At 72.6% G+C, this 57,671-nt stretch carries 50 protein-coding genes, 1 tRNA gene and 1 pseudogene (2 of these 52 running past the window's edge); 24 read left to right on the top strand and 28 right to left on the bottom strand.

From position 1 onward, the window contains the following. The 4 genes from CLV37_RS02800 to CLV37_RS02785 form a co-directional block, all read right to left on the bottom strand. Positions 1-87, bottom strand: the 5' portion of a protein-coding gene (locus CLV37_RS02800) for a flavin reductase family protein (protein ID WP_245885206.1). 474 nt of this gene lie to the left of the window's left edge; only the first 87 of its 561 coding nucleotides appear in the window; the start codon lies at positions 85-87; the stop codon falls past the left edge of the window. After that, positions 84-380, bottom strand: a complete 297-nt coding sequence (locus tag CLV37_RS02795) for a hypothetical protein (protein WP_106206697.1) — start codon at positions 378-380, stop codon at positions 84-86. Before CLV37_RS02795 ends, CLV37_RS02800 begins: the two co-directional genes overlap by 4 nt. A gap of 65 nt (positions 381-445) precedes the next feature. Further along, positions 446-928, bottom strand: coding sequence for a riboflavin kinase (locus tag CLV37_RS02790; RefSeq protein ID WP_211298318.1), 483 nt, complete (start codon positions 926-928; stop codon positions 446-448). A 94-nt stretch (positions 929-1,022) separates the two neighbouring features. Then, entirely contained in the window at positions 1,023-1,967 is a 945-nt protein-coding gene (locus CLV37_RS02785; protein ID WP_211298317.1) for an alpha/beta hydrolase, read from the bottom strand. A 222-nt stretch (positions 1,968-2,189) separates the two neighbouring features. On the opposite strand from CLV37_RS02785, the gene CLV37_RS02780 reads away from it, so the two are divergent. From CLV37_RS02780 to CLV37_RS02755, 6 genes are all read left to right on the top strand, one after another. Beyond that, a complete protein-coding gene (locus CLV37_RS02780) occupies positions 2,190-3,773 on the top strand; it encodes an SDR family NAD(P)-dependent oxidoreductase (RefSeq protein ID WP_106206695.1) in 1,584 nt (527 codons plus the stop codon). An 81-nt stretch (positions 3,774-3,854) separates the two neighbouring features. After that, the gene (locus tag CLV37_RS02775; protein ID WP_106206693.1) at positions 3,855-4,961 is read left to right on the top strand and encodes an LLM class flavin-dependent oxidoreductase; all 1,107 of its coding nucleotides are present in this window, start codon (positions 3,855-3,857) and stop codon (positions 4,959-4,961) included. A gap of 72 nt (positions 4,962-5,033) precedes the next feature. Further along, positions 5,034-5,936 (top strand): SDR family oxidoreductase, encoded by a 903-nt coding sequence (locus tag CLV37_RS02770; RefSeq protein ID WP_106206691.1) that lies wholly within the window; start codon positions 5,034-5,036, stop codon positions 5,934-5,936. Positions 5,937-5,958: 22 nt separating this feature from the next. Next, positions 5,959-7,200, top strand: a complete 1,242-nt coding sequence (locus CLV37_RS02765; RefSeq protein ID WP_425433602.1) for an acyl-CoA dehydrogenase family protein — start codon at positions 5,959-5,961, stop codon at positions 7,198-7,200. Continuing rightward, a complete protein-coding gene (locus CLV37_RS02760; RefSeq protein ID WP_211298315.1) occupies positions 7,197-8,009 on the top strand; it encodes a DUF8021 domain-containing protein in 813 nt (270 codons plus the stop codon). The genes CLV37_RS02765 and CLV37_RS02760 overlap by 4 nt, the downstream gene beginning before the upstream one ends. Before the next feature lie 17 nt (positions 8,010-8,026). Next, positions 8,027-8,809, top strand: a complete 783-nt coding sequence (locus tag CLV37_RS02755; RefSeq protein WP_106207400.1) for an IclR family transcriptional regulator — start codon at positions 8,027-8,029, stop codon at positions 8,807-8,809. A 908-nt stretch (positions 8,810-9,717) separates the two neighbouring features. Here CLV37_RS02755 and CLV37_RS02750 read toward each other — a convergent pair. The 17 genes from CLV37_RS02750 to CLV37_RS02675 all read right to left on the bottom strand — a co-directional run bounded on the left by CLV37_RS02750 (position 9,718) and on the right by CLV37_RS02675 (position 29,127). Continuing rightward, positions 9,718-10,554 carry a carbohydrate ABC transporter permease gene (locus CLV37_RS02750; protein WP_106206689.1) on the bottom strand — a complete coding sequence of 279 codons (837 nt, stop codon included), beginning with the start codon at positions 10,552-10,554 and terminating at the stop codon, positions 9,718-9,720. Positions 10,555-10,560: 6 nt separating this feature from the next. Further along, entirely contained in the window at positions 10,561-11,511 is a 951-nt protein-coding gene (locus CLV37_RS02745; RefSeq protein WP_106206687.1) for a carbohydrate ABC transporter permease, read from the bottom strand. A gap of 71 nt (positions 11,512-11,582) precedes the next feature. Beyond that, the gene (locus tag CLV37_RS02740; protein ID WP_106206685.1) at positions 11,583-12,839 is read right to left on the bottom strand and encodes an ABC transporter substrate-binding protein; all 1,257 of its coding nucleotides are present in this window, start codon (positions 12,837-12,839) and stop codon (positions 11,583-11,585) included. 383 nt (positions 12,840-13,222) lie between these two features. Continuing rightward, positions 13,223-14,746: a carotenoid oxygenase family protein gene (locus CLV37_RS02735; RefSeq protein WP_106206683.1), complete on the bottom strand. Its 1,524-nt coding sequence runs from the start codon at positions 14,744-14,746 to the stop codon at positions 13,223-13,225. A gap of 93 nt (positions 14,747-14,839) precedes the next feature. After that, complete coding sequence (locus CLV37_RS02730; RefSeq protein WP_342762222.1) at positions 14,840-16,270, bottom strand: aldehyde dehydrogenase family protein; 1,431 nt, start codon at positions 16,268-16,270, stop codon at positions 14,840-14,842. A 302-nt stretch (positions 16,271-16,572) separates the two neighbouring features. Next, positions 16,573-17,370, bottom strand: coding sequence for an IclR family transcriptional regulator (locus CLV37_RS02725; protein WP_211298313.1), 798 nt, complete (start codon positions 17,368-17,370; stop codon positions 16,573-16,575). A 74-nt stretch (positions 17,371-17,444) separates the two neighbouring features. Next, positions 17,445-18,713 (bottom strand): MFS transporter, encoded by a 1,269-nt coding sequence (locus tag CLV37_RS02720; RefSeq protein ID WP_106206681.1) that lies wholly within the window; start codon positions 18,711-18,713, stop codon positions 17,445-17,447. A 55-nt stretch (positions 18,714-18,768) separates the two neighbouring features. After that, positions 18,769-19,269 (bottom strand): VOC family protein, encoded by a 501-nt coding sequence (locus CLV37_RS02715; RefSeq protein WP_106206679.1) that lies wholly within the window; start codon positions 19,267-19,269, stop codon positions 18,769-18,771. Positions 19,270-19,287: 18 nt separating this feature from the next. Then, on the bottom strand, positions 19,288-21,033 hold the full coding sequence (locus tag CLV37_RS02710; RefSeq protein WP_211298312.1) for a thiamine pyrophosphate-binding protein: 1,746 nt from the start codon (positions 21,031-21,033) through the stop codon (positions 19,288-19,290). A gap of 35 nt (positions 21,034-21,068) precedes the next feature. Next, positions 21,069-21,851, bottom strand: coding sequence for an SDR family NAD(P)-dependent oxidoreductase (locus tag CLV37_RS02705; protein ID WP_170127020.1), 783 nt, complete (start codon positions 21,849-21,851; stop codon positions 21,069-21,071). Continuing rightward, complete coding sequence (locus CLV37_RS02700; RefSeq protein ID WP_170127019.1) at positions 21,848-22,723, bottom strand: SDR family oxidoreductase; 876 nt, start codon at positions 22,721-22,723, stop codon at positions 21,848-21,850. The genes CLV37_RS02705 and CLV37_RS02700 overlap by 4 nt, the downstream gene beginning before the upstream one ends. Before the next feature lie 5 nt (positions 22,724-22,728). Then, positions 22,729-23,061 (bottom strand): BBE domain-containing protein, encoded by a 333-nt coding sequence (locus tag CLV37_RS27360; protein WP_170127018.1) that lies wholly within the window; start codon positions 23,059-23,061, stop codon positions 22,729-22,731. A 27-nt stretch (positions 23,062-23,088) separates the two neighbouring features. Next, the gene (locus CLV37_RS02695) at positions 23,089-24,147 is read right to left on the bottom strand and encodes an FAD-binding oxidoreductase (protein ID WP_146149273.1); all 1,059 of its coding nucleotides are present in this window, start codon (positions 24,145-24,147) and stop codon (positions 23,089-23,091) included. A 213-nt stretch (positions 24,148-24,360) separates the two neighbouring features. Further along, positions 24,361-25,656 carry a PucR family transcriptional regulator gene (locus tag CLV37_RS02690; protein WP_106206673.1) on the bottom strand — a complete coding sequence of 432 codons (1,296 nt, stop codon included), beginning with the start codon at positions 25,654-25,656 and terminating at the stop codon, positions 24,361-24,363. Between the two features lie 57 nt (positions 25,657-25,713). Then, positions 25,714-26,538: a fumarylacetoacetate hydrolase family protein gene (locus tag CLV37_RS02685; RefSeq protein WP_106206671.1), complete on the bottom strand. Its 825-nt coding sequence runs from the start codon at positions 26,536-26,538 to the stop codon at positions 25,714-25,716. Then, positions 26,538-27,470: a VOC family protein gene (locus CLV37_RS02680; RefSeq protein WP_211298311.1), complete on the bottom strand. Its 933-nt coding sequence runs from the start codon at positions 27,468-27,470 to the stop codon at positions 26,538-26,540. Before CLV37_RS02680 ends, CLV37_RS02685 begins: the two co-directional genes overlap by 1 nt. Positions 27,471-27,489: 19 nt before the next feature. Further along, positions 27,490-29,127 carry an FAD-dependent monooxygenase gene (locus tag CLV37_RS02675; RefSeq protein WP_211298310.1) on the bottom strand — a complete coding sequence of 546 codons (1,638 nt, stop codon included), beginning with the start codon at positions 29,125-29,127 and terminating at the stop codon, positions 27,490-27,492. 369 nt (positions 29,128-29,496) lie between these two features. Here CLV37_RS02675 and CLV37_RS02670 point away from each other — a divergent pair, with 369 nt between their 5' ends. The 9 genes from CLV37_RS02670 to CLV37_RS02630 all read left to right on the top strand — a co-directional run bounded on the left by CLV37_RS02670 (position 29,497) and on the right by CLV37_RS02630 (position 38,132). Beyond that, positions 29,497-29,928 (top strand): nuclear transport factor 2 family protein, encoded by a 432-nt coding sequence (locus CLV37_RS02670; protein ID WP_211298309.1) that lies wholly within the window; start codon positions 29,497-29,499, stop codon positions 29,926-29,928. A gap of 185 nt (positions 29,929-30,113) precedes the next feature. Further along, on the top strand, positions 30,114-31,064 hold the full coding sequence (locus CLV37_RS02665) for a sugar ABC transporter substrate-binding protein (protein ID WP_170127017.1): 951 nt from the start codon (positions 30,114-30,116) through the stop codon (positions 31,062-31,064). A 6-nt stretch (positions 31,065-31,070) separates the two neighbouring features. Continuing rightward, positions 31,071-32,111: an ABC transporter permease gene (locus tag CLV37_RS02660; protein ID WP_106206665.1), complete on the top strand. Its 1,041-nt coding sequence runs from the start codon at positions 31,071-31,073 to the stop codon at positions 32,109-32,111. Beyond that, positions 32,108-32,899: an ATP-binding cassette domain-containing protein gene (locus tag CLV37_RS02655; RefSeq protein ID WP_170127016.1), complete on the top strand. Its 792-nt coding sequence runs from the start codon at positions 32,108-32,110 to the stop codon at positions 32,897-32,899. Before CLV37_RS02660 ends, CLV37_RS02655 begins: the two co-directional genes overlap by 4 nt. A gap of 141 nt (positions 32,900-33,040) precedes the next feature. Beyond that, positions 33,041-33,577, top strand: a complete 537-nt coding sequence (locus CLV37_RS02650) for a nuclear transport factor 2 family protein (RefSeq protein WP_170127015.1) — start codon at positions 33,041-33,043, stop codon at positions 33,575-33,577. 119 nt (positions 33,578-33,696) lie between these two features. Beyond that, complete coding sequence (locus CLV37_RS02645; RefSeq protein ID WP_106206661.1) at positions 33,697-35,202, top strand: benzaldehyde dehydrogenase; 1,506 nt, start codon at positions 33,697-33,699, stop codon at positions 35,200-35,202. After that, positions 35,202-36,032, top strand: a complete 831-nt coding sequence (locus CLV37_RS02640; RefSeq protein ID WP_106206659.1) for a DUF8021 domain-containing protein — start codon at positions 35,202-35,204, stop codon at positions 36,030-36,032. The genes CLV37_RS02645 and CLV37_RS02640 overlap by 1 nt, the downstream gene beginning before the upstream one ends. Continuing rightward, complete coding sequence (locus CLV37_RS02635) at positions 36,029-37,336, top strand: acyl-CoA dehydrogenase family protein (protein WP_106206657.1); 1,308 nt, start codon at positions 36,029-36,031, stop codon at positions 37,334-37,336. The genes CLV37_RS02640 and CLV37_RS02635 overlap by 4 nt, the downstream gene beginning before the upstream one ends. Position 37,337: 1 nt before the next feature. Further along, on the top strand, positions 37,338-38,132 hold the full coding sequence (locus tag CLV37_RS02630) for an SDR family NAD(P)-dependent oxidoreductase (RefSeq protein WP_106206655.1): 795 nt from the start codon (positions 37,338-37,340) through the stop codon (positions 38,130-38,132). 130 nt (positions 38,133-38,262) lie between these two features. Here the strand turns inward: CLV37_RS02630 and CLV37_RS02625 are convergent, their stop codons facing one another. Then, positions 38,263-38,982, bottom strand: a complete 720-nt coding sequence (locus tag CLV37_RS02625) for a TetR/AcrR family transcriptional regulator (protein ID WP_170127014.1) — start codon at positions 38,980-38,982, stop codon at positions 38,263-38,265. A 302-nt stretch (positions 38,983-39,284) separates the two neighbouring features. On the opposite strand from CLV37_RS02625, the gene CLV37_RS02620 reads away from it, so the two are divergent. Next, positions 39,285-39,674 (top strand): hypothetical protein, encoded by a 390-nt coding sequence (locus CLV37_RS02620; protein ID WP_106206651.1) that lies wholly within the window; start codon positions 39,285-39,287, stop codon positions 39,672-39,674. A 5-nt stretch (positions 39,675-39,679) separates the two neighbouring features. On the opposite strand, the gene CLV37_RS02615 is transcribed toward CLV37_RS02620, so the two are convergent. Further along, positions 39,680-40,729, bottom strand: coding sequence for a permease (locus CLV37_RS02615; RefSeq protein ID WP_106206649.1), 1,050 nt, complete (start codon positions 40,727-40,729; stop codon positions 39,680-39,682). Continuing rightward, a complete protein-coding gene (locus CLV37_RS02610) occupies positions 40,726-41,550 on the bottom strand; it encodes an aldo/keto reductase (protein ID WP_106206647.1) in 825 nt (274 codons plus the stop codon). The genes CLV37_RS02615 and CLV37_RS02610 overlap by 4 nt, the downstream gene beginning before the upstream one ends. 84 nt (positions 41,551-41,634) lie before the next feature. Between CLV37_RS02610 and fdh the strand changes: the two are divergent. The 4 genes and pseudogenes from fdh to CLV37_RS02585 form a co-directional block, all read left to right on the top strand. Beyond that, positions 41,635-44,874 (top strand): annotated as a pseudogene (gene fdh, locus CLV37_RS02600) (formate dehydrogenase); the annotation flags it as partial. A gap of 218 nt (positions 44,875-45,092) precedes the next feature. Then, positions 45,093-46,211, top strand: coding sequence for a 4Fe-4S dicluster domain-containing protein (locus tag CLV37_RS02595; RefSeq protein ID WP_211298308.1), 1,119 nt, complete (start codon positions 45,093-45,095; stop codon positions 46,209-46,211). Further along, a complete protein-coding gene (gene nrfD / locus CLV37_RS02590) occupies positions 46,208-47,302 on the top strand; it encodes an NrfD/PsrC family molybdoenzyme membrane anchor subunit (RefSeq protein ID WP_106206642.1) in 1,095 nt (364 codons plus the stop codon). The genes CLV37_RS02595 and nrfD overlap by 4 nt, the downstream gene beginning before the upstream one ends. Positions 47,303-47,320: 18 nt before the next feature. Continuing rightward, positions 47,321-48,202 (top strand): formate/nitrite transporter family protein, encoded by an 882-nt coding sequence (locus CLV37_RS02585; protein ID WP_106206640.1) that lies wholly within the window; start codon positions 47,321-47,323, stop codon positions 48,200-48,202. Positions 48,203-48,205: 3 nt separating this feature from the next. On the opposite strand, the gene selD is transcribed toward CLV37_RS02585, so the two are convergent. Beyond that, on the bottom strand, positions 48,206-49,177 hold the full coding sequence (gene selD, locus CLV37_RS02580) for a selenide, water dikinase SelD (RefSeq protein WP_106207378.1): 972 nt from the start codon (positions 49,175-49,177) through the stop codon (positions 48,206-48,208). 62 nt (positions 49,178-49,239) lie between these two features. Here selD and CLV37_RS02575 point away from each other — a divergent pair. The 4 genes from CLV37_RS02575 to CLV37_RS02560 all read left to right on the top strand — a co-directional run bounded on the left by CLV37_RS02575 (position 49,240) and on the right by CLV37_RS02560 (position 53,520). Continuing rightward, a tRNA-Sec gene (locus tag CLV37_RS02575) sits at positions 49,240-49,335 on the top strand. Positions 49,336-49,349: 14 nt separating this feature from the next. Beyond that, on the top strand, positions 49,350-50,639 hold the full coding sequence (gene selA, locus CLV37_RS02570; RefSeq protein WP_106206638.1) for an L-seryl-tRNA(Sec) selenium transferase: 1,290 nt from the start codon (positions 49,350-49,352) through the stop codon (positions 50,637-50,639). Further along, on the top strand, positions 50,639-52,384 hold the full coding sequence (gene selB, locus CLV37_RS02565; protein ID WP_106206636.1) for a selenocysteine-specific translation elongation factor: 1,746 nt from the start codon (positions 50,639-50,641) through the stop codon (positions 52,382-52,384). Before selA ends, selB begins: the two co-directional genes overlap by 1 nt. A 5-nt stretch (positions 52,385-52,389) precedes the next feature. Beyond that, positions 52,390-53,520, top strand: a complete 1,131-nt coding sequence (locus CLV37_RS02560) for an anhydro-N-acetylmuramic acid kinase (RefSeq protein WP_106206634.1) — start codon at positions 52,390-52,392, stop codon at positions 53,518-53,520. Here the strand turns inward: CLV37_RS02560 and CLV37_RS02555 are convergent. The 3 genes in view from CLV37_RS02555 to CLV37_RS02545 are tightly spaced (at most 54 nt apart) and all read right to left on the bottom strand, a layout consistent with a single transcriptional unit that may run on beyond the window. Then, positions 53,504-54,937 carry a GGDEF domain-containing protein gene (locus CLV37_RS02555; RefSeq protein WP_106206632.1) on the bottom strand — a complete coding sequence of 478 codons (1,434 nt, stop codon included), beginning with the start codon at positions 54,935-54,937 and terminating at the stop codon, positions 53,504-53,506. The genes CLV37_RS02560 and CLV37_RS02555 overlap by 17 nt on opposite strands. Beyond that, positions 54,934-57,207: a fibronectin type III domain-containing protein gene (locus tag CLV37_RS02550; RefSeq protein WP_106206630.1), complete on the bottom strand. Its 2,274-nt coding sequence runs from the start codon at positions 57,205-57,207 to the stop codon at positions 54,934-54,936. Before CLV37_RS02550 ends, CLV37_RS02555 begins: the two co-directional genes overlap by 4 nt. 54 nt (positions 57,208-57,261) lie before the next feature. After that, positions 57,262-57,671, bottom strand: the 3' portion of a protein-coding gene (locus CLV37_RS02545) for a CitMHS family transporter (RefSeq protein ID WP_106206628.1). 1,009 nt of this gene lie beyond the right edge of the window; only the last 410 of its 1,419 coding nucleotides appear in the window; its start codon lies beyond the right edge, outside the window; the stop codon is at positions 57,262-57,264.

Raw genomic sequence — 57,671 nt, 5'->3', positions numbered from 1 at the left:
CAGCGCGAACGTCGTGCGCAGCGCCAGGGGGTCGTCCGCGAACGGGACCAGGGTGGGGGTTCCAGGATCGGTGTGCAGGTCGGTCACGGCAGGTGTCCTTTCGGGTGGTCGGACGACGTCGGGTGGTCGGGAGCTGTCGGGTGGACGGCGTGGAGCAGGTCGTCGGTGGTGGGGTAGGCCCACAGCACCTGCCCCAGGGACAGTCCGGTGCGCTCGGCGACGTCGGCGTGCGAGGGCTGCTCGTGGTGCAGCAGTCCTCGGCGGCGCAGGTCGTCGACGGCGTCGGCGACGAGACGCGCTCGTCGTTCCTCGCGCCGGGAACGGAGGTGGGCCAGTTCCGCGGCCCGTTCGATCGCGGCGGCTGCGGGGTCGGCGCGCACGGCGCGGCGGTGGGGAGAGCGGTGCACCGGTCGGCGACGGCCGGCGTGGGGGCCTGTGGGGGGCCTCACCGCGGCCGGGCCCGGTCAGAGCGGGCCCGGCCGGTCAGCAGGTGGCCCAGACCGGTCTCGTGGGCCCAGCGCCGGGTGTCCTGCACGTCGCGGTGCAGCTGCTCGACCAGTTCGGTCGACCCGCTGTAGCGGCGCTGGGGCCGCAGCCTGACGTGCAGGTCGATCTGCACGCGGCGCCCGTACAGGTCGCCGTCGAAGTCGAGGAGGTTGGCCTCCAGCAGCCGTTCGCCGTCCTTGCCGTAGTAGGTGGGGCGGTGTCCGACGGAGACGGCGGCGACGTGCAGGGTGCCGGGGGTCCCGTCCGGGGCGGGGTCCAGGAGCACCGTGCCGGCCCACACCCCGTCCTGCAGGGCGTGGTGGGGGACCGCCACGTTGGCGGTGGGGAAACCCAGCAACCGGCCGCGCTGGTCCCCGGGGACGACGACCCCGGTCACGACGTCGGTGCGGTCGATCGCCGGGGCGGTCGAGGGTGTGCTCACCGGTTCTCCTTCCTGGTCCTCGGGTGGAGAGCTCTTCTCCTGCAGCGGTGGTGCACCGCGCGCGAGGCACGGTCGGTGGGAGGACCCGCGGTTCCTACTCGCGTGTCGACGTGGCGGCGGCGACGGTCTGCGCCGCGAAGGCGCGGATCCGCGCGTTGGCCGCCTCCGCGAGCGGGTGCGGCGTTTCGATGAACGCGTGGTCCGCGCCGGGGTAGAGCTCGATCTGGGAGTTCCCGCCGGCGGCGAGCCAGCGGCAGTGCATGAACATGGAGTCGTCGAGCATCGCGTCGAGGGTTCCCACCGTGAACAACGCGGGAGGCAGGCTGGTGAGGTCGGCGTAGAGGGGCGAGAGGTCGCTGCCTCGTCGCAGGCCGGCGTCCGGCGCGTAGTTGTCGACGATGCGCGCGATGCCGGTCGCTTTCAGGACCCCCTCGCGGGCGAGCGTCTGGCTGGGCGTCATCGTCGAGTCGAAGACACCGAAGCTCAGCGCCGCGCCGCGGAAGGGGATGGTGAGCCCGCGCTCGCGCAGGCGCAGCATCGTCGCGACGGACAAGAGCGCGCCGGCCGATTCACCGGCGATGAGCAGCAACTCGGCCCCGAACCGCTCCACGGCGTGTTCCATCAACCAGATCGCCGCGGCCTCGCAGTCGTCCCAGGCCGCTGGGTAGGGATTCTCGGGTGCGAGCCGGTACTCCACGCTGACGCAGGTCACCTGTACGGCGTCCGCGATCTGCTCGAGCCAGACGTCCTGCCCTGCGGCACTGCCCAGCACGAACCCGCCGCCGTGGACGTGCAGCAGCACACCGCGCGGGTTCTCGGCGGGTACGACGTGCAGCGAGGGACCGCCGTCGACCTGCAGGTCGTACGAGCGCGGCGACGGCGGCGGCTTGGGCATGAAGCCCCCATCGCGAGCACTCTCCACACCCACCTCGAAGAGGTCGGGGGCGCCGGCCAGAACCGCGGCCGAGGCTGCGTTGAACCGGGCGACGTCCTCGGAGATCGCAGCCGGTCCGAAGGCGTCGGCGCTGATGCCGGTCATCGCCACGTGGATGTGCGGAAAGGCGCACGGTAGGTCGTCATCGCTTCGAACTCCATCGTTCTGCGCTCGACCCCGAGCGCCTCGTCGTACGGGAACCCTCGCTCCGCCCTGCTGGTCAGTGCTGTTGAGCACCTGCGGCGAGTTTGATCGTACAAGCTATCTCACGATAAGACAATCCATGTCATTATTTGCGACTCACGCAGTGGAGCGAGGAGACGGTGGATGAGTCAGGACTGGTTGACCCCGCATCGCGGAGCACCACGGCCGGTACGGCCCGTGTCGCCGGGTGACACAGCGGTGGTGACCGGAGGCGCCAGCGGCATCGGCCTCGGCATCGCCGAGGCGCTCCTCGATCGAGGACTCAACGTCGTCATCGCCGATGTGCGCGGCGACCACCTCGAGCACGCGGGTGACCGTCTGCGCCACCACGGTGCACGGTTGCAGGCCCAGCGGCTCGACGTGAGCGATCCGGAGCAGTGGAGACGGGTCGCCCAGGTCGTCGTCGAACGCTTCGGCGGGATCGACCTGCTCTGCCTCAACGCCGGCATCGGCGTGCTGGGGACCATCCTGCGCAGCAGCCGGGCCGACTGGCACTGGCTGCTGGGCGTCAACCTCGCCGGCGTGACGAACGGCGTCGAGGCGGTGCTGCCGGCGATGCGGGCCAGGGGATCGGGTGGGCGCATCCTGGCGACCTCCTCGGCCGGTGGTCTCGTGGTGGCCCCCGACGGTGGCGTCTACTCGGCATCGAAGTTCGGCGTGGTCGCGCTCATGGACTGCCTGCGCGCAGAGCTCGCGCCGGACGGCATCGGTGTCACCACGCTCTACCCCGCCGGGGTGAACACGAACATCCACGATCACGAGACGATGCGGCCGCCGGCCTTCGCCGACAGCGGCGTCCGCGGGAACGACGAGGAGCTGCACCAGCAGCAGGAGGCGGCCCGCCGCGTGCTCGCCCGGGCTGCCGATCCCGCCGACGTCGGCAGGCGCGTCCTCGCCGCACTCGACCGGTCCGCGTCCCACGTCTTCACCGACGGCGGGATCCGATCCGTCCTCGAGCTGCGGCGGGACGCGCTGAGGCGAGCCGCGGCCCCCAGCACGCACCGCATGTCGCTCCGGGAGCGGCAGCGGATCCTGGTGGCGGAGCCGGACGGGCCGACGGCAGTCCCTCGGCTGCTGCGCGACCTCGGTCATGCGGCAGAGGTGCTCGACGTGATCGCGATCGACGGGGAAGCGGACGACCCGGCGCGCCTGAGCGCCGCACGGCAGGACGCATCGAGCGTGGTGGTCGCGCTCGACTCGTTCGCCGAGGGTGGCATCGCGGCGGTCGACTGGGTCGAGCAGGTGCACGAGCGGGTGCAACGGTGCTTCACCACTCTTCGTGGACTGGTCCCGCAGCTGGTGGAGCGGCCGGAAGGAGGCCGTGTCGCGATCGTGCTTCCGGTCAGCGCGCTGTCCGCGGATCCCGGTCGGTGCGCCGACTCGGTGAGCGGCCGGACGGTGCTCGGGCTCGCAGAAGGACTCAGGGCCGAGCTGCTGGGCGGCGGGGTCCTCGTGTCCGTCGTGCTGGCGGGGGACGACGAGCCCGACGATGCTCTGGCGGACCGCATCGACCGGGCGGTCGCGGACGGTCCGATGTACTCCCTGCCTCCCTCGTTCACGTCCGCACGGATCGACGAGATCTTCGCGCCGTGGCTCGACGAGCTGTCGCGGACCATCTCCGATGTCGCGCTGCCGCCGCTCGGCCCGCAGGGCGAGGTGTACCGGGAGGCTGCGGCTGGTCAGCAACTCGCCGAAAAAAAGCATTGATTGTCACGATGTGACGGACTACTCTCAGGATGCGCGGTCGGATGGCGCGCGCGGGTCATTGACGATCTAGAGGAGTGAGTCATGCACGTTGGCATCGCGACCGGCTTCCAGCACCAGAGCGGCGACGAGATCGACGACCGGACGTTCATCAAGGACGACCTCGAGATGGCGATCGAGGCCGAGGACCTGGGCTTCGAGTCGATCTGGGTCACCGAGCACCACTTCTCGAACTACTCGATCTCGCCCTCACCGCTGCAGGAGCTCGCCTACCTGGCCGGCCGTACCAAGCACGTGAAGCTCGGCACCCAGGTCATCGTCCTGCCCTGGAACGACCCGGTCCGCGTCGCCGAGCAGGCGCTCTGGCTGGACAACGTCACCGACGGCCGCCTGCTGCTCGGCTTCGGCCGCGGCCTCGGCGGGTTCGAGTACGAGGGCCTGCGCGTCGACATCAACCAGACGCGCGAGCTGTACCGCGAGCACGCGGAGCTCATCATCGCGGCGCTGGAGACCGGCGTCATCGAGGGCGGCGAGATCACGAAGCAGCCGCGCCGCGAGCTGCGTCCGCGCCCCTTCAAGACCTTCGAGGGCCGCATCTTCGGTTCGGCGGGTTCCCCGCAGTCGGTGCAGACCGTCGCGGAGTTGGGCATCGGCATCGCCATCGTCAACCCCGAGCCGCGCGCCAACCTCGGCGTCGACACCGAGACCTACAACCGGGTCTGGGCCGAGAACCACCCGACGCGTCCGGCTCCGGCCCCGCTGCTGTCCGGCACGATCTTCGTCGACGAGAGCAGCGACCGCGCCAAGGAGAAGTCCATCGAGTACCACCGCGTGAACTTCCGGGCCGCGGTGCGCAACTACGGCATGGCCGAGGAGGGCTTCGGCACCACCAAGGGCAACGAGTTCTACAAGAACATGCGCATCTCGCCCGAGAAGATCGAGGAGATGGCCGAGACCACGGCATCGGTGATGCCCGCCGGCACTCCGGCCGAGGTGCTCGAGCAGCTCGAGCGCATCAACGACGACCTCGCGCTGCAGGGCTTCTTCCCGCACTTCCACTTCGGTGGGATGCCCCGCGACGAGGCCCGGCGCAACATGCGCCTGTTCGCCGAGAAGTGCCTGCCCGAGATCAAGAGCTGGCCGAGCGAGAGCACGCTCGACGGTGAGAGCCGTCGCCTGCAGGCCGTCTGACCGTTCGGGGAAGCTGGGCACGCCGACGACGAGTCGGGCTGGACACGACGAGGTGTGGAAGGAGTCGCGGCTGTGCGCGATCTGACGGGCAAGGTGGCGTTCGTCACCGGGGGTGCCAGCGGTATCGGTCTGGGCATCGTGGAGGCGCTGGTCGATCGCGGGGTGTCCGTGATGATCGCGGACCTGCGACAGGACCACCTCGACGAGGCGGCAGCGCGGTTCGAGGGTACGACGACGGTGGCCACCGTCGCGGTCGACGTGATCGACCGCGACGGCATGGCGGCCGCGGCTCAGCGAACGCTCGAGGTGTTCGGGCGCTGCGACATCGTCGTGAACAACGCGGGCGTCGGGGCGAACCCGTCGGTGGACGAGGTGACGTACGCGGACTGGGACTGGGTGCTGTCGGTCAACCTGGGCGGCACGGTCAACGGGATCATGTCCTTCCTGCCGACGCTGCTCGCGCAGGGCGAGGGGCACATCGTCAACACCGCGTCGATGGCCGGCATCCTGCCCACGGCGAACAACTACATCTACGCGGCGTCGAAGTACGCCGTCCGGGGCCTGAGCGAGTCCCTGCGCCTCACGCTGGCCCCCCGGGGGATCGGCGTCTCGGTCGTCTTCCCCGGACTCACGCAGAGCCGCATGCTGCAGTCCGAGCAGAACCGGCAGGCGCAGTTCCGCAGCGAGGTCCCGACCTCGAGGCCGGAGGGTGGCCCGGTGGCGCCGCCGCCGAACTCGGGGATGCACCCCCGGGAGCTGGGCGAGATCGTCGTCCGCGGGATCCTCGACAACCAGGCGAACATCCTCACCCACTCCGAGTTCCGCGGGGAGCTCGAGGAACACTTCGCGTCGGTCATCGCGTCCTTCCCGCCGCCGCAGGAGATCGACCCCGGTCGTCTCATGCTCGAAGAGGCCCGGCGAGCCGAGACCGCGGCCGCCCAGCGCGCCGTCGACGCGCTCACGACGCGGTCCTGACCAGGAGAAGAGGCACACCGTGATCAGTTCGACGCTCTCACCCGACGCCGTGGCGTCCAGTGCTCCGCTCACGCCGCCGGAACCCGCACTGACCCCCGAGGAGCTCGTCCGCCGGGCGGACGCGCTCCGTCCGGTCCTGCGCGAGCGCCAGGCCGAGACGGAGGCGTCGGGCAACGTCTCCGCGGACACCAACCAGCTGCTCGTCGACGCGGGTTTCTACCGGGCCGTGCAGCCCCGGGCGTTCGGCGGGTACGAGTTCGACCTCCCGACGTTCGCCCGGGTCATGACCTCGGTCGCCCGGGGGTGCCCCGAGACCGCGTGGGTGCTGTCCATCGTGTCCGGGCACGTGTACCAGCTGGCGACCTTCCCGCTCGAGGGGCAACGGGCGGCGTACGGGCGGTCCGGCGACTTCCGGGCGCCGGAAGTCGCGGCGCCGCAGGGGAAGGGACGACGGGTCGACGGCGGGTACCTGGTGAGCGGGGCGTGGGACTACGCCTCCGGGTCCACGTTCGCGACCCACGTCCTGCTGACGTTCGTGCTCGAGGACCCGCGGTCCGGGGAGCCGGCGACGCGCATGGGCGTCTTCGGCCGGGAGGACTTCGAGGTCGTCCAGAACTGGGACGTCATCGGCATGCAGGGCACGGGGTCCAACCGCGTCGTCCTCGCCGACGTCTTCGTGCCCGAGCACCTGACCAAGCCGTACCCGCCGATCGGGCTGGAGGTCCCGTCGGAGGTCTACGCCCGGAGCACGCTGTTCCACGGTCCCGCGCGTCCCTTCATCGTCATGGAGTCCGCGGCCGTGATCGTCGGCGCCGCCGAGGGTGCCCTCGACCTGTACGAGGAGACCTTCCACTCGCGCAAGGCCTCCGGTCCGGCCGGCGGGGCCCGGGCGGACCTGGCCGAGTACCAGCTGAACTTCGGCCGGTGCCGGGCCCTCGTCGACACCGCGAGAGCGGCCCTGCTGCAGACCGCGGTCGACTTCACGGCGGCCGCGCAGCGGACGCAGGAGACGGGCGAGCCCTGCCCGGACGACGACGTGCGCCGCATGGTCCTCGTCCTGCTGCAGAGCATCCACCTCGCCCACGAGGCGGTCGACATCGTCTTCCGGACGGCCGGTTCGTCCGCGTCCAGGAAGGACTCGATGATCGGCCGGTACTGGCGCAACGTGGGCGTCCTGCGCGGCCACCTCGCCCACCAGTCCGACAGCGCGGCCGTCAACTACGGGCGCACGCACTTCGGTCACCCCCCGGTCGGGATCGCGTGACGGGCCGGGACGAACTGCTCGCGGTCCTCGACGAGTACTTGGCGGCGGTCGCCGCGGGGACGCCGGGTGCCGTGCGGCTCGACCCGACGTTCCGGTCCACCGAGAACGGTGACGTCACCGAGATCGGCCGGGGGCTCTGGGGGCGGTCGACCCGCTTCGAGGGCATCCAGGGTTTTGCGGACCCCGAGACCGGCCAGGCGGTCTGCCTGGGCGTCGCGTACGTGGACGACGAACCCCGGCCGTTCGCGCAGCGGGTGCTCGTGCGGGACGGGGCCGTCGCCGAGGCCGAGGCCATCGTCAGCACCGACGGGAAGGGCCACTTCGCCGACGTCGAGCAGCTGCTGAAGCCCGACGTCATCTACTCGGCCGTGGTGCCCGAACACCGCCGGGTCGGTCGGGACGGACTGCAGGACGCGGCGAACCGCTACTGGGAAGGTCTGCAGCAGAGCGACGGCACCATCCCGCGGTTCAACCACCGCTGCGACAAGTACGACAACGGGGCCAAGACGACCAACACGCTGCGCACGCTGCTGTCCCCGGACGCGAAGGTGCACACGCCCGCCTCCGCGCTGAACGACACCCGGGCCGCGCGGCCGCTGGCGCGAGACCGGCGCTTCCCCGTGCTGGACACCGAACTGGGCGTCGCCGCCAGCCTGGTCGTCGTCGACTTCCACCCGATCCCGGACCATCCCCGGCCGGACGCCGGAGCGATGTATATGCTCGGCATCTTCAAGGTCGTGGACGGGGAGCTTCGGATCGTCGATGAGGTACGCGAGATCAGGCCGCTCGGCGCTGCGTCGGGCTGGTGACGCTGAGCGGTTCGCCGATGGCTGACGGGGGGGCCAAGCCGGCCCGCGGCGACACGAGCTCCGACCGCACGCTCTCGGTCATGGACCTGTTCACCCCGGAGCGGCCGGAGTGGACCGTCGAGCAGGCGTGCGCGGTCATGGGGCAGTCCGAGAGCACCGTCTACCGCTACTTCCGCAGCCTGTCCGCGGCGGGCCTGATCTTCAGCATCCGGCCGGGCCGGTACCTCCTCGGTCCCGGCATCGTGCACTACGAGCGGCAACTGCGGACCTCCGACCCGCTCATCCGCGCCGTCTCCCCCCACATGCTCCGGCTGGCCGCGGAGTTCGAGGGCCCCGGCGTCGTCTTCATCAGCCGGGTCCACCGCGACTCGGTGATGTCGATGCACGAGCACCCGCTGGGGACCGAGCCGTTCCCCGAGGGCACCTACGCCCGCGGGCGACTGGCCCCGCTGTTCGGGGGCGCACCCGCCTACGCGATCCTCTCCTTCCTGGAGGTGCGGGCGGCCCGCGCCCTGTTCCAGCGCGCCGGTGGCGGTGACGGCGAGGAGTGGCTGGAGGTCAAGCGCCGGATGCGGGCAGTCCGCTCAGCGGGGTACGCGGTCGGGCTCGACGACCCCGATCCGGGTGTCCTCCACGTCTCCGTGCCGCTGCGTCACCCCGACTTCGGCACCGCCGGCAGCCTCAGCCTGGCGCTGGCGAGCACCGGGGACGACGCGCAGGTCGTGCAGCGCGCGATCGACCTGCTCCTCGTCACCGCGGACGAGACCTCGCGCGAGGCGCTCACCTCCGCTCCGGGCTGAGCGCCCACCCGCCGAAGCCCGTGTCCGCCACCGCCGCGAGCGGGCGGACGGGCGGTTCGTCCTCCATGGCCTCGGCGGCGCAGGAGACGTTCCGCGATGTCGTGGACCGCCCCCGGCTCGAGGACGTGGTCGAGACCGCTCACGACGAGTCCCAGGACCACACGGCCGTTCGCGGCGAACCCGGGGACCTCGATCGCCGCGACGTCCGACGATCCACCGGCGCCGTCGACGGTCTCGACCGTCTGCGCTGCGAACTCGCTCCAGACGCGGGCGTTCGACGCGCGGTCGACGCCCTCGTCGTCGACCGGCCGGTGGAACCGCGCCCTGGGTTCGCCGTCGACCGACGCGGCGTGGCCGCTGCTGCGGACGGCCGTCGGGAGCGCGTCCAGGCGCGTGCGGTCCACGGAACCGACGAGGGGCCTGGAATGCTCGATCGAGTCCCGACGCTCGCAGTGCCGGCGTTCGGCCGGGTGGCTGCGCCGCCACCACCGCGAGCACGACGACCGACCCGCCCACCGCCGCGGTGATCGCGACGAACGCGCTGCGCTGGAACGTTTCCGGGTCCTGCGTGACGAGGGGCCGGGAGGGGCCCTCGTGGGCGCCACCCGACACGTCGGCGGCGGACCCGCCCGCCTGGACGATCCGCCCGTACGACTCCGACCGTCGACGCCGGAGGAGTCGACGAGCAGCGGGCCCTGGCTGATCGCGGCGACGCTGACGACGATCGTCCAGACCGGTTCTCCGGCCCCACCGGCGAAGGTCCCCAGGCACATCCCGCTCGGTGCTCACCGAGCACGCCCGCCACCACCCGGCCCGGGACGCCGGCCGCTCGTGCCCACCCCGGTCGAGTCGTGTCCGTGCTCGCGGTGGTCCCTCCCCTGAGCGTTCCGAGGTACCGGAGATCGACCTCAGCCGCGCACTCCGCCGGAGAACCCCTCCATGAGACGGCGCTGCGCGAAGACGAAGAAGACCATCACGGGGATGAAGGCGATCACCACGACTGCGAAGATCTTGTTCCACTCCGAGTTCAGGGCCCCCACGTACTGGTACATCACCACCGGCAGGGTCGGGAAGTTCGTCCCGCCGACGAAGATCAGCGGAGTGAAGAAGTCGTTCCAGATGACGACGCCGGTCAGGATCCCGGCGGTCCCCGTCACCGGCCCCACGAGCGGCAGCACGGCGTGCCGGAACGTGGCGAACGCCCCGGCCCCGTCGAGGGCGGCAGCTTCCTCCCAGTCGCGCGGGTGGTTGCGGAAGAAGGTGGCGTAGAGGAACACCGCGAGCGGGAGGAACGTGCCGGTGTCGATGAGGATCAGACCGGGCAGCGAACCGGTGACCCCGAGGGTGCGGGCACCGACGTACAGCGGGACGACACCGAGCTGCGTCGGCAGGACGATCGCGACCACGAACAGGACGAACGTCGTCCTGGCCCACCGCCGGGTCGAGCGGACGAGGACGTACGCGCAGACCGACCCCAGTCCGATCAGGAGAGCGACCGAACCAAGGGTGACGATCAGGCTGTTGACGAACCCGGTGACGACGCTGTTCCCGCCGGTGGCCGACAGCACGTCGGTGAAGTTCGACCAGTGCAGGCTCCTGGGCAGGGAGAACGCCGAACCGTTGGCGATCTCCGACGCCGACTTCAGCGACCCGACGAGCAGGACGTAGAGCGGCAGGCAGAACAGGGCGCACGCGAGGATCGCGACGACCTCACGGACGAGAGTGCCTCTGGTGTATCGGAACAACGCGGTTCACGCTCCGGTCCGGTCGCGGGTGATGAGGTGCTGGACGAGTGCGAAGGCGAGGATGATCACCGTGAGGACGAGGGAGAGCGCTGCGCCGTACCCGAAGTGCCCCAGCGTGAACGCCTGCTGGTAGACGAGAAGGGCCAGGTTGGCGGAGGAGCCGACGGGTCCGCCTCCCGTGAGGGAGAGGATCGGGTCGAAGAGCCGCAGCCCGAAGATGAGCGAGAGCATGGTGACCACCGTCACCGACGGGCGCAGCGACGGCAGGACCACGAAGCGGAACCGCTGCCACACGCCGGCCCGGTCCAGCGCCGCAGCCTCCTCCAGTTCGGGCGGGATGCGCGCGAGGCCCGCGAGGAACACCACCATGGACAGTCCGACACCCTGCCAGACGATGACGCTCACGACCGTCCAGATCGCCGTCCTCGGGTCGCCCAGCCAGACGCGTTCGAAGCGCGAGAGCCCGACGGCCCGCAGGGCCTGGTTCAGCATCCCGTCGTACTGGAACACGTACTTCCAGATGTACGAGACCGCGAGGGGGCTGAGCGCGATCGGCAGGAAGACGAGGGCGCGCAGCACGTAGCGCGTCCTCACCCCGCGGTTCAGGAGCAGCGCGAACAGCAGCCCGATCGCGGTCGTGCCGATCATCTGCGCGAACGCGTACAGCAGGGTGTTGCCGATCGCGTCCCTGACGGCCGGGTCGCGCCAGACCTGCGTGAAGTTGTCGAAGCCGACGAAGTGGAAGCTGCCGATGCCGCTGTAGTCCGTGAAGGCGAAGAGGCCCCCGGCGATCGTCGCGGCGTACTGGACGGTCAGCACCAGCACCACCGCCGGCAGGACCCACCACCACTGCCCGAACGGGAGCAGCTTCCCGTCCCGGCGCCGGGCGACGGCGCCCGTCCCACCCCGTGCCGGGTGCTCGACGCGCACCGCGCTGGTCGTGTCGTAGCCCGCCATGTCAGGCTCCTTCCCTCGGGCGATCGTGGGGTGCCCTGACGGTCGTCACGGCACCCCGTTCTGCGGACGTGCTACTTCCAGGCCGCATCCATGTCGGCGAGGATCTCGTCGACCGTCGTCTGACCCGTGAACAGGCCGGGCGTGTCCTGCTGCAGCGCCGCGAGCACGGGTGCCGGCCACGTCTCACCGGGGGTGGGGATGACCTTGTCCTCGGCGACCAGCTGCTTCAGGGGTGCGTACGAACCGGTCATCCCGTCGGCCGACAACTGCCCGACCGGGACGCCGAGCTCGTCGGCGATGGACTTCTGCTGCGCCGGCTGCGTCAGCCAGTCGATGTACTTCTGCACGGCGGTCTTGTTCTTGGTGGCCGCGCTGTAGGAGAGGGTGAACTTCACCGAGCTGATGACCCGGGCGGTGTCCGCGGTCTGACCCGGGAAGGGGCGCACGGAGATCGTCTGGTCCTTCAGAGCCATCGAGAAGTCCTTCCAGACGTCCGACTCGCCGGTGGCGAAGGAGATGACGTCCGGGTTCTTGCCCGTGAAGACGCTCTGGAAGGTCTCGCCCTTCGCGGCCACCGCCCCGGGCTGGAAGCAGTTCGCCTTGACCATGTCGGCGACCGTCTGCACGGCGTACCTCCAGCCCTCCGTCGTGCTGAACTTCACCGTGCCGGCGGCGCGCTGGGCGTCCCAGGTGGGGTCCTGCGCGTAGACCGAGCTGGCGGCGACGAGCAGCGTCTGCCCGTCGGCGGTGAACGGCGCGCCGAACTGCCCGAGCGTGAAGGCCTCACCCTCGGCCTGCGTCGCCTGGCAGTCGGCCAGCATCTCGGAGATCGTCGTCGGCCAGGTCACCCCCGTCTTCTCCAGGTTCCCGTCGATGACGACCGCTGCCCGCGGGACGTGCATGAGGGGGAACCCGTAGACGGTGCCGTCGGCTTCGTAGGCGGTCTTGTCCGACGGGACCAGGTCGGCTGCCGAACCCGTGATCTCCCCGAGCTTCTTGGACGCTCCAAGGGTCTCGATCCCGTACTCGGACGTCCCCGGCTTGGTGAGGAAGAGGTCGGGGGCGTCACCGCCCTGCAGGCGGGTGTTGAGGGTCGAGGAGTACGCGTCGATCGGGATGGCCTGGACGCTCACCTCGGCGCCCGTCTCCTGGGTGTACTTCTTGGCCATGTCCTCCCAGACGAGGACTTGGCTCGCCTTCGGGTAGGCGAAGGTGATGGCGCCGTCGCTCGGCGAGGCCACGTTCGCCGAGCACCCGGTGAGCACACCGGCGGTCATCGTGGCGGCGGCCACGAGCGCCGCGCGCCTGGTGCTGGTCTTCCTCGTCATGAGTCACATCCCGGACGTCGTCGTCGCCCCGGCCGGCGGCCGGAGCGGGTTGCGAGCGCGGGCCGCGAGGCGGCGCCTGCCTCGGATCGAGGTGGTGCCGCGGTGAGGCGGCCCGTGCAGGGGGAGGTTCGACCAGCGGCGTCGTGGGGCGGGCTGCGTCGTTGCTGCGCTTCGCGAAGTGGTCGAGGTTCCGTTCCCCGCTGTGCTCATCCAAGCAAGAGTGACGCGATAAATCAACTACTTTTGGAGAATGGTGGGAATCTACGACGATGAGGTGTCCGTGGCCGTCCCCGTCGGGCCGTTGCGCGTCGGAGCGGGTGCGGAGAACCCCCTGAGCGGCGGCCACGTCGTCGCTCAGAGGGTTCCCGGCCCTCGCTGCCCCGTCAGGTCGCGTCGTGCTGGGCGGCGATCGCCTTGTCGAGCACGTCGGCCTCGGCCCAGCTGCCGTGGAAGCCGAACGGCACCCGGCTCGGGAGCTTGACCCGGGCCAGCGGGGTGCGGCGCAGGTCGGCGGCGTCGTGCACGAGCATCTCGCTGAGGTTCGTCGCGCGGTTCCACCACAGCGTCAGCACGTACCCGTCGTCCTCGCCCTGCGCGTTCTCGCGGGGGACGAACACCGGTTCGCTGGGGTTGGTCAGCCCGTCAGGGCCGTCGACCACGGTGGTCGAGTCCAGCAGGTAGTCGTGCTTGGCCAACCCGTCGGTCATCGTCTGCGACTCCAGCGAGCGGGTGGTGACGAAGTACCCGTAGCGGTGCTGCCTGCCGACGAAGGCGTCGTTGATCTTCGGGAACTCGCCGGCCAGGCCGCTGACCCGTTCCTCGCGAGCCCGGCCCGTCTTGACGTCGACCCGCCAGCGGTAGGGCAGCGCGGGCGGGAACCACTCGTGGGAGGACAGCGGGGTCTGCAGCCGCTCGACGGGGTTGCCGAGACGCTCGATGCGGTGACCGTCGATGATGACCTCGTCGCCGAGCTCGAAGGCGTTGTAGAAGTGCGTGTTCGCGAACTGCCCGCCCAGGTCGTGCCACGTGACCTCGTGCGTGCGGCGGTCCATCAACACGATCTGCACGCCGTGCGGGGTGGCGCTCTCGTCCCAGACCACGCCCGGCCGGCTCTGCACGATGAGGTCGAGGCGGAACTGCGCGGGGGTGACGAAGAACACCGCGTAGTTCTCGCTCACCGCGAAGTCGTGCATGAGGACCGGCACGCCGATCTCCAGGACGTGCGAGTCGATCACCTTGCCCGTGCGCACGTCGGCCCGGTACCAGGTGACGACAGGACCGGTGGCGGCGAAGAACAGCATGTCGCCCGTGGCGGGGTCGATCTTGAAGTGCGCGGTGCACAGGACGTCGACCCCCCCGTGGAAGTCGTACTGGCCCTGCGTCTGCAACGTCTCCGGGTGCATCGCGTGGGGGAGGCCACCCTCGTAGTACACGATGAGGTGGTCGTCGAAGATCCCCACGTTGGTGTTCGCCACGTTCTTGGCCGGGGGCGCCCCAGCCGGCAGGCGTCCCGCCGTGCCGCCGTTGACGAAACCGCTGTAGACGGCCTCGCCCTGCTCCACCTCGACCTTCATCGAGTCGGTGTTCACCCAGCGGGTGCGGAACGCCGCCTTCCCGTCGCGGACGTAGACGGCCGCGACCATGCCGTCGCCCTCCCACCAGTGGTACCGGTCGGTGTTGCGGGGTTCGAAGCGCGGGTTGGAGGAGGTGCGGAACAGCGCACCGGCCAGGTCGGCGGGGAGCTGACCGACCACCTCCAGGTCGTACGCCTCCTGCTCCTCGGACCAGGGAGCGAACGGTCCGTTCAGGAACTTGTTGTCCGTCAGCCAGTCCGGGGTGGGCGACGACTCCCGCGGGGTCCGCCCGCGCGGCAGCAGGGTGGTCGGGACGGGGGGAAGATCGGTCATCGGAACTCCTGTGCTGCCGGTCGGGGATCGGGGTGGTGCTGCGGGCCGGGGCCGCTGCCCGCAGGGGCCGGGCGGGGGCTGCGTGCTCGCGCCTCAGAACGGGTAGCGCTCGATCTGCGACTGGACGGTGACCCACTGGGTCTCGCAGAAGGACTCCAGGTTCGCCCGTGTTCCGCCGAAGTGCCCCCCCGATCCCGAGGCCTTCGTCCCGCCGAAGGGAATCGTCGCCTCGTCGTCCACGGTCTGGTCGTTGATGTGGACCATGCCCGACTCGATGCGGGCGGCGAGCTCGAAGGCGGCGAAGGCGTCCCCGGTGAGGATGCCGACGCTGAGCCCGTACTCGCTGTCGTTGATCAGCGCGACGGCTTCGTCGAGGGTCTCGTAGGTCGTGACGGGGGCGACGGGGCCGAAGATCTCCTGGCGGAACGCCGGGTTGTCGGCGCTCACCCCGGCCAGGACCGTCGGCCGGTAGAAGAGCCCGCCGAACTCCCCGCCCGCGACCAGGGTCGCGCCGTGGGCCACGGCGGCGGTCACGATGTCGTGCACCCGCGCCAGCTGCCGGTCGTCGATGATCGGCCCCAGCGCGTTGGCCGGGTCGGCCGGGTCCCCGACGGGCAGGTTCCGCGCCTTCTCGGCCAGGGCGGCGGTGAACTCCTCGGCGATGGAGGCGTGCACGACGTGCCGTCCGGCGGTCATGCAGATCTGCCCCTGGTGCAGGAAGGAACCCCAGGCGGCCGCGGACGCGGCGGCCTGGACGTCGGCGTCCGGCAGGACGAGCAGGGCGTTGTTGCCGCCGAGTTCGAGGTGGACCTTCTTCAGCAGCGGGGCGGCCGCGGCCGCGATCGCGCGGCCGGCCGCGGTGGACCCGGTGAAGGAGATGCACGGCACGTCGGGGTGGGCGACGAGCGCCTGCCCGACCTCGGCACCGCCGGGCAGGACGTGCAGAAGCCCTTCGGGCAGCCCGGCGTCGGCCAGCAGCTCGGCCAGGGCCAGGCCCCCGGAGACCGGTGTGCGGGGGTCGGGCTTGAGGACGACGGCGTTGCCGACGGCCAGGGCCGGGGCCACCGAGCGCAGGGACAGGATCGCGGGGAAGTTGAACGGCGAGATCACCCCGACGACCCCGAGGGGGACGCGCCGGGCCAGCGACAACCGGGGCCTGGTGGACCGCAGCAGTTCCCCGTACGGCGCCGAGGCCAGGGCGGCGCACTCGTTGAGCTCCCCGACCAGCATCGAGACCTCGAACGCGGCCTTGCCCTGACCCGAACCGGACTCGGGGACCAGCCAGCGCACCACGCGCTCCGGTTGCTCCTCCAGCAGCTGCGCGGCACGGCGCAGGACCGCCGCGCGCTGGTCGTAGGTGCGCCGTGCCCACGAGCGCTGAGCGGTGCGGGCCGCCGCGACCGCCGCGTCCAGGTCCGCCACGTCGGCGGCGGCGATCCTGGCCAGGACGCGGCCGGTGGCCGGGGCCGTCACCTCGAGCCGTTCCGGGCCGGTGGCCGCGGAGTGGCGGGTGTCCTCCCACACGCTCCAGTCGTCGTCCGCGCGCACGTCCTCGTCGGGTGCGTCCACGGTGTCGATCGCGGTGTCGATCGCGGTGTCGATCGCGGTGTCGACCGCGGGGCTGGTCACGGTGCTCGTCACTGTCGTCCTCCTCCGGCGGGGACGACGCCGTCCCCTCGCGTTCCCAGCAGTGAAGCCGGTGGCGCGCCGCAGCGCTTGGCCTCCGGCGACAAGGACGTCCACGGCCTCTGCCGTCCCGCGACATCGTCGGGGTCGAGGTCGAGGTGGTCGCGCAGGAGGGGTGGAGCCGCCGTGCCGGGCGCGGCTCAGCCGGTGATAGCCGAGAGTCGGGCGCTGATGGCGCCGGCGGACGTCACGACCGCTTCCACCACGTCCGCCTCACGGGCGGCCGGGACCCGGGAGGCGAGCGCCGCGACGCTGAGGGCCGCCACCACCGTCCCGGTGTCGTCCCGGATCGGGGCGGCGACACCGAGCACGTCGTGGTCGACCTCCCCCCGGGTGACGGAGAAACCGTCGCGGCGGATGTGCGCCAACCGGTCGGTGAGGGCGTCGACGTCGGTCAGGGTCGTGTCGGTGAAGGCGCGCAACGTCGTGTGCTGCAGCAGGGAGCGCACCTCCTGGTGATCGGCCCACGCCAGCAGCACCAGGGCCGAGGCGCCGGCGTTCAGCGGCAGGGCGCTCCCGCGCTCGTAGGAGATGCGGACGGTGTGGCTCACCGATTCGGCCCGCTCCAGGCAGATGACGAGGTCACCGACACGGCGGGTCAGCAGCACCGACTCGTGCGTGGCGGCGGCCAGGTCCTGCATCACCGGCAGCGCGAGCTCGGAGAGCCCGTAGGCCTTGCGGGCCACCCGGGCCAGCTCCAGCACGCGCAGCCCCAGGCGGAAACCACCGCCGGGCGCCTCCTCCAGGAACTGGCTGGAGACCAGGCTCTGCACGTAGCGGTACGCGGTGGAACGTGACGTCCCCAGCTGCTCGGCCACCCGGGCCGCGGAGATGACCGGGTGGTCCTCGTCGAACAGGCCGAGGATCTCCAGCGCGCGCTCCGCCGTGCTGTTGCGTTCCCGGTACCCCGACACGCGCTGCTCAGCGGATCCTGCCACGTGCGACACCGTACCGGTCGGTGGATCGGCCGGGGGCCGCTCGCCCGCCGGCACGTCCTCGTCCGACGTGCGCGTCACAGGACGGGGTGGTGGACCGCGCTGGGCGCCGACAGCGGTGCGTCCACGACGCGCCGCCGGGTCTCGCGCAGGGCCAGCGAGGTGATCGCCACGAGGACGTAGGCGATGGCCGCGGCCGCCATCACCGCGCCCAGCCCCCGGCTGTCGGCCAGCGTCCCGGCGCCCCCGACGACGAACGCCCCCAGGAGTTCCCCGATGCCCATGATGAGCGCGGACGCGGTGGCCATGACGCCCGCCGGGACGCTCTCGACCGGGATGATGCTGGTGAACAGCGCCGTGAGGGTGAGGAACACGCCCCCGACCACCACGTAGACCACCAGGGTCGCCGCGCTGCGGGGGAACAGGAACAGCAGTGCGGGGCTCACGGCCGCCAGCGCGCCGTACAGCACCATGGCCGGGCGTCGTCCGATCCGGTCGGAGGAGTACGGCAGGAAGACCTGCCAGCCGATCGTGAAGATGCCGAAGGCGGACATGACGAACCCCGCGGTGGTGACCGTCAGGTGGCTGACCTGGGTGAGGTACAGGGTGATGTAGGAGTTGAACGTCCACAGGCCCGCCATCGCGAACACGCTGATGACCACGCACACCAGGACGTTGCGGTTGCCGAAGGCCGCCCGCACGGCCTCGCGGGTGCTCAGACCGGGCGCGGTGCCGGACGCGGTGCCGGTCGCGGGGACCGGCGCCTGCGGTTCGCGCACGAAGGCCCACACGAGCACACCGGCCAGGAAGCTCGGCACGCTGATGAACAGGAAGGCCGTGCGCCAGGTCGTCGCGGACGCGACCTGCGTGACGACGACGGGACCGATGGTGGAGGCGATGACCGCAGCCCCGGCGTAGACGAGGCCGACGTTGCGGCCCAGGCGACCGGGGCGGGACTCCAGGGCGACGAGGGCCACCGCCAGCGGCAGGATGACGCCCTCGCCGATCCCCAGCAGCGACCGGACCACGATGAGGTACGAGAGGGAGTGCGCCGCCGTCGTGGCCGCCGACAGCAGCGAGGTGGCGAAGACCGCGATCAGCAGGATGCGCTTGCGGTTGCCGAGGCGGTCGGCCAGGAGGGCGAAGGTCGGCGCGGCCAGCGCGTAGCAGATCGTCTGCCACATGTTGATCTGCCCGATCTCGCCGTTGGTGAGGTCGATGTCCTTGATCATCAAGGGCATGAGGATCGACAGGGCCTGGCGGTCGAGGAAGATCAACCCCCAGGCCAGGAAGAAGATCGCGACCAGCCGGTGTTCGTAGCGCACGCGCGTGAAGGGTGTGCTCATGGTGGTCTCCTGCGTCGTCGGAGGATGGCGGACCGGTTCCGGGTGGGACCGGGGTTCAGAGCGAGGTGCGGTACATCCGGGTGAAGTCGGCTTCGAGCCCGGGGCCCGCCTCGAGCAGTTCGGTCATCCCCGGCAGGACGTCGCGGGTGTCGAAGTACGCGACGCGGGAACCGGGCCCCACGGAGGCGCTGAAGACGGTGGGGTAGCCGTCGCGGTGCATCTGCTCCACCGCGGCGTCGAAGTCCGTGGTGGCCCGGCCGAAGTGGTGGAACCCGAAGCCCCGGTCGAGGACGACGTCGCGGTGGACCGAGGGCCGCTGGTCGGTGGGCTGGATGAGTTCGTACTGCAGGTGGCCGCCGAAACCGAGGGCGACGTCGGCCCGGGCGAGCGTCGGCTCACCCCGGTACCGGGGGTCGTCGCCGGCGAAGTCGCGCAGGACGGTCCACGGTCCCACGCCGAGACGGTTCCCGAAGGTGAGCATGGCCGCCTCGAGGTCCTCGACGACGAAGCCGAGCTGGATGACACCGTCGGTCGGTTGCCCGAAGTCGAACAGCACTGGACGCCTCCTTCGGGCTCAGAACGGGTCCCCGCCCATGAGGACGCGTTCCTCGGGGGGGACGGGGGAGAGCTGGACACGGACCTCCACGCAGGCCGTGCGGCCTCCGGTGAGGGCCTCCTGCAGCGCCGGCGCCAGGTCCTCCACGGTGTCGACCCGGTAGCCGACCGCACCCAGGGCCTCGGCGACGCCGGCGTAGGAACCGTTCTCCAGGCGGTTGTTCACCACCCGGTCCGGCCCCAGGGCGATCTCCTGCGCGTGCAGCGTCGCCCCCCAGGCGCGGTTGTTCAGCACGACGACCACGACGGGCAGTTCCGCGCGGACCATGGCGTCGAACTCGGCCAGGCTGTAGCCGACCGAGCCGTCGCCGGTCACCAGCACCACCGGGGTGTCGCGAGCGGCGGTCTGCGCGCCCAGGGCGACACCCATCCCGACGCCCATCGACCCCAGGTACCCGTGGCACAGGAACGCCGAGACGTCGGCGTGCGCGATGGTCTCGGACAGCCACAGGTAGGTCAGGGCGCCGTCGGCGACGACCACCGAGCCGGGGGGGACCTGCTCGGCGATCACCCGGACCGCGTCGAACGGGTGCAGGCCGTCGGCAGCGGTCGCGGCGGACCCGTCCGCGCGTCCCGGGGCCGGCGCACGGTCACGGTCCTGGAGCACCTGCCCGGCCACGGCGCGGGCGCGGTCTCCAGCGTGCTCGGTCAGGGTCCGCAGCCAGGCGGCGCGGTCGTGACGCGCACCGCCCCACCTGGTCGAGTGCACCTGGTTCAGGGCCTCCAGCACCGGGCGTGGTTCGGCGGCGATGCCCAGCGCCACGGGTTGCAGCAGCCCGTGCTGGGCCGCGTCGGCGTCGACGTGGACGACGGTGGCGTCGTGCGGGACGAGGGTCCCGCTGCCGTGGGCCGTCGTGAGTCCGAACCGCAGCCCCAGCACGAGCACCAGGTCCGGGCGCGAGTCCTCGGGCAACCCGTGCAGCGTCTGGACCAGACCGACGCGTTGCGGGCTGCCGGTCAACGCGCCCAGACCCTCGTAGTCGGAGAACAGCGGGACGCCCGTGCGCTGCGCGAACTCCCGCAGGGCCGGCCCCGCCTGGGACCTGGGAACCTCCGAACCGGCCAGCAGGACCGGCCGCCGGGCACCGTCGAGCAGATCCAGGATCCGTTCCACCGCAACGGTCGAGGCGGCCGGGCCGTCGTCGGCCGCACGGGCCGTCGAGGCCCAGTCGAGACTCGGGACCGTGACCTCGCCGGTGAGGACGTCCCAGGGGATGTCGAGCAGCACCGGGCCGCGGGGGGCGGCCAGCGCCGTGCGGATGGCCCGGGTCAGCAGCCGGGGGATCAGGTCGGGACGGGTGACGCGGTGGGCCCACTTCGTCACGGGCGTCGCGATGGCGACCTGGTCCAACCCGGCCTGCAACGTGTTCGTCTGGTCCTCGGCGAGCGGCCCGGACGCGGCCAGGTACAGCACGGGGGTGCGGTCCAGGTGGGCGTTGGCCATCGACGTCACGGCGTTGGTGAAACCCCCGCCGGCCGTCAGCAGGGCCACCCCCAGCGCGTTGCGCACACGGGCGTAGCCCTCGGCGGCGTGGCCGGCGTTCATCTCGTGGCGCGTGTCCACGATGGGCAGGCCCTCGTCGAGGGCGGCCTGGTAGACGCTGTCGATGTGGGCACCGTTGATGCCGAACGCCACCTCGACCCCCGCGGCCTCGAGGATCTGGACGACGCTGCGTCCCCCGGTGACGGGCGTGGTGGTGCGCACGGTGGGTTCCTCGCTTCCTGTCGTCGCCGGGGTCATCAGGTGCACGTCTCCCCGCCGTCGACGCTGAGGACGTGGCCGGTGACGAAACCGGCGCGCGGTGAGGCCAGCCAGACGACGGCCTCGGCGATCTCGTGCGGTTCGCCCACGCGGCCCAGGGGAGTGCCCGCGGCCACGGAGTCGACGTCGAGGTGCTCCCGCTCGATCAGGTGGCGCAGCATCCCCGTCCGGGTCAGGCCCGGGGCGACCGCGTTGACGCGCACGCCGTGGCGGCCGTGCTCGGCGGCCGCCGACCGCGTCAAGCCCACGACGCCGTGCTTGGCGGCGGAGTAGGCAGCCGATCCGGGGTTGCCCACCAGACCGGCGACCGAGGACGTGTTGACGATCGAGCCGCGCCCGCGGGGGACCATGACCGCGAGCTCGTGCTTCATGCACAACCACACCCCGCGCAGGTTGACGGTGAGAGCGCGGCCCCAGTCCTTGAGCTCGAGGCGCTCGGTCGCGGTGACCGGAGGGGCGATCCCCGCGTTGTTGAACGCCACGTCGAGCGTCCCGTACGTCTGGACCGCCTTGGCGACGAGCCGCTCGACGTCCGCCTCCCGCGAGACGTCGGCCCGGACGAAGGTGGCCCGCCCGCCCGCCTCCCGCACGGCGTCGACGGTGTCGATCCCGCTGGTGTCGCGGTCGGCGGCGACGACGTGCGCCCCGCGCCGGGCGAACAGCTCGGCCGCGGCGCGCCCGATGCCCGATCCCGCACCGGTGACCAGGACGACCAGGCCCTCCAGTCCGCTGGGCTCCGCGCCCGTCGTCGGGGCGGTCACGAGGTCCTCCGGGCGAGGACGCGGTCGTAGACCGGGTTGCGCAGGACGAGGCGTTCGACCTCGGCCCGGCGGACATCGGGGGTTCCGCTCGGTACGGCGGCGAGCAGGGCGTCGAAACGTCGTTGCAGCAGCTCACGGTGCTCGGCGTGGGTCAGCACGTAGAACTGCTCGTCCAGGATCGCCTGCCGCACCCGGATCCCGACCTCGTCGGGCTGCATGGCCGCCACGTGCAGGTCGCCGGACGATGCCCCTCCGGGGGTGTGCTCGGCCACCTCGCCCGGCGGCCGGAGTCCCTGGTGGATGTTCGTGGCGACGATTCCCGGGGCCAGGACGGAGACGCCGACGTCGGTGCCCTGCACCTCGACGGCCAGCGCCTCCATGAGGCCGACGACTCCGAACTTCGTTGCGGCGTATGCCGATCCGGGCGCGCCGAGCAGTCCCCCGATCGAGGCGGTGGCGACGATGTGGGCGGGACGACCGACGGCCAGCATCCGAGGCAGGAACGTCCGGATGCCGTTGAAGACCCCCGTCAGGTTGATGCCCAGCACCCAGTCCCACTGATCGAAGGACACCTCGGCCGTGGGGGACAGGAAACCCACCCCGGCGTTGTTGACCAGGACGTCGACGCCACCGTGCTGCTGGTCGAGCCGGTCGGCCAGCCGGGCGAAGCCGTCCCGGTCGCGCACGTCGAGCTGGACCGCCTCGGCGGTGCCGAGCCGGGACAGCTCGGCGTGCGCCGCCTGCAGGCTCTCCTCCACGACGCCGCAGACGACGACACGCATCCCCGCCTGCACCAGTGCCCGGGCGGTCCCCAGACCGATCCCGCTGTCACCACCCGTGACCAGTGCGGTGCGGCCTTCGAGCTCCTGCACGTCGATCAGCGTCCTTCCTGCGTCAGGGGCGGCACGTTGGCACAGTGCCGGAACACGTTGTCGGGGTCGTACTGCGACTTCACCGCCCGCAGGCGGTCCCAGGTGGGGCCGAAGCTGTCGCGGGTCTCCGCGTCGTCGGCGTCGCTCCCGCCGAAGTTGTGGTACGAACCCGGACTCAGGTGGGGGGCGAGGGCCGCGAAGGTCTCCTTCACCCAGGCGAGGTTGCGGGCGTCGTCCTCGTCGGGACGCCAGATGCCGCACACGTTGACCGGCCACGACTCCTGGCGGTGGGGGAAGGCGGTGGCCTCAGGACCCACCCGGCTGATGGCCCCGCCCATGGACAGCACCTCCAACTGGGAGTTCGCCTAGGCGATGACCGCCCCGCGGGCGCACAGGACCTCGATGGTCGCGTCGTCCAGGTCCCGCAGGAACGCGGACTTGTGGTAGTTGCGGTGGCCGTGCCCGTTGAGCTCGTCGTTCAGGCGTTGCAGGGTCACGTACTCGATCGGGCCGTGACCGGTGGCCAGCGGTTCGGCGCCACGGCGGGCCAGGTCCGCCATGAACTCGTTGACGCGACGGCGCCCCTCCTCGACGCCGCCCACCCACGCCAGCGGTGCGAGCAGCACGGGCCGGCCGACGTGCTCGGCCGGTGCCCACGGCCAGTCGGGCAGGAACCGGAAGAACGCCGACCAGACGAGTTCGTCGGGGGCGGTGGGCATGACGTCGCGCATGGCGCGCAGCACCGTGGGGGCGTCCTCGATGCGGAAGGCGTTGGCGGCGAGGTGAAGAGGGCCCAGCTCGTGCAACGCGAACTCGAACTCGGTCACCACCCCGAAGTTCCCCCCGCCGCCGCGGACGGCCCAGAACAACTCCGGGTGGTTCGACTCGTCGGCCCGCAGCACCCGTCCGTCGGCGGTCACCACCTCGACGCTGAGCAGGTTGTCGACGGTCAGGCCGAACCTGCGCATCGTCCAGCCCAGCCCACCCCCGAGGGTGAGCCCCCCGACACCGGTGTGCGAGATCGCGCCGGCGGGGGTCATCAGGCCGTGGACCTGGGTGGCGCGGTCGACGTCGGCGAGCAGGCAGCCGCCGCCGACCCGGGCGGTCCGGGCGACGGGGTCGACGAACACGCCGTCGAGGTCGCCGAGGTCCAGGACGACGCCGTCGTCGATCACGCTGTGACCGGGGATGCTGTGCCCGCCGCCGCGGACGGTGACCTCGAGCCCGCTCCCGCGGGCCCAGGCGAGGGTGCGGCGCACGTCCTCGGTGTCGGCGCAGCGCACGACGTGGCTGGGGCGACGGTCGACCGCGGCGTTCCAGACGGTGCGCGCCGCGTCGTACTCGGGGTGGCCCGGGGTGATGACGGCCCCCGCCACGTCCGGGGTGGTCCGGCCGTCCGGGGGTGCGGGGGGTGTCCCGATCACGTCGTCCTCCTCGCTGCCGCGGCTCGCGGTCGACGCGTCGGTGCGTCGCCGCGGCCACCGTCCTCGCGGGGTCCGACCGGACGGGTGGTGGTGCCGGGGACACTCCACCAGGGCCACCGGTGCTGTTCTGTGCCTGCGACGACAGACTTCGGCGGAGGCGTTGCCGCCGGGCGCCAAGCGCTTCGCCCGCGCCGCGCGCAGCGACCCCGCTCCTCACCCGGGCAGCAGGTCGGGAACCTCCACCACCAGGCGCAGCGCGACGAGCGTGTCCAGGGACCGCTCGCCCGCCGTGCGCCCCAGCGCCTCCTCGGCCTGCCGGACCCGGTAGGCGACGGTGTTCGCCGCCAGCGACAACTCCTGCGCGGCGGCCGTCCGGCTGCGGGAGTGGGCCAGGTAGGCGGCCAGGGTGCGCCGCACGGCGGCGGACTTGGCGTCGCGCCCGGTCAGGCCGTCCAGGACGCTGAGGGCGAAGCGCCGGGCCGCCGGCTCGTCGTGCAGCAGCAGGGCGAGCATCGCGCTGTCCTCGTAGGCGCAGACGTCGGGCGTGCGCCGGCGGGCGGCGACGGCGCGCGCCTGCTCGGCGCCCAGGAGGCTGCGCTGCAGTCCACCGGCCCCGCACCCGAGGGGGCCCAGCGCCAGTGCGGTGCGCTGCGGGCGGTCCACCGCGCGCAGCACCCGCGCCAGGTCCGGCGCGGGTCGCCGGGCGAAGGACCACAGCACCGTGGTCGAGCCGTCGACGTCGTCGAGCAGCGTGGTGCTGCGAGCTCCCGCCGCCGCGGACAACCGCGCGGCGTAGCTGCGGAAGGACCCGGGGGCCTGCTCGTGCGGCATCGCGTCCACCAGCCACAACCGGCCGGCGAGGTGGTGGTCCGTCAGGGCCAGGCCCAGGACGGTCTCGGCGTCGCGAGGTGCCGTGCCGGTGCTGGTGATCTCGTCGACGACCTGCCGCCGGGCCAGGGACACCCGGTCGTGCCACAGGACGCGTTCGGCCTCGTAGACGGCGGACAGTTCGCGGGCCATGAGGTCCGCGAACACCTGCAGCGTCCGGGTCAGCTCACGGACCTCTCCGATCAGGTCCCCGGGTGGGACCTGCTCGCCGACGACCGCCAGCAACCGGTCCTGGACCCCGCTGTGGCTGGCCCAGATCACCCTCACCACCGAGTCCAGGGGCGTGCCCTGCCGCACGGCCAGCCGCACCTGCTCGACGGCCTCCTCGGGGGCCGACACGGGGGTGTCGAGCCCCAGCCGCACGAGCCGCAGCACGGTGAGCAGACCGGCCTCGCACGCTGCCGGCTCCAGCCCGGTCAGCGGCAGGCGCGAGTCCAGCCGGGCCGCCGCCTCCACCTCGTCGTTGATCGCGCGGGCGGCCTCGACCGCCCACGCGACCGCCGCCTCACCGAGCACCAGCCGCGCTGTCGCCACGGTCGCCGGTGAGCTGGCGGGCGGGTTCTGCGCCGGTGGCAGCGCGGGGTGCAGCGCGCCGAGCCACCCCTGCCTCGTGCTCGTCACGCTCTCCTCCTGCCCTCGTGCCCGGTCCGGGGCGGCTCAGCCTGCCACCCCGACCGGTCAGCGCTCGGCGACGACGAGGCTGTCGATCCGCCCCACGCCGTCGACCTCGACGCTGACCTTCGTCCCAGGGTGCAGGAAGAGCTGCGGGTCCCGCCGGTACCCCACCCCACCCGGAGTACCGGTCAGGATGACGTCACCGGTGTTCAGCGCCGTGAACTCGGAGACGACGCTGATGAGGGTGGGGACGTCGAAGATCAGCTTGGACAGGTCCGACTCCTGCACCGTCACGCCGTCCACGACGGTGCGGATGCCGGCGCGGCGCAGGTCCACCTCGTCGGGACGCACCAGCCAGGGCCCCAGCGGCGTGCACCCGTCCCACGCCTTGCCCTGCAGCCACTGGTGGGTCTTGTACTGGTAGTCGCGCATCGTGACGTCGTTGGCCACCGAGTAGCCCAGGACGTGGTCCAGGGCGTCGGCCTTCGCGATGCGCCGGCCGGGCCGGCCGACGACCACGGCGAGCTCGGCCTCGTAGTCGACCTGGTGCGACTCGGGGGGGACGGGGATGTCCCGGTCGGCCGCGATGAGGCTGGAGGCGTACTTGGGGAACAGCACCGGGTACGTCGGCAGCTCCCGGCCGGTCTCGTTGACGTGCTCGTCGTAGTTCAGGCCGACGCAGAACACCTTCGAGGGCGCCGGTGAGGCCGGCAGCAGCTCCACCTCCGCCACGGCGGTCCTGCTCGCGGGGTCGGGCTCGGCGGCGAGCAGGGCCTCGACGTCCGTCGTCGCGTCGATGCGCCTCAGCCCGCGCAGCGGGACGACGTGGTCACCGTCCAGCACGCCGACGCCGTCCTGACCGTCCCGGCGGTAGCTGACCCAGGCCATCAGATGCTGCTCTCGCTCGTGCGGCGCCAGGTCGGGGTCTGCCCGCCCCAGAGGTTGACCGTCTGCGGCGCCGGGGTCCAGCGCCGGGGGACGTACTGGACGCGGTCGTCGTAGAACTTCTCCATCTCCGCCGACAGCTCGATGTGGTTGCCGGCGGGGTCGTCGAAGAAGACGAACAGGTTGTTGCCCGGCCCGTGCCGTCCCGGTCCCCAGGTCACCGGGACGTCCAGCTCGGTCAGCCGGTCGCACCAGGACTTGAAGTCCTCCCACTCGGACAGGTCGTAGCTGTAGTGGTCGATGTCCCCGCCGCGGCCGGTCTCGACGACCGCCAGGGTGTGGTGGTCCTTGTCGCTGCGCAGCCAGGCGAACCTGCCGTCGGCCAGCTGGTCGGAGATGCGGAACCCGACGACGTCGACGAAGAACCCGACCAGCCGGGCCAGGTCGGCGGTCCCGACGGTGGTGTGCTGGAACTTGATGGGCCGCCGGCCGGGGTCGGCGGCGTTCTCGCCGTGCCGGCGGACGGGGGAGTGGAAGTGGACGGTGTTCCCGTCGGGGTCGGTGACCGAGATCCCGTCCGGCCGGCCGACGGCCTCGTCGACCCAATCCGCGTCGAGGTCGTGGTGGTCGACTCCGGCTTCGCCCAGGCGCTCGCGGATGCCGTCCAGCCCGTCCTCGTCACGGACCTCGAAACCGTAGTGGGTCAGGGTCTGCGGTCCTTCGCGCAGCGACAGGACGTGGTGGCCGGCGCCCCAGCCGAGGCGCACGTCACCCCCCGCGCCGTCGCGGTGGCGGGCCATCCCCAGGACGCGCGTGTAGAAGTCCACCGCCGCGGTCAGGTCGGGGACGGAGAAGCCGATGTGCGACACGGCGGTCCGGTGCAGGGCACCGGCCGCGGCACCCTCGGCCAGGGTCACGCGAAGCGGTCGTTCCACGGGGGTTCCTCTCGGGAGGTCAGCGGTCGGCCGGGTTCGGCGTCGACCGGGCGGGAGCGAGGTGCCCCCGCGCGAAGGGGGCCACCACGGCGTTGACCGCGGCGGCGAAGTCCGTCGGTTCGGCGACCAGGGCCACGACCCGGTCGGGACGGACGAGCACGAACCGGCCCCGGGCCGGGCCGAACTCGTCCTGCAGGCGCCCGTCGACGTCCAGGGCGATGGCGACCTCGTCCGGGCGCGGGTGGACGTCGTCGTCCAGCGGGACGTCGACCGCCTGCACGCGCAGGTCCTCGACGGCGGCCAGTGCGGTGCGCCACGCCCTGCCGCCGGGGTCGTGCCCGATGCCGGAGCCCACGAGCGTCCAGCGGTCCGGGCTCAGGTCGTCCAGCGGCACCAGCAGGTGCCGGCGGAAGTCGAAGACGGTGGGGCGTCCCAGCGTGCACCCGGTGAGCGGGTGGCCGGCCGGGTCGCCCACCAGGCCCTGGGTGATGCGCGTGCTCGGCCGGTAGCCCATCCCCTCGAAGAACCGCCGTCCCTGTTCGGTGTCGAGGGCACGACGGACGACGGCGTCGCGGTGGGCCGCCACGCGGGGATGGGTGGTCATCACCACCCGGCCCAGCCGTTCGGAACTGCGGATGACCGCGTCGGCGTGCGGGCGCCGCTCGGGCGTGTACGTGTCGAGCAGCGCGGGGTCCGCCTCACCGCGCAGGACCGCGGCGAGCTTCCAGGTGAGGTTCGCCGCGTCGCGGATGCCGGAGTTCAGGCCCTGGCCGGCGAACGGGGGCATCATGTGCGCGGCGTCGCCGAGCAGGAAACCCCGGCCGTTCTGCCAGGTGGTGGCGTTCAGGCCGTGGAACCGGTACGCGACGGCCCGTTCCACCTGGTCCGGGGTGATCGGGCGGTGGGGCCGCAGGAGCCGCTCGATGAGCTCGAAGGACGGGGAGTCCGTCGGGCCGCCCTCGCCGGGGAGGAGCCGGAACTCGTACCGGCACCGCCCGTCCAGCCCGGGGACGATGACGTGCGGTCGCCGGGGGTCGCCGTGGTGCATCCCGTACCGCTCGCGGTGGTGGTCCCCGGTGCAGTCGACGACCAGCCACACGTCGTCGTGGCTGCGGCCCTGCATGGTGATGCCCAGCTGGGACCGTGTGTGCGACCGGCCGCCGTCGGCCCCCAGCACGTAGCCGGCGGCGACGTGCTCGTCCCCGTGCGGGCCGCGCAGCCGGGCCCTCACGCCGTCGCGGTCCTGCGAGAGCTCGAGCATGCGGGTGCCGAAGCGCAGGTCGACCAGGGGGTGGTGCTCCAGGACGGCCCTCAGGACCCGTTCCAGGTCGGGCTGGGCGAAGGGGTTCTTGAACGGGAAGCCCACGCGGAACGGGACGCTCGCGCCTCCGTGGAACAACTTCGTCCCGTCGGCACCGTAGTAGGTGGTTCCGGTGCCCGGCACGATGACCGAGAGCACCCGGTCGGCGACGCCGGCGCGCTGGTAGACCCGCAACGACTCGTCGTCGAGGCTGATGGCCTTCGGTTCGTCCGCGGTCGTGAGGTTCTTCTCGACCAGCAGGACGGGGATGTCCTGGGCGGCGAGCAGGACCGCCGCCGTCATGCCGACGGGGCCGGCGCCGACGATCAGGACCTGGGGGTCCGACGGGTTGCCCACGGTCACGTCCTCGTGTCCTCGAAGAGCCGGGGGTCACCCGTCCGACTCGGTTGTCCTGAATGATGGACAACCGTACCTGAGAAGTGGGACGCTACGGAAGAGGTCACCGGAACCCCGGCGAGGGTCGCGGGGGTGGGTCGCGGACGTCCGCGTCGCCGGCGCCGAACCACCTGAACGGGTCTGCCGGCGGCGCCGGCCGTCCGGGAACCTCGACCCCGTCACCGCGCACGGGGGGCACGGAGCCGTCCGCGTGGACCGCGGAACCGGCGCAGTACGGTCAGGTGCAGTTTCCAGCCGTCGCGGGGGTGGGCGACGCGCGACGACGTTCGTGCGGCCGGCGCGACCGACCGCTTCAAGGAGGAGATCGACGTGGTGGTGCAGGACGAACGAGCGGGGAACGACCCCGAGGCCGACAGGCTCGAGGCCAACAAGGCCACGGTGCTGAAACTGATGGAACTGCTCCTCGACCCCGACCGGGCCGATCAGGCCCGTGACTACGTGACCCCGGAGTACGTCCAGCACAACCCGGACATCCCCTCCGGAGCCGACGCGATCATCGCGTTCGCCAAGTCCGAGGCGGGCGCCGCGGCGAGGGCGGCCATGCGGCCGTCGCCCGAACCCCCGGTGATGGTCGCGGAGGGTGACTTCGTCGTGCAGATGATCAGCCGCGACCTGCCCGACCCGGACAACCCGGGCGGAACGTACCGCAGCTACTGGTTCGACCTGTGGCGCGTGGAGGACGGTCGCCTGGCCGAGCACTGGGACGCCGCGCCCAAGACCCGGGGCGGGCTCGGGCTCTGAGTCCCGGCTGAGCGTCCGATCGGCCGTTCTCCCCACCCGTGGGGGAGGCGCCGGGGAGCGGGTCGTCCCGCCGGCCTCGGGGGGCGTCCGGGTTCGTTGACAGGGCCTGCCCCCCTCAGTACAGTTCAGTGCAGTTCAGTCTCGAAGCGATGAAGAGCCGGGCAACGCAGCCCAGAGGAGACTCGATGAAGAACTCATCCCGACGTGCCGTCGTCGCTCTCGGAGGCGCCGCGCTGCTGGCCCTCACGGGCTGCGCGAACGGTGCCACGTCGGCCACCGGTGGCGGCTCGGCGTCGGCGAAGGGAAGGGTCGCGTACTCGCCCACGAGCGTGCAGATCCCGGTGCTCGCGCAGACCGGCGACAAGCTCAAGGGGACCGTGACCGGGGCTGGGTACGGGTACGACCTGATCGACGGCGACTACGACGCGTCCACGCAGATCCAGCAGGTCACCCAGGCCCTCGACAACGGCAGCGTCAAGGCCGCGTGGGTGGCTCCCGTCGCCGGGCCCGCGACGAAACCGCTCGTGGAGCACGCTCAGCAGCTCGGCGTGCCGATCCTCGTGCAGACGGTTCCGGGGGACCTCGGTTTCTCGGGCCCTCAGCCCGGAGTCGTCTTCCAGGGGCCGAACTTCGCCAAGTTCGGCACGGCCCTCGGCGAGCAGGTCACGAAGTGCGTGACGGACAAGGGGCTCCAGAACCCCGAGGCGCTCCTGCTCAGCGGACCGGACACGTTGCCCGGCACGGCGGAGTCCAAGAAGGCGGCCGAGGCCGCGTTCAGCGGTTCCGTCGACGTGGTGGGGCAGGCGCAGGTCGCCGACATCGCCACCGCCCAGACGCAGACCAAGCAGCTGCTCATCGCGCACCCCGACGCGAAGGTCGTCATCGCCCTGACCGACGAGGGCGCTCTCGGCGCGATCAACGCGTACAAGGCGGACGGCGAGAAGCCCGACTGCGTCGTCCTCGGCGGTGGGGGACCGGACGCGGTCACCGCGCAGAAGGCCGGCGAGATCACCTCGATCGTCGCGTGGGACTTCCTGGGGGCCGTGCCCGCGGGGTGGGAGGCCCTGCAGAAGGTCATCGCCGATCCGAAGGCCGAGGGCGCCGTCCTCGACATCCCCTTCACCATCACCGAGTAGGCGGTCATGGCAGTCATCTCACCGGCAACCGTGCACGTGGGGGGAGACAGCCATCGGCTGCCCCCGCGGGTCACCGCGCTGATCTTCGTCCGGGACCAGGGGCTGCTCATCCTCTGGGTCCTCCTGATCGCCGTGTTCAGCGTGACGGGGGCGCCGTACTTCTTCACCGTGGGCACGGGGGTCAGCGTCCTGAACACGGCCGCGCTGACGTCGCTCTTCGCCGCCGGCCTCGCCATCGGGGTGATGACCGGGGTCCTGGACCTCTCGGTCCCCGGTACGGCGGCCGTGGTCGGGGTGGGCGTCGCGCTGCTGGTGAAGGCCGGGGTGCCTGTCTGGTGCGCGCTCGTCGTCGGACTCCTCGTCGGGGTCGTCGTCGGGACGGTGAACGGCCTCATCACCATCCGGGGTTTCGACCCGTTGATCGTCACCATCGGCATGCTCAGCGTGCTCACCGGGGCGGCCCTGGTCCTCGCGGGCGGTGTCGACATCACCGGCCTGACGCAGCTGTCCTTCCTGGGGACCCAGCGGTACGCCGGGATCCCCGCCCCGGTCTACATCGCGGTGGCGCTCTTCCTCGCCCTGACGGTCATGCTCAAGTACACCCGGGTCGGCACCAGGCTGCTCGCCGTCGGGGGGAACGTCGAGGGCGCGCGGCGGGTCGGGCTGCGCACGAACTTCTACCGGGTGCTCGCCTTCGTGATCTCCTCCGTCTGCGCGGCGGTCGGCGGCATCGTGAACGCCTCGTACATCAGCATCGCCCAGCCGGGGGCCAGCACCGGCGTCATCTTCACGGCCCTCACCGCCGTCGCGCTGGCCGGCGTCCCCTTCACCGGCGGCCGGGGCAGCCTGCCGAAGGTGTTCCTGGGGACCGTGGTGCTGGCCACGATCAGCGCCGGCCTGCTGATCTCCGCGGTCCAGACCTACTGGGCGACGATCGCCACCGGGGTGCTGCTCATCGGTGCGCTCGCGTTGAACAAGGGCACCAGCGACTCGATCTCGCGGCTGTTGCAGTCCGGCGGCGGATCCGGAAGGGGGCGACGGTCGTGACGACGGGACCGGCTTTCGAACTCGCGGACATCAGCGTCCACTACGGCTTCCTGCGGGCCCTCGACGGCGTCAGCGTCAGCGTCGCGCCGGGTGAGGTCGTCGCCCTCCTGGGCGACAACGGCGCCGGGAAGTCGACCCTGCTCAAGGTGATGTCCGGGGCGCACCGCCCCACCGGGGGGACCATCCGGGTGCACGGGACCGAGCACGCCTTCCGGGGGCCGCGGGACGCCGCCGAGGCGGGCGTGCAGATGGTCTACCAGGACCTCGCGCTCGTGGACGCGATGGACATCGCGACGAACCTCTCGCTCGGCCTCGAGCCGGTGCGGCGGGGCGTGCTCGGCTGGCTCGGCTTCATCGACCGCAAGGCGATGCGGGCCGATTCGCAGCGGGAGCTGGACGCCCTCGGTGTGCGGACCGCCCCCGTGACCAGGCCGGTGGAGATGCTCTCCGGTGGACAGCGTCAGGTCGTCGCGATCGCCCGGGCGGCCGCCCGCCTCGGGCAGGGGGGCGTGCTCCTCATGGACGAACCCACCGCGGCCCTCGGTCACGAGCAGACCGCGCTCGTGGAGGACCTGATCGTGCGGCTCGCCGAGCGGGGGACCGCGATCGTCGTCGTGACGCACAACCTGCCGCTGGCGGAGAGCGTCGCGCACCGGATGGTCGTGCTGAACCGCGGGCGCAAGGTCGCCGACGTCCGGACGAAGGACACCGACAAGGACCAGGTCGTCTCCTGGATCACGGGGGCGAGCGTCCAGGCCGGCTACGAGGCCCAGGCCCAGAACGTCTGAGGAACCCGCGGCGCCGGCTCCCGCAGGGGGCCGGCGCCGCCGTTGACAGTGAACTGGACTCTAAGTACAGTTCAGTCCAGTACAGTTCGGGCGTCTGCGATGCACGACGTTCCGCAGTGCATCTCGATGAGGAGACGAGCAATGGCAGACAAGGTCTACTACGACGAGATCTCGGTCGAAGACCGCTTCAAGATCCAGGAACTGTTCGCGCGCTACGCGTGGGCTCTCGACACGGGTGACACCGAGAACTTCCTGGAGTGCTTCACCGAGGACGGTTGGCTGTCCTCCGTGGGTGGCGTGCGCAACGTCGGCCACGAGGCGATCGCCAACGAGATCTACCACCTCTGGTACGGGCGCAAGAACGCGTTCTTCGGCCGCCTGCACCTGCTGAGCCACCTCCAGCTGACTCCCGAGGGCGACGACGTGCGCGCGCGGGCCTTCTTCCACATTCCCCAGTACGCGGTCGACTACATGGCGACGTTCGTTTTCGGCATCGGCTACTGGGACAACCTCCTGACGAAGATCGACGGCCGGTGGTACTTCAAGGAGGTCCACCCCGTGCCCTTCGTCAGCGAGCAGCACATCCCGTGGGTCGGGGAGAAGCCGACCGGCGACGTCGAGGTACTCCCCATGGACCACAGCTTCTCCAAGCACGAGTTCACCGGGACCGCCGAGTAGCGGGCAGGTCCCACCGGCACCCGCCGGGACGCGGTCCCGGCCACCCCCCAGCACGACCCCAACCCGACGACACGGCGCCGGCGCGCGCCTGTCGCGATCGACGCGGAGGAGCGCCCACCATGACGATCACCACGAGGTCCGGCGTGACGGACCTCTTCGAGGACGACGGGATCTTCGCCCCCTCGATCTGGACCGGCCGGATCTTCGACGGGCAGTGGGTGAGCCCGCGCGGGGGCGAGCTGGAGGTCACGGAGACCGCGACCGGCGCTCTGCTCGCCACCGTCGGCCTCGCGAACGCCGAGGACGTCCTCGCGGCCACCCGGCGGGCGGCGCAGGCGCAGCCCGCGTGGGCCGACACCCCCGTGGAGGAGCGCGCCGCGGTCCTGCGCCGCGCCGCAGGTCTGCTCGAGCAGCACCGGGCGAAGCTCTCGGACTGGGACATGCGGGAGAAGGGCGGGACGTCCGCCAACGTCGGCTTCGAGTTCCAGGCCGGGATCGCGGAGCTGCACCACGCCGCCGCGATCCTCACCGAACCCGCGGGGCAGGTCCTCTCCCCGGCCGCCCGGGGTGAGCTCTGGCTCGCCCGGCGCGTGCCCGTCGGCGTCGTGGGGGTCATCACGCCGTGGAACATGCCGCTCGTGCTGGCCCTGCGCTCCGTCGCCCCGGCCCTCGCGCTCGGCAACGCCGTCGTGCTGAAGCCGGACCTGCAGACCCCCGTCCTCGGGGGCGTCGTCATCGCCCAGGTCCTCGCCGAGGCGGGCCTGCCGGAAGGGTTGCTCCACGTCCTGCCCGGCGGTGCCGACGCCGGTGAGGCGCTGGTCACCGCTCCCGAACCCCGGCTGATCACCTTCACGGGGTCCACGGCCGTGGGGCGCCACGTCGGTGAGCTCGCGAGCCGGCACCTCAAGAAGGTCTCCCTCGAGCTCGGCGGCAAGTCGCCCTTCATCGTGCTCGACGACGCCGACCTCGACGCCGCCTCCTCGGCCGGGGCCTTCGGGTCCTTCTTCCACCAGGGTCAGATCTGCATGGGGTCCGGCCGGCACATCGTGCAGCGCAGCATCGCCGACGACTACATCGAGATCCTCACGGCGCGCGCGAAGCGCCTCGAGGTCGGCGACCCGTTCCGGACCGGTGCCCCGATCGGCCCGGTCATCAACTCCAAGCAGGTCGACCGCGTCCAGAGCATCGTCACCGACTCGGTGTCGGCCGGCGCGCGACTGGCGACCGGCGGCACCCACGACGGCCTGTTCTACGCACCCACCGTCCTCGTCGACGTGCAGCCGGGCACGCGCGCCTACGAGGAGGAGATCTTCGGCCCGGTCGCGCCGGTCGTCATCGCCGAGGACGACGAGGACGCGATCCGCATCGCCAACGACACGCAGTACGGGCTGTCGGGTTCCGTCTACACCTCCTCGTTCGAGCGTGGGTGGGCCATCGCGAACCGCATCCGCAGCGGCATGATCCACATCAACGACCAGACCATCGCGGACTTCGCCACCATCCCCATGGGTGGCATGGGCGCCTCCGGCAACGGTTCCCGCTTCGGCAGCACCACGAACTGGGACGAGTTCACCGAGTGGCAGTGGATCACCTACCGCCCGACGCAGACCGCCTACCCGTTCTGATGACCGCGGCGCCCGCCCCGGCCGTCCCGCTCGACGAACGGGCGACGGAGTTCCTGCACCGGCTCACCGTCGACGGCACCGGCCGCTCGACATCGTGCCGTTCCACCGAGAACGGGCGGGACGTGCCGGTCGACGGCGGGCGCCTGGCCCGGGCGAACTCGTTCACCGGGGTGCAGGTCTTCACCGACGACCGGGGTGGGCAGGCCGTCGTCGTCGGGCTGGCCGAGTTCGACGACGGTCACGACGCCTTCGCGTTGCGCCTGCGGTTCGACGGCGACCTCGTCACCGAGGCGGAGGCGATCGTCAGCACGGGACGCACCGGCTTCTTCAACGCGGTCGACGAGCTCGAGAAACCGGACGTCATCTACTCCGCACCCGTTCCCCCCGGCCGCCGCAGCGACGCCGCGGAGCTGGTGCGCATCGCCGACAGCTACTGGGAGGCGATGGAGCAGGGCGATCCCAGCCTGGTCCCCGTCGGGTACCGCTGCGACTCGTACCACAACGGCAAGAAGGTCACGAACAACCTCGAGCTGCTGCTGTCGCCCGACAAGGCGGTGCACTCGGTGGCCTCGATCATCGCCGGCACCCGACCGGCACGACCGACGGTCGCGGACCGCCGGTACCCGGTCGTCGACGTGGAGCTCGGCCTCGTGGTGAGCGTCGTCGTCGCCGACTTCCACCCGGTCGAGGGGCGCCCGGACTGCGGGTCCTTCTACATGGGAGTCGTCTTCAAGGTCGTCGACCACGAGATCCGGATCTTCGACGAAGTCCGGGAGATCCTCCCGCTCGGTACCACGAGCGGTTGGCACGTCGCACAAGGAGCATCATGACCACGTCCACGATCCACGAGTCCCCCCTCAGCACCGAGACCGGCCGTCAGATCCGTGACGGTGTCCTGGCTCTCGTGCCCCAGATCCGGGCCGCGGCCCGCGAGGGCGAGAAGCTCGGTTGCCTGCCGCCGGCGACCCTGAACGCGCTCGCCGAGCTCGACGTCTTCCGCCTCTCGATCCCCGAGAAGTTCGGGGGTCTGGCCCTGGGGGCGCGCGACCTCGCCGAGATCATCCTCGCCGTCGCCCGCGCGGACGGTTCCGCCGGCTGGCAGACCATGATCTCCAGCGGTTTCACCCGCGTCGTGCTGACCTTCCCCGAGGAGACGGTCGCCGAGGTCTTCGAGAAGACCAAGACGTGGGAGGGCCCGATCGTCGCGAGCGCCTCGCTCTTCTCCGACCGCATCCAGCGTGCGACCAAGGTGCCGGGCGGTCACGTCGTCGCAGCGGGCGGCAAGTGGGGTTTCGGCAGCGGCAGCAAGCACGCGGCCCACATGGTCGTCGGCGTGGGGGTCGAACAGCCCGACGGTGGGTTCGACCGTCTCGCCGTCCTCCTGGACAAGGGGCAGTACGAGATCGTCGACGACTGGCACGTCATGGGCCTGTCCGGCTCGTCGAGCAACAGCGTGACCATCACCGAGGACGTGTTCGTCCCGGACTCGCGAGTGGTCCCCCTCGCCGAACTGACCGACCGGCTCGACGCGGTGCGCACCAAGTACGAGGGCCTCGGCCTGTCGATGGACGCGCGGGGTCTCATGATCATCGTGACCCTCGAGACGATGGGCATCGCCGTCGGCATGGCCGAGGGTGCTTTCGACTGCTTCCTCGAGCAGACGCGGAACAAGAAGCCGTTCACCCTCGACTACCCCTCGCTGCAGGAGACGCCGGGGACGCAGATCGTCGCCGGCAAGGTGCGCTCCATGATCAACGCCGCTCGTGAGCTCGTGCTCGCCAAGGCCGACGTCATCGACCGGAAGGCGCAGGCGGGGGAACCCTTCACGGCCGCTGAGGAAACCGCGCTGCAGATGGACTTCGTCTACGCCGGCAACCTCGCCGGCCAGGCGATCGAGCAGATCCAGTTCGCGATCGGCTCGGCCACGGTCGCTCTCAGCAACCCGATCCAGCGGTACGCCCGCGATGTCCGGGTGGCGCTCACGCACGGGTCGAACCGTCTCGACCCGTCCGCCGAGCTCGCCGGCCGCGACATCTTCGGGGTGTCGAAGGCGACCGGGGGGATGGCCGGCACGCCGGGCGTGCAGAAGGCCAACGAGCGCACTCCGGTACTGGCCGGAGCGGGGAAGGACTGACGTGGACCTCGGACTCCAGGGCAAGCGCGCCCTCGTCACGGGCAGCAGTTCCGGCATCGGGGAAGGCATCGCCCTCCGCCTCGCCGAGGAGGGGGCGACAGTCGTCGTCCACGGCCGGAACGAGGCCAGGACGACGGCTGTCGCCGAGCGCATCCGCAGCTCCGGCGGGACCGCCGAGACCGTCACCGGGGACCTCACCGACGCCGCCGCGACCGCCGCGCTCCTCGACGAGGTCGTCGCCGCCGGTGGCGTGGACATCCTCGTCAACAACGCCGGCGGACGGTCCGGGGGCTTCAGCCCCGAGCCCGTCTGGGAGACGCCGGTGGAGCAGTGGCTCGCCACCTACCGCCTGAACCTCGTCAGTGCGGTCGCGGCGACGCAGCGCCTCGTGCCGGGGATGGTCGAACGCGGCTGGGGCCGGGTCATCCACGTGGCGAGCGCCGTCGCCCTGCACCAGCCGCCGATGTTCGCCGACTACCAGAGCGCCAAGGCGGCGGAGATCAACTACGCGCGCAGCCTCGCCAAGGGACTCGGCGGCACCGGGGTCACCGCGAACTCGATCAGCGTCGGGATCATCGCCACCCCGGACTCGGAGGTGGAACTGATGAAGGCGGCCGCCTCGATCGGGGCAGCCGACTGGCGCGACGCCGAGGAGGAGATCGCCACCGAGGTCTTCCGCCAGGCCGTGCCGCGCATCGGCCGCCCCGACGACATCGCCTGGGCGATCGCCTACCTCGCCAGCCCGCGCGCCGACTTCGTCACCGGCACGAACGTCGTCGTCGACGCCGGGGTCTGAACGCGGATAGGCGTACCGACCGCCGACACCCCGGGCGGCGTGCCGCACCGGGGTGTCGGCGCGTGCGTGGTGCCGCTCCAGCCCGGCGGCCTGCCGGCCCGCGCTCCCGGGGGCACGGACCGGGTCGGGTTCAGTCGCGGTGCACGCGCTCGGCCAGCCACAGGTAGTCGGGTGCGGGAGGTGCCGTCGTCAGGTCCCCGTCGGCCTCCCACAGCGAGACGGGCCGCACGTTCTTGAGGAACATGTGCGTGACCCAGGCCGCGTGCCGGCTCACGAGTTCGTCGTCGGGGTGGAAGTCGGCGTCGAGCAACGCGTCGACCTCGAAGGTCGCCGCCGCGATCCGGACGAAGAGCGCAGCGTGGGCGTGCACGTCCCGGATCTCGTAACCGAGGCGCACAGCGTCCTCGTGCAGGATCGCCATCACCACGTCGACGACGTGCGGGGCACCGGGGACGAGCCTGCTCGTGAGGTCCGGCTTGTCCCGCGCTTCGAGGATCATGACCCGGTGGAAGGCGATGAACGTCTCCGAGGTCAGCGACTCGACGAGCATCGTCGCCAGCGTGGTCAGCTTGCCGAAGGTGGTCAGCGAGTCGTCGCCCCGCAGCTGGTCGAAGTCGACGTCCAGGATCGTGACGGCGCGTTCCGCCATGGCGTGGTAGAGAGCCAGCTTGTCCCCGAAGTGGGCGTACACCGTGGTCTTCGAAACGCCTGCCCGGGCGGCCACGGCGTCCATCGAGGTGAGTTCGTAACCCTGCGAGTTGAACAGCTCGACGGACGCGGCGAGGATCGCCTCTCGCTTCGAAGCGCGCCCGCGAGGACGTGGGGGAGCAGCCGAGCGGTGCTCGTTCAAGGGTGACCTCCCGTGTCGCCGCGGTGGCGGAGCCACCCCGGTCTGGCGAGTCGGCGCCGGTCGCCGCTGACCGTGCCGGTTGTCGGTACAGCGTACTGGACTCGGAGTGCAGTTCGGGGGTGCGACCGTACCGGACCGCCGGTCGCTGCGTGACGCACCTCACCTCGCTGCGGCCGTCGCGCCACGGGTCTCCCGGATCCGGTGAACTCCCAGGTCCCCCCTGGAGTGCACCCAGCCCCGCGGAGCAGGCTGATCACCGCGCCCGCGAAGCCGCGGGCGACCAGACCTCAGGGGAGGACACGATGGCCAAGCAGCGCATCGGACGCGGACCGCTCACGGTGGCCCTGGAGGACGCGGGTACCACGCACCCGCGGCTGTACGTCCGCGACGGCAGTGGACTGGTCATGGTGCTGCCCGTGCACGTCGACGCCCTGCCCGACGTGCGCCACCACCTGGCCCACCGCACGCAGGAGGAGCTGTGCGACGTGGAGCTGGTGGACGAGCGCGGAACGGTGGCCTCGCGGTGGGGCAGCTTCGCGCACCCCGGTCAGGCCGCGGCCGTGGCCGTCGTGCTGCTGGGGGCCGACCGCTGCCTCGTCGACGCGCGGGTCGTGGCCCGTGACGGGGAGCACCGCGGCGCGCAGGTCGAACGCGTCCGCTGGCACCGGGTGCCCGTCGTCAGCTGGGCCTGACACCCTCAGAGCACGGACAGCAGCCCGGCCGCGACGACGGCACCGGCGGCCACCACCAGGACCGTCCACCCCACGACCCGCCGCCCCAGCGCGCCCACCACCATCACCGCCGACGGCAGGCTCACGGCCGGCAGGGCGATGAGCAGGGCCCCGACGACGGCGGGTCCGAACCCGGCGGTCGCCAGCCCCTGCGCCAGGGGGACCTCACCGGCGGTGGGCACGACCAGCAGGGTCCCGAGCACGACGGCGACGAGGACGGCCAGCACGCCCCAGGACCGGGCGGACTCCCCGAGCGGGAACAGCCATCCCGCGAAGGTCCCCACCAGCAGGACGACGACGAGGTACTCCGGGACGAGCCAGGCGGCCGTGCGGGCCAGGACGGGCAGGAAGCGTCGCGGTCCGCCGTCGTGCGCGTCCTGCACCTGCTCGGCCGCCTCGGCGGGGACCCGACCACCGGCGACCCGGGCGACGAGGGCGCTGCCGGCGACGACGACCAGCAGCCCCACGACGAGCCGGGTCGCGGCCCACGGCCACGGGGCCACGAGGGCCAGGAACACCAGGACCGCGGGGTTGAGCAGCGGGTTGCCCAGCCAGTACGCGACGACGCCCGCCGTCGGTGCGCCGCTGCGCCGCAGGGCGTTCGCCACGGGCGCGGTGCAGCAGGTGCACATCATCGAAGGAGTGGAGAGCAGCCCCCCGACCAGCGCGCTGGAGGTGTCCCGCCGCCGGCGCAGCAGGGACAGCAGCCACCGCCGCGGCAGGAGGGTCTGCACGGCGGCGGCGACGACGAGCCCGGCCACCAGCGCCTTCCACACCGCGAGGGCGTAGACCTTCGTGAACTCCCACCCGGCGGTCAGGCTCGGGCCCGACCCCGGGGTGATCCCCGCGGCGGCCACGACCGAGCTGCCCGACCACGCCCGCGACCCCACGAGCTCCCCGACCCGCGCGGTGTAGGGGGCCCACTTGGCCCACAGCAGCAGGAGCACGACCAGGACGGCGAACGCCGCCGCACCCAGCAGGGTGCGGCGGCGCGTCGGGACGAGGGGGGAACTCACGCGGGGACGTAGTCCATGGTGTCCGGGTGCCCGCCGATGCGGCCGTCGGCGCCCTGGTCCAGGGCCGTGATGAGCGCGAGGTCCTCCTCGGTCAGCTCGAAGCTGAAGAGGTCGAAGTTCTCCTCCACGCGCGAGCGCGTCACCGACTTCGGGAAGACGATGTCGCCGCGCTCGACGTGCCAGCGCAGCACGACCTGCGCCGGGGTCTTGCCCAGCCGGTCCGCGACGGCGGTGATGGTGGGGTTGTCCAGGACCTTGCCCTGGGCGATGGGCGACCACGCCTCGACGCCGATCTGGTGCTCACCGCAGTAGGAGCGCACCTCCTCGTTGCCGAAGTACGGGTGCACCTCGATCTGGTTGACGGCGGGCACGACGGTGGCCTCCTGGGCCAGGCGGCGCAGGTGCGGCACCTGGAAGTTGGAGACGCCGATGGAGCGCAGCCGGCCGTCGGCGCGGGCCTCCTCGAGCACCTTCCACGTCGAGACGAAGTCACCGCCGTACAGCGTGGGCAGCGGCCAGTGGATGAGGTACAGGTCGATGGGACCGCCCAGCTTCTCCACGGAGGAGTCGACCGCCGCGCGGGCCGCGTCGGGCTCGTGGGCGCCGTTGTTGAGCTTGCTGGTGATCCACACGTCCTCGCGCGGCACACCGGAGTCGAGGACGCCCTGGAGCGTCTCGGCCTCGTTGCCGTACATCTGCGCGGTGTCCAGGTGGCGGTAACCGACCTCCAGGGCCGTGCGGACCGCGGCCGCGGTCTCGGCCGGCGGGATCTGGAAGACCCCGAAGCCGAGCTGGGGGATATCGCGTCCGTCGTTGAGCATGATGGTGGGAACAGTCACGGGGGAATCCTGGTCCCGGCGGGTCCACCGCGCACGCGGGGACGATCCGGGGGTATGTTCCCGGACGTGGGTCTGAAGACGTTCCTCGAGGGGTGGCCGGTCTACCGGCAGCTGACGGGCGACGACCCGCTGGGCCGCGGTGCCGCGACCCAGTCGGCGCGCTCGAAGTACCTGACGCCGCGCACCGCCACGGCCGACCGCGTCGCGAAGTCGGTGTGTCCGTACTGCGCCGTGGGCTGCGGCCAGCGCGTGTACGTCAAGGACGAGAAGGTCGTGCAGATCGAGGGCGACCCGGACTCCCCGCACTCGCGCGGGCGGTTGTGCCCCAAGGGTTCGGCCAGCGAGCAGCTCGTCAACGGCGACTCGCGCGTCACGACGATCCGCTACCGCGCGCCCTACGCGACCGAGTGGACCGACCTGGACCTCGACACCGCGATGGACATGATCACCGACCGGGTGCTGGACGCCCGGCGGCGCGGGTGGCAGGACCGCGACGACCAGGGTCGGCGGCTGAACCGCACCATGGGGATCGCCAGCCTCGGTGGTGCGACGCTGGACAACGAGGAGAACTACCTCATCAAGAAGCTGTTCACGGCCATGGGCGCGATCCAGGTCGAGAACCAAGCCCGCATTTGACACTCCGCCACGGTGCCCGGTCTGGGTGCCTCGTTCGGTCGCGGTGGAGCCACCGGTGACCTGCAGGACCTGAGCAATGCCGACGTCATCGTCATCCAGGGCTCGAACATGGCCGAGTGCCATCCGGTCGGGTTCCAGTGGGTGATGGAGGCCAAGGCGCGCGGCGCGAAGGTCTTCCACGTCGACCCCCGCTTCACGCGCACCAGCGCGCTCGCGGACACGTACGTCCCGATCCGCACGGGCACGGACATCGTCCTGCTCGGAGCGGTCATCAACCGCGTCCTGACGCAGGAGCGCGACTTCCGCGAGTACGTCGTGGCGTACACCAACGCCTCGCACCTGGTGAGCGAGGACTTCGGCGACACCGAGGACCTCGACGGCCTGTTCTCCGGGTTCGACCACGAGACGCGCTCCTACGACACGAAGTCGTGGCAGTACGCCGGGTCCGAGCACCACGGGGACGAGGAGGAGGAGACCGCCGAGTCCAGCGACAGCGAGTCCGGGCACGCCCTCGGGTCCGGCGGCGCCGCGGTCGACCACCGGAGCATCCAGCGCGACGAGACGCTGCAGGACCCCCGCTGCGTCTACCAGGTCCTCAAGCGCCACTTCGCCCGCTACACCCCGCAGATGGTGGCCGAGGTCTGCGGCATCCCGGAGGACCTGTTCGAGGAGCTCGCCGAGGCGTGGATCTCGAACTCGGGCCGGGACAAGACCGGGGTGCTGGTCTACAGCGTCGGCTGGACCCAGCGCGGCACGGGCGTGCAGTACATCCGGGCCGGGGCCATCCTGCAGCTGCTGCTGGGCAACATGGGCCGGCCCGGCGGTGGGGTCATGGCCCTGCGCGGCCACGCCTCCATCCAGGGCTCGACCGACATCCCGACCCTGTACAACCTGCTGCCGGGGTACCTGCAGATGCCGCACGCCGAGCGGCACCCCGACCTGGCCGGTTACGTCGACGCGATCAAGGGTCAGAACCAGAAGGGCTTCTGGGCCAACGCCGACGCGTACACCGTGAGCCTGCTCAAGGCGTACTTCGGTGAGAACGCCACGGCCGAGAACGACTACCTGTTCGACGACCTGCCCAAGATCAGCGGCGACCACGGCACGTACAGCCAGGTCATGGACATGATCGAGGGCGGCAAGATCTTCGGGTACTTCCTGCTGGGGCAGAACCCCGCCGTCGGCTCGGCCAACGGCCGCGCCCAGCGGCTGGGCATGGCCAACCTGGACTGGCTCGTCGTGCGCGACCTGGTGATGATCGAGAGCGCGACGTTCTGGAAGGACGCGCCCGAGGTCGAGACCGGCGAGATCGTCTCCGAGCAGTGCCGCACCGAGGTGTTCTTCCTGCCCGCCGCCTCCCACGTGGAGAAGGAGGGCACGTTCACCCAGACTCAGCGGCTGCTGCAGTGGCGCGAGAAGGCGGTCAACCCGCCGGGCGACGCCACGAGCGAGCTGTGGTTCTTCTACCACCTGGGCCGGCGGATGCGGGAGAAGCTGGCCGGTTCCACCGACCCGCGCGACCAGCTCCTGCTGAAGCTCGCCTGGGACTACCCGGTGCACGGGCCGGAACAGGAACCCAGTTCCGAGGACGTGCTGAAGGAGATCAACGGCTACGGTCCCGACGGCCTGCTGCCGGGGTACACCGCGTTGGAGGCGGACGGGTCCACGTCCAGCGGCTGCTGGATCTACTCCGGGGTCTACGCCGACGGCGTCAACCAGGCCGCGCGCCGCAAACCCGGTCGCGAGCAGTCCCTGCACGCCCCCGAGTGGGGCTGGGCGTGGCCGATGAACCGGCGCGTGCTCTACAACCGGGCCTCGGCCGACCCCGACGGGAAGCCGTGGAGCGAGCGCAAGGCGCTGGTGTGGTGGGACGAGGACGCGAAGCGCTGGGTGGGCGACGACACCGCCGACTTCGAGGCGACCAAACCCCCGTCGTACCGTCCTCCGGAGGGGGCCACGGGCGTGGAGGCCATCGCCGGCGACGACCCGTTCATCATGCAGAGCGACGGCAAGGGCTGGCTGTACGCGCCCAAGGGCGTCGTCGACGGTCCGCTGCCGGCGCACTACGAACCGGCCGAGTCGCCGTTCCGCAACGCCGTCTACACCCAGCAGGCCAACCCGGCGCGGGAGATCTACACCAACCACCTCAACGAGGTGCACCCGTCCCCGCCCGAACTGGGCAGCCAGATCTTCCCGTTCGTGTGGCTCACGTCCCGGCTCACCGAGCACCACACGGCCGGCGGCATGAGCCGCTACCTGCCGTACCTCGCCGAGCTGCAACCGGCGCTGTTCATGGAGGTCTCCCCGGAACTGGCGCGGCTGCGCGGTCTGGAGCACCTCGGCTGGGCGCACGTGGTCACGGCCCGGGCCGTGGTGGAGGCGCGGGTGCTGGTCACCGACCGGCTCGCGCCGCTGAAGGTGCAGAACCAGCTCGTCCACCAGATCTGGCTGCCGTACCACTGGGGCCAGGGCGGTCTGACCACGGGGGACGTCGTCAACGACCTCATGCACCTGACGCTCGACCCGAACGTGCACATCCAGGAGTTCAAGGCCGGGACCTGCGACGTGCTGCCGGGCCGTCGCCCGCGCGGTGGCGCGGTCCTGGACCTGATCGACGAGTACCGGGTCCGGGGCGGGGTCACCATGACCTCCGGGTCGGTGGCCGTCACGGCCGACCTCATCGCCCGCGGCGGGCGGGGGGTGGCCGACCTGGCCGAGGGCGGGGCCACGGAGGTGGGCGCCGGGCACGACGAGCACCTGCTCGAGAAGGTCGTCGGGGTCCGCCACGACACCCGTTCGCGCCCGGGCGAGCCCCAGCAGAACGGCGTCGACCCCGTGGTGCTCGACGCGCACCCCGCCGAGGGCCTGGACGAAGGAGGGGACCGCTAGTGGTCTCGCTGGACGACCTGTCGGGCAGCCTGTACGGCCGCCTCGACGACCCCGCGCGCGACGCCGGGTACGCCGACCCGCCCCCGCGCAAGGGGTTCTTCACCGACACCTCGGTGTGCATCGGCTGCAAGGCCTGCGAGGTGGCGTGCAAGGAGTGGAACGCCGTCCCCGAGGACGGCATCGACCTGCTGGGGATGTCCTACGACAACACCGGTGGGCTCGGGGCGGACTCCTGGCGCGCGGTGGCGTTCATCGAGCAGTCCCGGCCCGCGGTGGACCGGGCCCAGCAGGACGCCGTCGCCGCCGGCTTCGACGCCTTCGCCGAAGCCGAGCGCCTGGGCACGGGGGTCCCCGGCGGGCACCCGGTGGCCGAGCGGGCCTACCAGAACTCCTCGCACCAGAACCCCTCCCACGGCGGGTGCGGGGGGTCGTGCGGCAGCGCGTCCACCACCGCGGCCCCGGCGGGGAAGGGCGGGAAGGACCCGGCCGGGCAGTTCCTCGGCATGCCGGGCATGCTGGCGCCCGCGCCGCTGCCCGACCGCGACGGCCGTCAGGACGTCCGCTGGCTGATGATGTCCAACGTCTGCAAGCACTGCACGCACGCCGCGTGCCTGGACGTGTGCCCGACGGGGGCCCTGTTCCGCACCGAGTTCGGCACCGTCGTCGTCCAGCAGGACGTGTGCAACGGGTGCGGCTACTGCGTCTCGGCGTGCCCCTACGGCGTCATCGACAAGCGCGAGGAGGATGGCCGGGCCTGGAAGTGCACGCTGTGCTACGACCGGCTCGGTGAGGACCAGACGCCCGCCTGCGCCCAGGCCTGCCCGACGGAGTCGATCCAGTTCGGCGACCTCGACGAGCTGCGCGAACGCGCCGAACGTCGCCGGCAGCAGCTGCACGACGTCGGGGTCACCGAGGCCCGCCTGTACGGGGAGGACCCCGAGGACGGGGTCGGCGGCGACGGTGCGTTCTTCCTGCTGCTCGACGAACCGGAGGTCTACGGCCTGCCGCCGGACCCCGTCGTCACCACGCGGGACCTGCCGTCGATGTACAAGCACATGGCCGCCGCCGCGGGGTTCATGGTGCTCGGCGTCGTGGCCGCCGCGGTGGGCAGGCGATGACCCCGAAACCCGCGCAGGAGACGCCGCACCAGCCGGGTCAGCCCGGGTTCGAGCACGTCCCCGGGACCGACCCGATCGGCGGTCAGGCCGCGCGGATGTTCGGCGCGGGGATGGGCAAGCGGAGGAAGAAGGGCCGCGGCGACGTCAACGCCGTGGTCCCCGACGCCGAGTTCCGCTCCTACTACGGCCGCGCCGTCCTCAAACCCCCGGTGTGGACCCACGAGATCGCCTACTACCTGTTCGCGGGCGGGCTGGCGGCCGGGTCCTCCATGCTCGCCGCCGTCGCGGACGCGAAGGGTCACGCGTTCGCGCGCCGGGCGTTGCGCACGACGTCGCTGGGAGCGGTGGGGGCCAGCGCCTACTTCCTCATCGCCGACCTGGGCCGGCCCGAGCGGTTCTACAACATGCTGCGGGTCGCCAAGGTCACCTCGCCCATGTCGGTGGGGACGTACATCCTCTCGGTGTTCGGTCCGCTGTCCGGGGCCGCCGCCGTCGCCGAACTCGGTGAGCTCCTGCCGCAGCGCGGGGCCCTCGGGCTGCTGCGGCGGGTGGCGCGGCCTGCGGGGTCGGTCGCCGGGGTCGGCGCGGCCGTGACCGGCCCGCTGCTGGCGACGTACACCGCGGTGCTGTTCGCCGACACCGCCGTCCCGAGCTGGCACGAGCCCTACCGGGAACTGCCGTTCGTCTTCGGCGGCAGCGCCCTGGCCGCCGGGGCCGGAGCGGCCCTGCTGCTGGCCCCCACGGAGCAGACCCGTTCCGCCGCGCGCGTCGCGGCGATCGGTGCCACCGTTGAACTCGCTGCGGCGCACCGGATGGAGACCTCGCACGGGCTCGTCAGCGAACCCTTCCACCTCGGGCGGCCCGGCCGGTTCCTCAAGGCCGCCCGGGCGTGCACCGCCGCCGGTGCGCTGGGAGCGGTCCTGGGGCGGGGCTCCCGCCTCGTCTCGGCGGTGTCGGGCGCGAGCCTGCTCGCCGGGTCGTTCCTGACCCGCATGGCCGTCTTCGAGGCGGGTGTCGCCTCGACGAAGGACCCCAAGTACGTCGTCGTTCCGCAGCGCGAACGACTGGAGGCGCGCCGGCGCGCCTCCTGAACCCCGAGGAGGACACGCATGGCGTACAAGACGCCGGAACAGATCGCGGTCGCCGCTGTCGCCAGTGGCGAGAAGAAGGCGAACCTGCCCGTCTCGAAGATGCTCGTCGGAGGGTTCCTGGCGGGGGCCTACATCGCCTTCGCCGGCCTGCTGGCCGTCGACGTGACGGCCGGGCTGGACCCGGGGATCTGGGGCGGGGTGACGACCCTGCTGACCGGGGCCGTCTTCAGCCTCGGCCTGGTGCTCGTCATCGTCGCCGGCTCCGAACTGCTCACCGGGAACATGGCGCTGCTGCCCATGGCGCTGTTCAGCCGCAAGATCTCCCTGGGGCGGCTCGGGCGGAACTGGGTCGTCGTCCTGGTCGCGAACCTGCTCGGGGCGCTGTTCGTGGCGTACGTGCTGGCCGTCAAGACGCACGTCATCGGTGCCGAGGGCACCGCCACGTTCACCCGCCTGGCGGCCATCGCCACGGGCAAGGCCGTCACCGAGGACGACCCGACGATCTTCCTGCGGGCCATCGGCTGCAACTGGCTCGTGTGCCTGGGCGTGTGGATGGCCCTGGCCGCCGAGGACATCGGCGGCAAGGTCGCCGCGATCGTGTTCCCGATCACCGCGTTCGTGGCGCTCGGCTTCGACCACGTCGTGGCGAACATGTTCTTCCTGCCCGCCGCGCACTGGGCCGGGGTGCCCGGGATCGGCTGGGGCGACATCGTCCGCAACTGGGTGTTCGCAGGGCTGGGGAACATCGTCGGCGGCGGGTTGTTCGTCGGCCTCGCGTACTGGTTCCTGTACCTGCGCGGCGCCCACCACGACCCGGCCACCGACCCGGCCACCGACCCGGCGCAGGCCCCGGCGGCCACGTCGGACGGGGCCGGGACCGCGGGGGCGCCCAAGCGCTGACCCTCAGCGCACCACGAGGGTCGTCTCCCCGCGGCGGGGCACGAGCTCACCGACGACGGGGTAGCCGGGCACCTCGCCCGCCACGAGCAGGCCCCCCGACGTCTGGGCGTCGGCGAGCAGGACCAGTTCGTCCTCGTCCGCCGCCCCGGCGTCGAGGAACGGCCGGACCCAGTCGAGGTTGCGGCGGCTGCCGCCGGGGACGAACCCGTCGGCGAGAGAGCGCCGGGCGCCGTCGACGTAGGGGACGGCGGAAGCGTCGACGACGGCGGTGACCCCGCTGGCGCGGGCGACCTCGTGCAGGTGGCCGAGCAGGCCGAACCCCGTGACGTCGGTGGCGCACCGGGCCCCGGCGGCCAGCGCCGCGACGGAGGCGTCGCGGTTCAGCGTCGTCATCACCGCGATCGCCTCCTCGAACACCTCCCCGGTCGCCTTGTGCCGGTTGTTCAGCACGCCCAGGCCGAGGGGTTTGGTGAGGGTCAGGGGCAGGCCCGCGACGGCCGCGTCCCCGCGCAGCAGGCGGTCGGGGTCGCCCAGGCCCGTGACGGCCATGCCGTACTTGGGTTCGGGGTCGTCGATGCTGTGGCCGCCGCCGAGGTGGCAGCCCGCCTCCCGGGCTGCGTCGGCGCCGCCGCGCAGCACCTCGCGCGCCAGCTCCGGCGGCAGGACGCCGCGGGGCCAGCCGAGCAGGTTCACCGCCACCAGCGGGGTGCCGCCCATGGCGTAGACGTCGGACAGGGCGTTCGTGGCCGCGATGCGGCCGAAGGTGTAGGCGTCGTCGACGACGGGGGTGAAGAAGTCGGCGGTGGCGATGACCGCCCGGCCGCCCTCGATCCGCACGACGGCGGCGTCGTCGCCGACCCCCACGAGCAGGTCGTCCGTCGCGGGCCCGGTCAGGCCCGCCACCATCTCCTCGAGCTCACCCGGCGGGATCTTGCAGGCGCACCCGCCGCCGTGGGCGTACTGGGTCAGGCGCATCGTCGCTGCGGTCACGGCGCGACCCTAACCCGACCTTGTGGCACGCTGTCCCGCACGTGCGAGGAGGCGTACGGGTGCCTGGTGGCCCCCGCGGTCTTCAACACCGACGTGACCGAGCACCTCGGTCAGGTGGGTTCGATTCCCATCCGCCTCCGCCACGTACCTTGGCCCCGTGACCGACCACCGCCGCACCGTCCCGCGCACCGACGCGCTGCTCGCCGACCCGCGGCTCGCCCCCGCCGTGGACAGCCGGGGCCGCGACGTCGTCAAGACCGCGGTCCGGCAGGCCCAGCAGGCCGTGCGCGAGGGTTCCCTGCCGGTGGACGGCCTCGTCGAGGCGGTCCTGGCCGCGCTGCCCCCGGCCGGCACGAGCCTGCGGCCGGTGCTCAACGCCACCGGGGCGATCCTGCACACCAACCTCGGCCGGGCCCAGCTCTCGGCGGCGGCCGTCGAGGCGGTCGTGACCGCCTCGGGCGCCACGGACGTCGAGCTGGACCTCGTGACCGGCCGGCGCGCCCGCCGCGGTCGCGGGACGCTGGCGGCGCTGCGCGAGGCCGTCCCCGCCGCCGGGGACGTGCACGTCGTGAACAACGGGGCCGCGGCCCTCGTCCTGGTCGCCACGGCGCTGGCGGCGGGCCGGGAGATCGTCGTCAGCCGGGGCGAGCTCGTCGAGATCGGCGACGGGTTCCGGCTGCCGGACCTGCTGGAGTCCACCGGGGCGCGGTTGCGCGAGGTCGGCACCACGAACCGCACGTCGCTGGCGGACTACCGCGACGCGGTCGGGCCGGACACGGGGTTCGTCCTGAAGGTCCACCCGTCGAACTTCGTCGTCAGCGGGTTCACGGCCGGGGTGGACCCGGGTGACCTGACGGGTCTGGGGGTCCCCGTCGTCGTCGACATCGGGTCCGGCCTGCTCGCCCCGGACCCGCTGCTGCCCGACGAACCCGACGCGACCACGACCCTGCGCGCCGGGGCCGACCTCGTGACGGCCTCGGGGGACAAGCTCCTCGGCGGGCCGCAGGCGGGGTTGCTGCTGGGCGAGGCCGGGCTCGTCGAACGGCTGCGGCGGCACGTGCTCGCCCGGGCGCTGCGCGTCGACAAGCTCACCCTCGCCGCGCTGGAGGCCACGCTGCGCTCGGCGGGCAACCCGACGCGCGACGCCGTCCACGCCGACGTCGACGTCCTGCGCACGCGGTGCTCGGCGGTCGCCGAGGCACTGAGGCGCAACGGGTTCGACGCGCGGGCCGAGGAGTCCGTCGCGGTCGTGGGCGGGGGTGGGGCGCCGGGGGTGGACCTGCCCTCGTGGGTCGTGTCGCTGCCCGCCGACCTCGCGGTGCCGTTGCGCACGGGACCCACCCCCGTCGCCGGGCGCGTGGAGGACGGGCGGTTGCTGCTGGACCTGCGCACGGTCCCGGTGGCCTCCGACGGGACGGTCGTCGACGCCGTGGTGGGGTTGCGCTGATGTTCGTCGTCGCCACCGCCGGGCACGTCGACCACGGCAAGTCCTCCCTCGTCCGCGCGCTCACCGGCCGGGACCCGGACCGCTACGCCGAGGAGAAGCGCCGCGGCCTGACGATCGACCTCGGGTACGCGTGGACGGACCTGCCGGACGTGGGCACCGTCGCGTTCGTCGACGTCCCCGGGCACGAGCGGTTCGTGCCGACCATGCTCGCCGGGGTCGGGCCGGTGCCGGTGGCGGTGTTCGTCGTCGCCGCCGACGGCGGGTGGATGCCGCAGTCGGCCGAGCACCTCGCCGCCCTCGACGCCCTCGGCGTGCGGCACGGGGTGCTCGCCGTGACCCGCGCGGACCTGGCCGACCCCGCGCCCGCCCGCGAGCAAGCCCTGGAGCACCTGCGGACCAGCTCGCTGGGGGAGGTCCCCGCCGTCGCGTGCAGCGTCGTGACCGGGGCGGGTCTGACGGAGTTCCGCACCGTCCTCGCCGACGTCCTGCGCGCGGTCCCACGGCCCGATCCCGCAGCCCCGGTGCGGTTCTGGGTGGACCGCAGCTTCTCCGTCACCGGGGCCGGGACCGTGGTGACGGGGACGCTGCCCGCCGGGACGATCGCCGTCGGCGACGAACTGCGCCTGGGGGAGCGGACCGTGCACGTGCGTGGCGTGCAGTCCCTGGAACGTCCCGTCGAGCGGGTCGAGGGCGTGGCCCGGGTCGCCCTGAACCTGCGGGGCGTGGACCGGCGCGACGTGCGGCGCGGCGACGCGCTGCTGACCCCCGGCCGGCACGTGCTCACCGACGTCGTCGACGTGCGGGCCCCCGCGGCGACCTCCGGGGACCTGCCCGCCGAGCTCGTCGTGCACGTCGGGTCGGCCTCGGTCCCGGCGCGGGTGCGCCCGCTGGGGGCCGACCTGGTGCGGGTCCAGCTGCGCGAGCGGCTGCCCCTCGTGGTCGGGGACCGCGTGCTGCTGCGCGACCCGGCCCGGCACGAGGTCCTCGGGGCGGGCGCCGTCCTCGACGTCGACCCGCCCGCCCTGCGCCGGCGCGGGGCGGCCCGGGCCCGGGCGGCCGAGCTCGCCGACGTCACCGGACCGGACCCGGCCTCGGAACTGCGCCGGCGCCGGCTGGTGCGCGGGGCGCGGCTGCGGGAGATGGGTGTCGGGCTGCCCGGTGCCCCCGTGGTGGGGGACTGGTACGCCGACCCGGCGTTCTGGGCCGAGCGGGCGCGGCGGCTGCGCGACGTCGTGACGGGCTTCGCGGCGGCGAACCCGCTGCAGGCCGGGCCGAGCCTGGAACAGGTGCGCCGGGCGCTGGAGCTGCCCGACCTGGACCTCGTGACGGCCCTGGTCCGCGACCCGCTGCGGGTGCGGGACGGGCGCGTCGTGGAACGGACCGACGACCTGCCCCCGGCCGTGGAACGCGCCGTCGCCGCCGTGCTCGCCGACCTCGCGCGGGACCCGTTCGTCGCCCCGGACGTCGAACGGCTGCGGGACCTGCGGCTGGGGCGCAGCGAGCTCGCCGCCGCGGTGCGCGCCGGCCGCCTCGAACGCGTCGCCGACGGCATCGTCCTCGCGCCCGGTTTCGCCGACCGGGCCGTGGAGGCGCTGCGCGCTGCGCCGCAACCGTTCTCGATGAGCGAGGCGCGCCGGGCGCTGGGCACCTCGCGGCGGGTCGCGGTGCCGCTGCTGGAGGCGCTGGACGCGCGGGGGCGGACGGTGCGCGAGGCCGACGACCGGCGACGGCTGGTGGGGCGGTGAGTCCCGTGCGGGTGCTGGGGATGATGTCGGGGACCTCCCACGACGGGATCGACCTGGCCGTCGTGGAGTTCTCGGTGGTCGCGGACGGGGACCGGCTGCGGGCGCGCGTGGGGGAGCACCGGACCGTCCCCTACTCCGACGGGCTGCGGGCCGACCTCGTCGCGGCGCTGCCGCCGGCGCGCACCGACCTGGCCGCCGTCTGCGCCCTCGACGTCCGCATCGGGCAGGAGTTCGCCGCCGCGGCCGCCTCGGTCACGGACGCGTTCGACCTCGTCTGCTCGCACGGGCAGACCGTCTTCCACTGGGTCGACGGCGGCGCCGTGCGGGGGACGCTGCAGCTCGGTCAGCCGGCCTGGATCGCCGAGGCCACCGGGGCCCCCGTCGTCTCCGACCTGCGCACCGCCGACGTCGCCGCCGGCGGGCAGGGCGCACCCCTGGTCCCGGTCCTCGACCGGCTGCTGCTGGCGTCCTTCGTGGAGCAGGGCCGCACGGCCGCCGCGCTGAACCTCGGCGGCATCGCCAACGTCACCGTCTGCGCGCCCGGCCGTCCGCCTCGGGCCTGGGACACCGGCCCCGCGAACGCGCTGCTGGACGCCGCCGCGGGCGGGATCGACCGGGACGGCCGGCTGGCCGCCGCCGGGACCGTGCGGTCCGACGTCCTCGCCGACCTGCTCGCCGAGCCGTACTACGCGCAGGGACCGCCGAAGACGACCGGCAAGGAACTGTTCCACCCCGGGTACCTCGACCGGTTCGCGGGCGTGCCCCGCGAGGACCTGCTCGCCACCCTCGTCGAGCTGACCGTGCGCACCGTGGCCGACGCGCTGGACGGGGTGGACGTCGTCGTCGCCTCCGGCGGCGGGGTGCGCAACCCGGTGCTGATGGCCGGTCTGCGCTTTCGGTTGCCCGGGCTCGTGGTCTCCGACGAGCTCGGCTGCCCCGCCGACGCCAAGGAGGCCGTCGCGTTCGCCCTGCTGGGGTTCGCCGCCGCCCACGGCCTGGCGGGCAACGTCCCCTCGTGCACGGGAGCGCGCGGCGGGCGGGTCCTGGGACGGCTGACCCCGGGGCGGTGGGCCGTGCCCACCGTCCCCGGGGTCTCCGCCTGGCCCGCCGGGCTGGACCTCAGCCCGGCGCGCTGACGCACCGGTCGCGCCCGGCGCCCTTCGCGGCGTACAGGGCCCGGTCGACGGCCCCGAGCAGGTCCGCCACGTCGCCGCCCGGGCCCGCGGTGCCCACGCCGACGCTGCACGTGACCCGCGGGCTCGTACCGCTGGACACCGCCGACCGCAGCCGCTCCGCCGCGGCCCGGGCCTGCGCCGCGTCGGTGCGCGGCATGAGGACGGCGAACTCCTCACCGCCGTAGCGCGCCACCAGGTCCTCGGCCCGGGCGGCGGCGACCAGCGCCGCGGCGGCCGAGCGCAGCACGTCGTCGCCGGCCTGGTGGCCCAGCGTGTCGTTGACGGCCTTGAAGTGGTCGAGGTCGACGAGCGCGAACGACCACGGCGCGTCGTCGTGGGCCGCCCGGGCCAGGGCCAGGTCGAGCGTGCGCCGGTTGGCCACGCCCGTCAGGCCGTCCAGCGTCGCCGCCCGCCGCAGTTCCTCGACGGCACCGGCGCGCGCCAGGGCCAGCGCCGCGTGCGCGACGGCCTGCTCGAGGGCGCGCAGGACCCGCCGCTCCAGGCCGCGGTCGCGGCCGAAGTCGACGACGAACCAGCCCTGCACCGTCCCCGCCGGCAGCGGCACGACCGCCACGCCCCGCGCGTGCGGCCACAGGCCGCTCAGCCACGGGTCCGCGGCCGGGTCCAGCCTCTTGCGCAGCAGCGGACCCGCGGCGGCGGTGGCCTCCCGCAGCGTGCGGTCCGTCGAGGCCGTCAGCACCAGCCGCGCCCGGCGGGCCGGGAGCTCCTCGACGGCGAAGGAGGTCAGCAGGTCGCTCACGGCGGCGACGGTGTCGACCGCCACGAGGGCGCCGAGCAGGCGGTGCAGCGCCTCGGCGTCGAGCCGGCGCCGACGCAGTTCCCGCTCGTTCACCGCGGCGAACGTCGCCGTCCCGAGCGTGGCCGCCCACAGGACCGAGGCGAAGACGGTGAAGTCCCGCGGTGAGGTCCCCAGCGCCGGTCCCAGCGGCAGGACGCCGGTGGCGCCCGCCTCCAGCAGGCACAGCACGAGGACGGTGTGCGTGCCGGCCACCTTCACCCCCGTGCGGAACGACGTCACGAGCGTCACGGCCGTGGCGTGCACCGCGAAGAGCGCGAACCCCGCCGCTCCCAGTGCCGGCAGCGCCAGGGTCAGCGCCGCGCTGTCCAGCAGCAGACCGAGGTCCAGACCGGCCCGCGCCACGCGCCGGCCCGCCCGCGCCGTCGCCGACAGCAGGCTCGTCACGCCCAGGTGGACGCACGCGGTCGTGAGCAGCAGCCGGCCCGTCACCGGTCCGTCGGCACCCACCGCCCACCACAGCACGGCGCCGGTCGCGACGATGAGCAGGCGCAGGACGATCGTCCAGCGGATGCGTTCACCCAGCGGCACGAAGGACTGCTGTCCCCGGGGTGCGCTCACCGCGGGCTCCTCTCCGGGTCGTCGAACGTCAGCAGGGGCTCGGGCGCGACGGGCGACAGCGCGAGCTTCGGGTCGTGGCGGTCGATGCGCTGCTGCACGACGAGGAACACCGCCGCCACGAGCAGCACCACCGCCGGGTACTGCGCGTGACGCACCATCGCCGTGCTCACCGTGGCGACGGCGCGCGCGGCCTCGCGCACCGCGGCGGGAACGGTCCCGTGCGCCGCCGCCGGGTGCGCAGGACGTGCGGGCCGGTCCGGGACGTGGAGCGCACCCCGCGTCGGCTCCGGGGTCGCGACGGGCGCGGGACGCGGCTCAGCGCTGCCCGCAGACGGCGTGGGCGAGGGGGGCCTCGCGGTCGAGGGGTGCGCGGCGGCCGACGTGGTCCGGACCGGTGCGTCCCCCGGCACGCTCGTCGCGCGGGCACGGACGGGCGCCGGAGCGGTGGTGGCAGCGCTCGTGCGACGGGGGACGGGAGCGGCCTGGACCGGTGTGGGGCCTCGGGGGGCCGTACCGGTCGGCGCGGGTGCCGGCATCGGGGGCCGGGTGGGTCCGTCCGCCGACGGTCCCCCGGGGGTTCGCGTCGGGGTCGAGGTTCGCGAGGGCGTCGGCGTGGGGGTTCCCGTGGGCGTCGCCGTGGGGGTTCCCGTGGGGGTTCCCGTGGGCGTCGGCGTCGGCGTCGGCGTGGGGGTCTGCGTGGGGGTGGGGGTCGGGACGCGGACCACGGTGACCACGGGCGCCGGGACGTCGACCACGACGGGGGAGGTGGCGGCGGAGGACCCGGCGCTGGTGCGGGTCGCGACGGACAGCTCGTAGCGGTGCCCCGCGACCAGCCCGTCCAGGGTGAGCGACGTCCCGGTCGCGGAGCGGGTGGTGCTCGTGCCCGTGGTGGTGTCCACGACGGTCACGGCGTACCCGAGCACGTCTGCGCCGCCGTCGTCGCCGGGGGCCGTCCAGCTCAGCCGGTACCCGGTGGCGGTGGTGGCGGCGCTCACGCCCGTCGGCGTCCCCGGCGCGAGCGCGAGCGCCTCCAGGGGCACGTCGGCGCGTGAGCAGGCGCGCGCCTGGTACGCGCACGCCTGGACGGTGACGGTGGCCGTCCCGGCGCGGTCGGGACTCCACCGCAGCTGGGCACCGGTGAGGAGCACGCCGGTGGGGACGGTCCCGACGAGCGACCAGGTCGTCGTGTACCGGCCGGTGAGGGTCGCGGTCGCGGTGGCCCGCACGGGGGTCGTAACGGTCGCGACGGGGTCGATGACGGGGCGCTGGTCCGGTGACCAGCGGACCACCCGCTTGTTGTCCTTGTCGGCGATGAGCACGGCGGAGTCGCGTGCGTCGATGCCCGTCGGAGCCCGGAAACCCGTGCCGGCGGTGGCGAACTGCAGGGCGCGCAGCGTGCCGTCCGCGTCGACGACGTCGATGCTGTTGTTGCCCTCGTCGGCGATGTAGAGGTTCCCCTGGTCGTCCAGGGCGATGCGCTCGGGGTAGCTCAGACCGCTGTCGGTCGCGGGTCCCTCGACGACCGGTCCGAGACCGTGGCCGGCGTAGACGCCGATCCGCGGGCCGGTGACCGCGAGGACCTGGTGGCGGTGCTTGTTGCCGATGAGCAGGGTGCCGTCCGGGCGCACGGCCAGGCCGATGGGCCCGAAGAGGCCGGGGCCGGTGATGCCGAGGGCGGCGTTGGTGGTGTCGTCGCCGGCGACCGTCCGGGACCGGCCGCCGCTGACGGCGAGCACCCGGTTGTGACCCTGGTCGGCGACGTACAGTGTCCCGTCCGGCCCCACGGCCACCTCGACGGGGTCCATCGGGGTGGCCAGCGCGGCGCCGTCGACGGGGACGCCCGAGGTGCCGTTGCCGGCCACCACGGTGAGGCTGCCGTCGGGCACGTGCACCTTGACCACGCGGTGGCGGGTGAGGTCGGCGACGTACACGTCGTCGGCGGCGTCGACGGCCAGCCCGTACGGCTGGTCGAAGGCACCGCCGTCGGTGCCGGCCAGGACGCTGCGCGTACCGGCGGCCGTCACGGCGAACACGACGTGCCGGGCGGTGTCGGCGACGTACGTCGTGCCGTGGCTGTCCACCGCGACGTCGACGGGGTTGCCCATCGGGTCGCTCGCCCCGGTGCCGGAGTTGTCAGCGACGACGGTGGCCGTGTAGCCGACGGTGTCGGCCGCCAGGGCGGGGGCGGGAGCGCTGGCGAGGGCCGCGACGCACGCCGCCAGGACCCAGCGCGCGGGGCGGCCCGCCGACGCGCCGGGCAGGGACTTCACCCCTGGTGCATCGGCCGGGCCGGTACCGAGCGCGAGCGCGGTCCCCCAGGTGGCTCAGCCCAGCGGGATGACGCCCGTCGCGACCGCGGCCACGAGCATGACCAGCGACAGCACGACCGCGCGCCAGATGACCTTGCGGTGGTGGTCGGCGAGGTCGACCTTGGCCAGCGAGATCAGCAGCAGCATGGCCGGCACCAGCGGGGAGGTGAAGTGGACCGGCTGGCCCACGATCGAGGCCCGCGCCATCTCCACCCCGGAGATGCCGTACTCGGCGGCGGCCTGCGACAGGATCGGCAGCACCCCGAAGTAGAAGCCGTCGTTGGACAGGAAGAACGTCAGCGGCATGCTCAGGACGCCGGTGATGACGGCCAGGTGCGGGCCCCACGCGTCGGGCACGACGTCGACGAGCCACTTCGCCATCGCCACGTCCATCGTGGTCTGCGACAGGACCGCGGTCAGCACCG

It is taken from the genome of Kineococcus rhizosphaerae (assembly GCF_003002055.1).
In the GTDB taxonomy this organism is placed as follows: Bacteria; Actinomycetota; Actinomycetes; order Actinomycetales; family Kineococcaceae; genus Kineococcus; species Kineococcus rhizosphaerae.
The sequence above is the reverse complement of the archived record's forward strand: the minus strand, read 5'-3'. Positions and strand labels throughout refer to the sequence as shown.

What these genes read in the sequence shown, in the direction of transcription:
- CLV37_RS02645 (WP_106206661.1), top strand. Translation starts at nt 33,697, where the DNA reads ATGACGATCACCACGAGGTCCGGCGTGACGGACCTCTTCGAGGACGAC.
- CLV37_RS02620 (WP_106206651.1), top strand. Translation starts at nt 39,285, where the DNA reads ATGGCCAAGCAGCGCATCGGACGCGGACCGCTCACGGTGGCCCTGGAG.
- CLV37_RS02740 (WP_106206685.1), bottom strand. Translation starts at nt 12,839, where the DNA reads ATGACGAGGAAGACCAGCACCAGGCGCGCGGCGCTCGTGGCCGCCGCC.
- CLV37_RS02660 (WP_106206665.1), top strand. Translation starts at nt 31,071, where the DNA reads ATGGCAGTCATCTCACCGGCAACCGTGCACGTGGGGGGAGACAGCCAT.
- CLV37_RS02640 (WP_106206659.1), top strand. Translation starts at nt 35,202, where the DNA reads ATGACCGCGGCGCCCGCCCCGGCCGTCCCGCTCGACGAACGGGCGACG.
- CLV37_RS02720 (WP_106206681.1), bottom strand. Translation starts at nt 18,713, where the DNA reads ATGAGCACACCCTTCACGCGCGTGCGCTACGAACACCGGCTGGTCGCG.
- CLV37_RS02745 (WP_106206687.1), bottom strand. Translation starts at nt 11,511, where the DNA reads ATGGCGGGCTACGACACGACCAGCGCGGTGCGCGTCGAGCACCCGGCA.
- CLV37_RS02635 (WP_106206657.1), top strand. Translation starts at nt 36,029, where the DNA reads ATGACCACGTCCACGATCCACGAGTCCCCCCTCAGCACCGAGACCGGC.
- CLV37_RS02775 (WP_106206693.1), top strand. Translation starts at nt 3,855, where the DNA reads ATGCACGTTGGCATCGCGACCGGCTTCCAGCACCAGAGCGGCGACGAG.
- CLV37_RS02780 (WP_106206695.1), top strand. Translation starts at nt 2,190, where the DNA reads ATGAGTCAGGACTGGTTGACCCCGCATCGCGGAGCACCACGGCCGGTA.
- selD (WP_106207378.1), bottom strand. Translation starts at nt 49,177, where the DNA reads ATGCGCCTGACCCAGTACGCCCACGGCGGCGGGTGCGCCTGCAAGATC.
- CLV37_RS02755 (WP_106207400.1), top strand. Translation starts at nt 8,027, where the DNA reads ATGGCTGACGGGGGGGCCAAGCCGGCCCGCGGCGACACGAGCTCCGAC.
- nrfD (WP_106206642.1), top strand. Translation starts at nt 46,208, where the DNA reads ATGACCCCGAAACCCGCGCAGGAGACGCCGCACCAGCCGGGTCAGCCC.
- CLV37_RS02685 (WP_106206671.1), bottom strand. Translation starts at nt 26,538, where the DNA reads ATGGCCTGGGTCAGCTACCGCCGGGACGGTCAGGACGGCGTCGGCGTG.
- CLV37_RS02585 (WP_106206640.1), top strand. Translation starts at nt 47,321, where the DNA reads ATGGCGTACAAGACGCCGGAACAGATCGCGGTCGCCGCTGTCGCCAGT.
- selB (WP_106206636.1), top strand. Translation starts at nt 50,639, where the DNA reads ATGTTCGTCGTCGCCACCGCCGGGCACGTCGACCACGGCAAGTCCTCC.
- CLV37_RS27360 (WP_170127018.1), bottom strand. Translation starts at nt 23,061, where the DNA reads ATGGGCGGGGCCATCAGCCGGGTGGGTCCTGAGGCCACCGCCTTCCCC.
- CLV37_RS02735 (WP_106206683.1), bottom strand. Translation starts at nt 14,746, where the DNA reads ATGACCGATCTTCCCCCCGTCCCGACCACCCTGCTGCCGCGCGGGCGG.
- CLV37_RS02610 (WP_106206647.1), bottom strand. Translation starts at nt 41,550, where the DNA reads ATGCTCAACGACGGACGCGATATCCCCCAGCTCGGCTTCGGGGTCTTC.
- CLV37_RS02785 (WP_211298317.1), bottom strand. Translation starts at nt 1,967, where the DNA reads ATGACCGGCATCAGCGCCGACGCCTTCGGACCGGCTGCGATCTCCGAG.
- CLV37_RS02650 (WP_170127015.1), top strand. Translation starts at nt 33,041, where the DNA reads ATGGCAGACAAGGTCTACTACGACGAGATCTCGGTCGAAGACCGCTTC.
- CLV37_RS02665 (WP_170127017.1), top strand. Translation starts at nt 30,114, where the DNA reads ATGAAGAACTCATCCCGACGTGCCGTCGTCGCTCTCGGAGGCGCCGCG.